The organism is Paenibacillus sp. GCM10027626 (assembly GCF_042676285.1).
Classification (GTDB): Bacteria; Bacillota; Bacilli; order Paenibacillales; family Paenibacillaceae; genus Paenibacillus_Z.
In genome coordinates this window covers 1-57,671 of the sequence record NZ_JBHTHC010000013.1, presented here as the reverse complement: position 1 = coordinate 57,671, position 57,671 = coordinate 1, and the positions used below count along the sequence as shown (strand labels likewise).

Sequence of the window (57,671 nt, the reverse complement as noted above, 5' to 3'; positions counted from 1 at the left end):
GCGGGGCGGCAATGCCCGGCCGGACGATCTTTTAGTTAGCCGAATCAAGGGTAAAACGTGCTTTCTTTGGTCGTGCTGGAACACCAGCGAGTACGGAACAGATCAGCTATCAGCGCTTCTTTGGCTTCCTCTGTCCCGATATAGCGCAGAGCCTCCAGCGAATGTGCGCGCACATAGCGATTATCGTCATCAAGAGCATTAATGAGCGCAGGTACAGCATCAGCAGCAGCCGCTCCTACGCGGGCAAGCGCCAGCCCGGCCATGAAGCGTACCTGCACATCCTCATCCTGCAAGCATTGTACCAGTGCTGCGGTCACCTCTTTGGCAGGCGCGCCGATCATGCCGAGCGCATCAACGATTGTTCGGCGAACGGCAGGCTCAGCGCTCGTAAGCAAAGCACTCAAGGCAGGCACAGCCCCGCTTGCTTCCCCGCGAAGCTCGCCGAGAGCAAACACAGCATGCATCGCCACATCGCTTCGCCCAGCTGCCAATGCGGCCATTAGACCAGGCAAGGCTGCCCCTCCTGCGGCCGACAAGCCGTATGCGGCCATCCGCGACACCGCCCGCTGCTCATGATGCAGCGCTTGCAGCAGCGCCTCAATGCCAGCTTCGCCCGCCGCCGCCAATGCGTAAGCAGCATTTAGCGCATCCGGCTCCGCTGTGTCCGTATTTTGCAGCGCGCTGCTCAGTTCGGCAGCATTGGCTGAAGCTGAAGCTGCTCCGCCATTTGCCGCCAGAGAACCGATTTTCCCGCATAACCAGTCCCATGTATCCTTCCACATCAAGTCATGCTCGCAGATCAAGCGGCGAGTGGCTGCCGGTCTTTTCCATTCAAGAGTCTGGTTATCCCATGAAGGCGCCACAGGCGCTTTTGTCCGCATAAATTCAAATTTCAGCATATAGCGCTCGCGCCCGGCTACATTCGCTGTAGACCGATGCCATATATCGTAATGGATCAGCGCGAAGGTGCCCGCCTTGCCCGCTGCAGTAGCCTCATCCGGCGTATCATCCTGCTCAAATTGGCGTTTCTCATAATTTTGCGTGCCTGGCATAACGCCTGTCGGCCCAAGCTCAAGCGGAGTATCCTGAGGGAAATACATAATCATCGCCCACCATGGATGGTGATTGCGCATGCGGTTATATCCCCAATAGCTGTCCTTATGCCAGCCGCCCGCAACTGGACTGGCGTTGAAATGACCGTGGCGGTGCGCATGCAGCATATAGTCCTCGCCCAGCACGCTTGTCAGCGCGCCGGTAATTGCCGGATGCTCGAACACCTTCTGTAGTTCGCGAATGCGCGGCAGCAAATTGTTGCCGGGATTCCCCTCTTCCTCATATACATGATTTAACTGCGATACAAGCTGTTCATGAAATGCCGCCGGAAAATCCGTTTGCAAAATAAGGAAGCCTTCCGTAATAAACGTTCTCATCTGCTCATCTGTCAACATTATTGGCGCCTGCTGCATATTGCCCATCTCGATTCCTCCCGGGTAACAAGTATTCAATGGCCGGGTCCGCCCCATTGCGGCAGCTGCCGCATAATGACGCGAACTTTGCTTGCTCTCATTATAGAAGGAAAGGAGGCGCTGCTAACATGAACGAAGTTAATGCCCGTTTATACAATACTAAGATCATCGCGATCCGCGCCAAAGCTTAATAAGGGTCCTTCTGATAAAAATAATTCGGCGTCTCTATCCGGTTCGGATACGAGCGGTGAAAAATGTGAGTGGCAGCCGGCGAGACGGGCGGGATCAGCCATGTCCAATCGCCGGTCGTCTCCCGCTCCGCGCGCCGCTCCCGTTCTTCAAAGCTGGCAAATTGTCTCGCTGCGGTATGATGATCGACGATCGTCACACCGCTTTGCCGGAACGAATGCAGTACGGCAATGTTCAGCTCAACCAAAGCCCGGTCCCGCCACAGGCTGGCATCGCGGCTTGTATCGAGCCCCATAATTGCCGCGACCTGCGGCAGCTGGTTGTAGCGAAAATCGTCGGCAAAATTGCGTGCACCGATTTCGGTTCCCATATACCAGCCGTTGAAAGGAGCAGCCGGATAACTGATTCCGCCAATTTCCAGGCGCATATTGGACACCATCGGCACGGCATACCATTTTAGACCCAGCTCGGAAAACCGTTCATACTCCGGATGGGTGATCGGCACCTCCAGCACAAGCTTCGCATCGATTTCAAACCATTTAGGCGCCTGACCGGCCCTGCTTTGCAGTACAAGCGGCAGCACATCAAATGCCGTCCCCACTCCTCTCCAGCCAAGCCGCTGGCATATTGCGGTCAGCTTGAGCGAGTCGGGATCGCCAATGACCCCGTTCGGCGTATCGTATCCGGCATAGCGCACCAGCTGATAGTTCCAGATGCGCGGCCCGCCGCTCGCTTCGTCAGCAGCCCGAAATACCGTTATGGCCGGCCGGATCTTACCGCCATTACTCGCATAATTGATATGGAGGTACAGCGCTTCTGCCATCTCTTCCTCCGTCTCCGCCTTGCGGGCATCCAGTACATGAAGCGTCTCCCAAAATAGCCGCCCGATACAACGATTGCTGTTGCGCCAGGCCATTTTTGCGCCATGCGAGAGCTCCTCGCTCGTATGCTCATATGTGCCGCTGCGCAGGATAGACTCGCGCACCTCCCGGATACGCGCCTCTGCCTCGCCAGGTAATTTGCCCAACTCATGGTAACAAGTTCTCACAAACAATTCCGCTGCTTCCATTAGCGTCTGCTGCCCGTCTGCTATTTGCTGCTGCACTGCGCAATCCCACCCGTCCAACGTGATGACAGTATTATATCGCATCCATCAAGCGCGAACGATGGAAGCAGGCCTTAATCCCTAGAATTGTCATTTCATTGTGACATAACTGTGGACGGAGCCGCCTAACCATTAGATAATGCTTTGCGCACGGCCAAAATATATTTGGCCTGGTCGCGGGGATCTACACCGCGGCGCTGCCGCTCCGCCTCGACATCGGCAGGACAAGCCTGATATCCGTCGAAGAAGACGGATAATGTTCCTCTCCCTTTCGTAAGTGACCCAAGCCGCGCCGGAAAGTCCAGGGAGGTCGCCACAGGGAGGCGCCCTTCAATCTCGACACGCTCCTGCCCGACAAGCGGAGCATCGAACTCGCTGCGCATCAACAACAATTCATTCATTAATTTGCCGCTAAATTCCTCCGGGACGGAAAGTCTGAACCGCAGCATCGGCTCCAGCAGCCTGGTACCCGTTTTAGCTAGGCCATCCATAATTCCCATCGGAGTGGCAACAACAAAATCGAGCGGATGGGTATGCCACACATGATGCTCGCCCGCGACTAGCGTCACGCGCAAATCCGTTACTTCCCAGCCTTTCAGGCCTTGCTGCAGCGCCTCAGGCACGCGCCGCGCCACCTCATTTTGATAGCTGTCCAGCAGATCCTCCCGTCTCACAACGGACCGGTATTGCAAACCGCTGCCTGGCTCTCCGGGCTCAATGAGAAAGCGCAGTACAGCCCAGCACGGCTTGGGCATCGTATAAGCAATATAGCCCTCGCCCGCCGACGCCGGTGTCTCCTTATAAATAACGGACGGCTTGCCGAAGCTGACCTCCAGCCCGTAGCGCGTCTGTACTAGACGAGTCAAAACTTCCAGCTGGATCGGCCCCATCACCTTGAGATGCAGCTCCCGTTCATCAGCAAGCCATTGTACATCGAGCAGCGGATCCTCATCGGCCAATTCTTGAAACGCCGCCACAACAGCCGGATATTCGGCTGCATTTTGCCAATGCGCCTGTACAGTCAGCAGAGGCACCGCCAGCGTCTTGCCGCCGGGAATACCGTCGGGAGAGCCGATGATATCGCCGATGCGCGCCTGGTTCAGACCATATACTGCCGCAATATCGCCCGCGCGAACGATGCCGATGTCTTCGGTCTTCTGTCCCAGTATTCGCCGGATTTGCGTAACCTTCTCCTCCAGTTCAGCGGTTGCATTCCAGACGGTGTCGCGATTACGCAGCATTCCGTTATATAAGCGGACGAATGCGACGCGTCCCATCGCCGGATCGCGCTCAATTTTGAACACAATGCCGGATAGCGCCTTCTCGGCAGCTCCTTCAGCCTCTGGAAGCAGCTTTACAATCGCATCCATTAAAGCCTCCACACCGATGCCGCGGCCGGATGCCCCGAACAGCACAGGAAACAGCTTGCAGGCTGCTGTACCTTGCTGAACGAGCGGTAGCATTTGCTCGCTTGTCAGCACCCCGTGCTCCAAATACCGCTCCATTGCCGCGTCGTCGAGCTCAGCCAGCGCTTCCATCAGCTGCTCGGCAAATTCTGCCGCCCAAGCAGCGTTCGGCTCGCCGCTCAACAAGTCAGCCGCCCCGCGGTAAGCGGCCTCTTGCCCGTCAGGCGCGCTGATCGGCACTGCCTGTGCAGACAGCAAGCGGCGAATTTGCGCCAGCACGGTTACAGCATCGGCGCCTATCCGATCCATTTTATTAGTGTAGATTAAAGTAGGAATGTTCAGTTCCCTCAGCGCTTGCCAGATAACCTCCGTCTGCGCCTGGACCCCTTCGGCAGCCGATACGATCAATACAGCTCCATCCAGCACGCGCAGCGAACGCTCCACCTCGGACAAAAAATCGACGTGCCCTGGCGTGTCCACCAGATTGATTGCAGCATCCCGCCATACCAGCCGCGTTACGGCCGCCCGCACAGAAATGCCGCGCTCGCGCTCGACATCAAGCCAATCTGTCTGCGCTGTCCCGCTATCGACGCTGCCCAGTGCCCTAAGCTGCCCGCTTTTGAACAGCATCTGCTCCGTAGTCGTCGTCTTGCCTGCATCCACATGGGCAAAAATACCAATATTGCGCAGCCGTTCCTCCGCCATCAGACCGCCTCCTTCAATTGCTGCGAATGACCTCATAAGGTTGCCACTCTTCCGGCAAAAGCCGCTCATAATTCGGCTGCAAATAACGGTCATCAATCAAGACAAGTGTGCCGCGGTCCTGGGCGGAGCGAATCAGCCTGCCGCCTGCCTGCAGCACCTTGTTCATACCGGGATAGATATAGGCATAATCGTAGCCATTTCTTTCTGTCCGTTCATAATATTCCTTCATCAAATTGCGTTCCACACTAAGCTGCGGAAGGCCTACGCCTACTACAATAACGCCAATAAGCCGCTCTCCTGCCAGATCGATCCCCTCAGAGAAGATGCCGCCCATTACGGCGAAGCCGATCAGCGTCTTTTCATTTTTCGCGTCGAAGGCCGCCAAGTAGTTTTCCCGCTCCTCCTCCGTCATGTTCGGCTGCTGCACAAGCAGCTCCGTCCCAGCAAGGCTCCCGCTGTATTCCTCCACTGCCAGCAGTGAGGCATACACTTGCTCCATATATGCATAAGACGGAAAAAAAACGAAATAATTGCCGCGTCTTCTCCTGACAGTGCGGGCAATGATCGCAGCAACCGCCTGCTTCGTGCGCTCACGGTCCTGATAGCGTGTCGACAGCGGATAGATTTGCACCGTCAGCTGCTCCCGTGAAAAGGGGGACGGAATGCCGAGCGTATAATCCTCCGCTCCGCCGCCCAGCAGTTCCTTATAAAAGGCCGGCGGCGACAGCGTAGCTGAGAACATGATTTGTGCACGGTAGCCCTTGCCCATCTGAGCGAGCAAATAGGATGGATCGAGACATAGTAACTGCAGGCGGACGGCGCTGCCTGAGCATTCCGTGAAGGTAACGTACCGTTCATCATACAACTTGGCGACCCGTAAAAAGCGCTGCACCGCAAAATAGACATCCAGCAGCAGCGATTGGGCATTCCCTCCCTGTGCAGCGCCCCGATCTGCAAGCATATCAAGCTGCATCGCAACCGGCGCTGCCAGCACCTGCTCAGCTGCGGCCGAGAACACCTCAGCCAACCCGACCAGCTCTTCCGGCAAGCAGGACTCCACCTTCATTTTTTGCTCGCCGATCGCCTTGCGGCTACTCAGCAAATAATCATTGATGGCCTTGGCTGCTTGGTACAGCTCTTTATGCACCGTTTTGAAGGTACGCTGCACAGTCAAAAAATCAGATTTGGCCAATTCGGCGGAATACATCTCTCTGGCACGGTCAACCAAATTATGCGCTTCATCAACAAGCAGCGCCGTTTGCCGCTTTTGCTCCTCCGGCTGCCGCTTCAATTGGACGCGCGGATCAAAGATATAATTATAATCGCAAATGATCCCGTCCGCCGCATACGCCGCATCCAGCGACATTTCAAACGGGCAAACCCGATGCTTGCGGGCATAACGCTCAATAACCAGCCGCGTCATCGCCGTCTCCGCAGACAGCATGTCCAGCAGCGCGGCATTAATCCGGTCGTAATAGCCGTCGGCAAATTCACAATGCTCCTTCGAGCAGCGCATTTCTTGCTGAAAGCATATTTTTTCCTTGGCCGTTATGGTAACTACGTGCATATGCAGTCCGCCAGCGTGCATGAGCGCGAACGTATCTTCCGCCGCAGTACGTGTTATGGTCTTGGCTGTCAAATAAAACAACCGCTGCAGCAGCCCTTCACCGATCGCCTTTACAGCCGGAAATAAGGTTGAAACCGTTTTGCCAGTACCTGTCGGTGCACGCGCGAACAGCTTCCGGCCATCGGCAATCATCTTATACACCGCACCCGCAAGCTTGCGCTGTCCTGCGCGATATTCGGCAAACGGAAACGGCAGCGCCTGAATGCTGGCGTTTCGGGCAGCAATATGGCGCTGCCGCAGCTCTGCATATGGCGCATAGCCGCTGATCGTTTCCATTATAAACCGCTTTAATGCCGCCAGATCCATTTCCCGCATAAAGCGGCGCTGATTGCCCGAAATCGTCTGAACGTAAGTGAGCTGGATGCGCATGGTGTTCAATCCGCGTTCCTCTGCAATCATATAAGCGTAGCAGATAGCTTGCGCCCAGTGAACGGGATAGTCGTTCTCGCTGATCGCTTCCACTGGCCCTGAGGTCGATTTGATCTCCTCGACCGTCAAGCCCGCCTCTGTATGGAGCAGACCGTCACAGCGCCCATCGATGACGAAAAGGAGGTCGCCATAAGCCACCTCTGTCTTCACATATACTTCCTTGCGGTCAAGCTCGCCATATTGCTGCTGAATTTTCTGATGAGCCTTCGTCCCGTCCGTCAGCGCAGTCAAGCTGCGGAACCCTGATTCGATACTGCCGCTCATATATACATATTCAACAAGCGATCTTACGGAAATATGAACTGCGCGACTGTCCATTATACGCCTCTCCTGCCCGAATAATATACTAGTAACGATCATACCAAACAAACGTTCCGGGAGAAAGCGGAAAGTTATTCACATGTTAATAACATTTCATCCACATATCCCTTTAATTGTTCACAACCACACTGCTTCCCTTGGTATTTATCCCCATAGTTATCAACAGGTTGTGCACAATGTCCACATTTCTACTATTTTTACTCACAGGCATCGGCTCTTTTGGTTTTTTTTAATCCATTGACGATATGTAGGCAGCCACTTATTATGGTATATTAGATGTTAGCGCATTCTATGAGAAAATAGATGAATGATAGAGAGGAGTCGATTTGAATTGAAAAAATTGACATGGCTAGTGCTTGTCCTGTCCTTCGTCCTGGTCGCTGCAGGCTGCGGCAGTAAGGCAGGCAATAGCGGAAGCAATGAATCGAGCGGCGCTGGGGGCAAGGAAGGCCAGAACGCAAGTACGAATGCGAACGCAGATAACAGCAAAAAGACGTTCAAAATTGCCATTTCACAGATTGTGGAACACGCTTCCCTTGACGCAACGCGCCAAGGCTTCTTGGATGCCCTGAAGGATGCAGGCATCGTAGAGGGAGACAACTTGAAGGTAGATTACAACAATGCTCAGGACGATCCAAACAACAACTTGTCTATCGCCCAGAAAATTGCCGGCGACAAGGATAACGATCTTGTCTTCGCGATTGCAACACCTTCGGCAACTGCCGTCGCTTCCAAAGTGGAAGATACTCCGGTCCTGTTCGCTGCAGTTACTGACCCGGTAGACGCCAAGCTTGTTGACAACCTCGATAAGCCGGGCGCCAACATTACAGGCGCTGCCGACTTCAACCCTGAAGCAACTGTAAAGCTGATGGACTTTATCGCCGCTAACTTCCCGAACATCAAATCTGTCGGCGTCGTCATCAACACCGGTGAAGCTAACGCTGTCGTTATGGCGAAAAAAGCAGAAGAAGCGCTGGCCAAGCATGACATTAAGCTGGTACAAGCTGCAATTACCAATACTTCTGAAGTTCAGCAGGCTGCAGAATCGCTCGCTGACCGCGTCGACGCTTACTACGTTACGCTCGACAACAAAGTTGTCAGCGGTGTAGACGCGATTCTGAAAGTGGCTCAAGACAAGAAGAAGCCTTTCTTCTCTGCAGATCGCGACACGGTTGAAAAAGGCGCCTTCGCTACAGTCGGCTTCAAATATTATGACCACGGCTACCAAGCCGGCCAAATGGCGGTTGAAATTTTGAAGGACGGCAAAAAACCGGCTGACATGAAAGTCAGCTTCCCGGACAAGCTCGACTTGATCCTGAACCTGAAGGCAGCTGAGCTGTACGGTATTGAAGTGACGGATGCCATGAAGCAAGAAGTCAAGGATCCTGAACAAAACCTGCTCCAATAAGAAATCCGCAGCGGGAGTGAACGCTCTGTCGTTCACTCCTTTTGTGCTTGTAAGACTTTATTTTGAGAAAAGGGAGGGCCACTATGTTCGACTCAATGCTAGGAGCGATTGAGCTCGGCCTACTATATAGTTTAATGGCACTAGGTGTTTACATCACCTTTCGCATTCTTGATTTTCCGGATTTGACGGTTGACGGCAGCTTCACGACCGGCGGCGGGGTTGCCGCTGTTATGCTCACAAACGGTTATTCCCCATGGCTTGCAGTTATCGTCGCCTTTTTGGCCGGAGCGGCTGCAGGCGCTTGTACAGGCTTGCTGCATACGAAGGGCAAAATTAACGGTTTGCTGTCCGGTATTCTGATGATGATCGCACTTTATTCCATCAATATGCGTATTATGGGCAAGCCGAATATTTCTTTGCTTAGAATCGATACAGTGCTGACACCGTTCAGCTCTGTATGGGTCAAGCTCATCGTACTAGCCGTCGTTATTTTTCTGATCAAGCTGCTGCTTGACCTGTTTTTCCGCACGGATCTCGGAATGTCGCTGCGCGCTACTGGAGACAATGCCCGCATGATCCGCAGCTTCGGCGCAAATACCGACAATACCAAAATTTTGGGCATTGCCCTTTCCAATGGCCTCGTTGCCCTGTCCGGCTCATTGATCGCTCAGCAGTCCGGAGCCGATATTTCTATGGGCATCGGCATGATTGTTATTGGGCTTGCGTCTGTCATTATTGGCGAAGCGATTTTCGGTGCGCGCGCCGTCTTCTGGGCAACGCTTGCAGCTATCGTCGGCTCGATCATCTACCGAGTCGTCGTCGCCCTCGCTTTGCGCGTCGAATGGCTCGATACTTCCGATTTGAAGATCATTACCGCCGTTATCGTTATTATCGCCTTGACTTTACCTTCGGTACGCCGGACTATTAAGCAAAAGAGCGCAGCAAAAAAACGCGCCTCGCAATTGACTGCCATGTCACAACAAGCGGGAGGTACGCGCTCATGATCCAACTATCTAATGTTTCCAAGCTGTTTTTTTCCGGCACTCCGGATGAAAAAATCGCCCTTTTCAATATTAATCTGAAATTGAATCCAGGCGACTTCATTACGGTTATCGGCAGTAACGGCGCCGGCAAATCAACGCTCATGAATATAATTTCCGGCGTTCTGACACCAGATGTCGGCACTGTCCACATTGATGAGAACGACATTACACAACTGCAGGAGCATCAGCGAAGCCGCTGGATTGGCCGCGTTTTCCAGGATCCGATGGCCGGAACGGCCCCCAATATGACGATTGAGGAAAACCTGGCGATGGCTTTTGCGCGCGATAAGTCGCGCGGCCTGCGCTTTGGCCTTAACGGGCGCAAGCGATTGTTTTTCCGTGAGCAGCTTGCGCGGCTCGGGCTCGGTCTGGAGGACCGCCCCCGCGCGAAAGTCGGGCAATTGTCGGGCGGTGAGCGGCAAGCGCTCAGCCTGCTGATGGCCACCTTTACAAGGCCGCAAATTTTGCTGCTGGATGAGCATACCGCTGCGCTTGATCCGGCGCGTGCTGAACTCATTACCACTTTAACGGAGAGCATCGTCAAAGAAATGAATTTGACGACTCTGATGGTTACGCACAACATGGAGCAAGCGATCCGCTTGGGCAACCGTCTTATTATGATGGACAAGGGGCGCATTATTCTCGATGTTCCGCCCGAGCGCAAGCAGGATCTCACTGTAGCCCAGCTTCTCGGTGAATTTGAAAGAATCAGCGGGCACAAAATGGCCGACGACCGCGTCGTATTCGGCTAGCCCGGCTGCCGGATGCATTGAAGAGGCCCGCGAGTACTTTGTGCCCCTCTCGCGGGGCCGATTCAACCTATCGCTTCCTACTCCCCTTTTTATCCATTACGAAATCGACTCCTATACACAACAATTGGATACTTACCCATTTACAACCATATTTTCTCACCAGAATATCCCTCTCACATAATGATCTTTGCCAACTAAACAATTGCCCTCTCAATCATAATGTCCTAGAATGATAAGACAATCAGATTAGGGGGACAGTATGCGAATGCTTCGACGATTTTTCTCGTACTATAAGCCGTATAAAGGCTTGTTTATACTGGATTTTTCCTGCGCTGTCATCGCCGGGCTGCTCGAGCTGGCCTTCCCGATGGCGGTGAGCACCTTTATCGATGACCTGCTGCCCGGAGGCAACTGGCCGTACATTGTATTGGCATCGATCGGGCTGCTGGCGATTTATGCACTTAATACGGTGCTTCAGTATATAGTCACCTATTGGGGGCATATGCTCGGCATCAATATCGAAACAGATATGCGCCGCAATCTGTTTGAGCGCATTCAGAAATTGTCATTCAAGTTTTTTGACAATAACAAGACCGGCCATCTGATCGGGAGAATTACGAACGATCTGAACGATATCGGAGAGCTTGCCCACCACGGACCGGAAGACATTTTCATAGCCGTTATGACACTTACGGGCTCCTTCTCCCTGATGGCATATATCAATTTGGAGCTGGCGCTGCTGACCTTTATTATGATCCCGGTTATGGCCTGGTTCATTATCGTGTTCGGCGGCAGAATGACAAAGACCTACAGGCAGCTGTTCGGCAATGTGGGCAGCTTTAATGCGCGGATCGAGGACAATGTAGGCGGCATTCGCGTCGTCCAGTCATTTGCCAACGAGGAGCATGAGAAAAAGCTGTTCGCCGCCGACAATCAGAAGTTTCGGGAGACCAAGCTGTTGGCCTACAAAACAATGGCGAAAAGTCTCTCTGTTAACTACATGATGATGCGGCTTGTAACGATAATCGTGATGGTGGTTGGCGCCTGGTTTTTCCTTGAAGGCAAGCTGGAAATGGGAGAATTCATGGCCTTCCTGCTGCTGTCCAATATTTTCTTCCGCCCGATCGAGAAAATAAATGCCGTGATTGAAAGCTATCCTAAAGGCATCGCCGGCTTCAAGCGCTATGTGGAAATTATGGACACCGAGCCTGACATTGCCGACGACCCGCAGGCCGTATCGCTGGAACAAGTGACAGGCAATATCCGCTTTGAAAATGTAACCTTCGGCTATGAAGGCAGCCGCAAAATATTGCGCAACATCAGTTTGGAACTGCATGCCGGGGAAACGATTGCCTTTGTCGGCCCGTCCGGGGCGGGCAAAACGACGATCTGCAGCCTGCTGCCGCGCTTCTATGATGTGGACGAAGGGCGGATTACAATCGACGGCATCGATACTCGCAAGATCAAGCTGCAATCGCTGCGCCAGCATATCGGAATCGTACAGCAGGATGTGTTTCTATTCTCAGGCACCATCCGCGAAAATATCGCCTATGGCAACCTGAAGGCGACGGAGGATGAAATTTGGGAGGCGGCGCGCCGCGCATCGATGGAAGACTTGATCAACCGCTTGCCGGAAGGCATGAATACGATTATTGGCGAACGCGGCGTGAAGCTGTCAGGCGGACAAAAGCAGCGGCTGTCGATCGCCCGGATGTTTCTGAAAAACCCGCCGATCCTCATTCTCGACGAAGCAACATCGGCGCTGGATACAGAGACGGAAGCAGCGATCCAGCAATCGCTTTCCGAGCTGGCAGCCGGCAGGACTACACTCGTCATTGCCCATCGATTGGCGACGATTAAAAATGCCGATCGCATTATTGTCGTGAATGAGAAGGGAATTGCCGAGCAGGGCAAGCACCAGGAATTAATCGCTTCAGGCGGCGTCTACAGCCGCCTGCATCATGCACAATTTAACCATTAGGCTGTCAACGGGTTCTTTCTATATTCAACCGGAAGAGAGAACCCGTTTGTATGCTTGTCGGCCTAATCTTCTTTATTTTCCTTTTACATCCGTTCGCAAATATTGATATAATGACAAAAAAGATCAGCTATCATCGATCGTTGCCAACCGGCCTCGGAGATACGGACAAGATCTTTAATCTACATTGGAGGTCCATTTACGGTATGAACAAACGCATCAGAATTGGAATCGTCGGTTACGGCAATCTAGGACGAGGTGTCGTTTCCGCAATCGCACAAAACTCGGATATGGAGCTTGTCGGCATTTTCTCCCGCCGCGATCCTGCTTCGATTTCTAATCCGGACGGATTAAAATTCTTACATGTCGATCAAGTCGAGCAGTACACCAATGACATTGATGTCATGATTTTATGCGGCGGATCTGCAACCGATCTTCCTGAGCAAGGTCCTCATTTTGCCACAATGTTCAATACGATTGACAGCTTTGACACACACGCCAAAATCCCCGAATATTATGCGCTTGTCAATGAAGCCGCCGCAAAATCCGGCAAAATCTCCATCATCTCCACAGGCTGGGATCCTGGAATGTTCTCTATCAATCGCTTGATGTCTGAATCGATCTTGCCGGAAGGCGAAAGCTATACGTTCTGGGGCAAAGGGGTTAGCCAAGGACACTCTGATGCGATCCGCAGAGTAGCTGGCGTAAAATATGGCGTTCAATATACGGTTCCTGTGCAAGAGGTTATCGACCGCATCCGCAGCGGCGAGACGCCGGAGCTGACTACGCGCGAGAAACATCTGCGCGAATGCTTTGTAGTTGCGGAGCCAACGGCCGACCAAGAAAAAATCAGACAAGAAATCGTTTCTATGCCGAACTATTTTGCCGATTACGAAACAACCGTTCACTTCATCACAGAAGAAGAAATGAAGCGCGACCATGCAACTATGCCTCATGGCGGCTTCGTCATTCGCAGCGGCATAACTGGACAAGGGCAGCGGCAAATTGTCGAATACTCCCTCAAGCTTGGCAGCAATCCGGAGTATACTGCAAGCGTCCTTGTTGCATATGCCCGTGCAGCCTATAAACTGCATAGCGAAGGTGTGAGCGGCGCCAAAACCGTATTCGATATCGCTCCAGGCTATCTGTCGCCGAAGTCGCCAGAGCAGCTCAGAGCTGAGCTTCTGTAGACGATTTGCGCTTTCCGGGCTTGTTTTTGACCGTAAAATTAGCCCAATTTAAGCAAATTTTCCGGGCTCGCCACGGCCAAGAAACACTGATATGCCGCATAATATCGGTGTTTTTTGGCTTTTTAAGCCGACCTATCACTTTTTTCTTTAGGGGCAATTAATAATTTTTTTATTTGTTTTTGTTGAATCTGCCTTTATAATAAGGTATCAAAAGTATCGATCATATGCGTATTAATGCAAATGAGAAAAAATGAATGGCGTCTCTATTACGACGATCCGGCAGTTTCACTATGTTGATGATTATCAGCAAAGTGCATGTGCGCGACATGCACTTCTGGTATCCAAAATAAATAAAGATAGGAGCAACCGAATGATTATTACGACTGGAAAAGGAACAGATTATGTAAAAGCCGTTTATGAAACGGTCATCCGCCGCAACCCCAATGAAGAAGAGTTCCATCAAGCCGTTTATGAAATTTTGTTTTCGATTGCCCCTGTATTTGACCGGCATCCGGAATTCATTGAAGCAGGGATTCTTGAGCGGCTTGTAGAGCCGGAGCGGATGGTGTCCTTTCGGGTACCTTGGGTAGACGATCAAGGAAAGGTGCAAGTTAACCGCGGTTTCCGCGTACAGTTCAACAGCGCCAACGGCCCGTACAAAGGCGGCCTGCGCTTCCACCCTTCCGTTAATGCAAGCATCATCAAGTTTTTGGGCTTTGAGCAAATCTTCAAAAACTCCCTTACCGGGCTTCCGATCGGCGGAGGCAAGGGCGGCGCGGACTTCGATCCGAAGGGCAAATCCGATATGGAATTGATGCGCTTCTGCCAAAGCTTTATGACAGAGCTGTATCGCTTTATCGGCCCGGACACTGATGTACCGGCTGGCGATATCGGCGTCGGAGCGAGAGAGATCGGCTATATGTTTGGACAATACAAACGGATTCGCAACGCTAACGAAGCTGGCGTCCTGACCGGTAAAGGTCTGGATTACGGCGGCAGCTTGATCCGTAAAGAAGCGACTGGCTACGGCGCTGTCTACTTCGCAGAAGAAATGCTGCAATCCAAAGGCGACAGCATGAACGGCAAGCGCGTCGTTGTCTCGGGATCGGGAAATGTGTCGATCTATGCGATTGAAAAAGCACAGCAGCTCGGCGCACTGGTTGTAGCGTGCAGCGATTCGGGCGGCTATATCTATGACCCGGAAGGCATTCAGCTTGAAACAGTCAAGCAGCTCAAAGAAGTTCAGCAAAAACGAATCAGCGAGTACGTGCTTGCTCATCCGCATGCTGAATATCACCAAAACTGCACTGATATCTGGTCGATCCCTTGCGATGTCGCAGTTCCGTCCGCTACCCAAAATGAAATTGACGCCAACTCGGCTAAGAAATTGATTGCTGGCGGTGTCAAAGCGGTCGTAGAAGGCGCTAATATGCCGTCCTCCCTGGAAGCTATCGATCTCTTCCTTGACAACGGCGTACTGTTTGGCCCGGCTAAAGCGGCCAATGCTGGCGGCGTAGCGGTCTCTGCTCTGGAAATGGCGCAAAACAGCATGCGCTTTGCATGGACAGCCGAAGAGGTTGATGCCAAGCTGCTGCAAATTATGAAGCGGATCTATTCCGAGAGCATAAAAGCTGCCGAGGACTTTGGCTACAGCGGCAACCTCGTAGTTGGCTCCAACATCGCCGGCTTCATGAAAGTAGCCCGCATCATGCTGGCTCAAGGCGTTATCTAATCATAATCATCGCAATCTGATTTATAGTTATATAGAAGCCATCTCAGCAGAGTTGCCAATCTGCTGAGATGGCTTTTTTACATGACTTTGCGTCCTTATTTTTCAATAAGTTTGCCTCTAACAAAATATAGTTCTTACCGCAAAAAAACAGTTCCAATTATCTATTATGCATTAGGTCATTAAACCTATTATATGAGTCGCCGCAGCGATCTGTCTACAGATTCCGACACGGATACGACAAACATTTGCAGCAATCGGCAAATCCTGGAGTTTCAAGGCTTGAATTGGCTGCAGCGGGCAGTCCCTCTGCTCAGTAATGGAAGGAAGGAACTGGATTATATTTGTAGAAGTTATCAGCATCAACTAACTTGGGGTGCTTGTTATTGACTCATGTTCATGGGACTTATAATGTTGCGCTTATCCTCCTTTCCATTGTAATCTCGATCTTTGCGTCCTATTCTTCTCTCAATATAGTCGGCAGAGTGACGACTTATGTCGGCCGTTCGAGAACCACTTGGATTATATTCGGATCATGTGTCATGGGGCTTGGCATCTGGTCCATGCATTTTGTCGGCATACTCGCCTTCCACCCGACATTTGATATTTCTTATAGCACCGATCTGGTCATCATCTCAATGCTGCTCCCTATTTTCGCCTGTTTTCAAGCCTTGCTGCTCGTTACCAGAAAGCGGCTCACCTATATCAGCTTTATCGCGAGCGGGCTGTTTATGGGAACGGCCATTGCAGGCATGCACTATATCGGCATGGCAGCGATGATCATGCCGGCGCATATCTCCTATGATCCATTCTGGTTTGCAGTGTCGCTTGTCATTGCCTTTTCCGTCTCATTCGCCTCATTGCGCTTTTATTTTCGTTTTCGCCAAGATGAACCAGGCTTCTCCGCCAAATTAATTGCCGGCTGCTTATTTGGTCTGGCTATTGCCGGCATGCACTATACAGGGATGTACGCAGCTTCCTTCCATGTCATCCCCAACATACCTGTGGGCGAGCTGCGGAAGCCTATCCTTAACAATTTGTCACTTGCCCTATTAATAAGTACAGTAACCCTGCTTATTTTGTTACTGATCATTTTTAGCCAATTTTCGGAACGCAACTTGTTAAGAAATATATCCGTATTGAACGAGCGGCGCTATCAATCCATTTTTGAACATAATCCCGATATGGTGTGTGTGTTTAGCCCGAACGGCGCCTTGCTGCGGATTAACCCGGCAACTGAACAAATTACAGGCTATACCTTTGAAGAGCTGTGCAGCCGCAGCATTATACATTTCGTGTCATGGGAGGATCAAGCGGCCGTCAGGGAAGCGTATCAAAAAGTCATTGCCGGGGAATCGCAAATGCTGGAGTTTTCTTTTTTGCACCGGAAAGGATATCCTATCCATGTTAGCATGACGATGGTTCCATTATTGATTAATGGAATCATCAGCGATATTTATACGATCTCCAAAGACGTTACAGATCAGATTACTGTCGAAACCCAGCTGCGCCAGGAAAAGGATATTGCCAGCCAGTATCTGAACGTTGCCGGCGTTATCCTGCTCGTGCGGGATGTCGATGGCACGATTTCACTAATTAACCGGATGGGCTGCGATATTCTCGGCTACGAGGAAGAACATCTACTGGGGAAAAATTGGTTCGATCTGGTCGTCCCGAACGATGAGCGGATCGCCGAACGCCGATTTTTCCGCCAGATGCTCGCCGAGCATGAAGACGGGACATCCCTCGGCAGCCTTGCCGGCAAGCAGCGCCAGCTTATCGAAAATACCATTATAACGCGCCAAGGCAAGCAACTGATGGTCTCCTGGCATCATACCGTTATTACAGATCATACTGGCCGCAAAAAAATATTAAGCTCAGGTGAAGATATTACGGAACGCCGGCTTGCCTTAACCGCGCTCAAGAAGAACGAAAACAGTCTGGCCGAGGCGCAGCAGATCGCCAAGCTGGGCAACTGGGAATGGTGTTTAAAAACGAATACATTTACTTGCTCAACCGAGCTGCAGCTCATCCTTCATCTGGATGTCCCGCCGGAATCGATCCGCATAAATACGATACTGAACCAAATCTGTCCGGAGGACCGGCAAAACATGGTAGAACGCATCAATAAAGCGATGGAGGAGCCCTCTAATCACTCCTGCGATTTTCGCATTGTACTGCCCGGGGGAACAACCAAATACTATTATGGCAACTTCTGCAGCGAAGCGGATGAGCACGGCAATATTCAGCGGATGCTCGGCATTGCGCAGGATATCACCGACCGCAAGCATCTGGAAATGAAATTGGTGGATGCCACCACAGCCAAAAGCGAATTTCTTGCGAATATGAGTCATGAAATTCGTACACCGATGAATGCAATCGTCGGCCTGACCCATCTCGTGCTGGAAACGGAGCTATCGACCAAGCAGCATGATTTTGTCAGCAAAATTCAGCTGGCCTCGCGCTCGCTGCTCAGTGTGATCAATAATATACTTGATTTTTCCAAAATAGAAGCCGGCAAGATTGAACTGGAGTCCACTCCCTTTGAGCTTGGCAATGTGCTCAATGAAGTGACTAATGTGATCTCATTAAGCGCGGCCGAAAAGGGACTCGCCGTCTATGTGTTCACTTCGCCTGCCGTGCCGACCAGGCTTGTCGGCGACCCTTTGCGGCTCGGGCAAATCCTGATCAACCTGACGAGCAATGCGATCAAATTTACCGAGCAAGGAGAAGTCGTGCTGCGCATCGAACTGCTGTCTGTTCATAATGATACTGTGCAGCTGTCGTTTTCCGTCAAGGATACAGGCATCGGCCTGAGCCTAAAAGAAAAGGCCAAGCTGTTTCAGCCCTTTCTGCAAGCTGACGGCTCAACAACGCGCAAATATGGGGGGACCGGGCTAGGATTAATCATTAGCCGGCAATTAGCCGAATTAATGCATGGGCGCTTTTTTGTAGAAAGCGAAAAAGGGCTAGGGAGCCTCTTCACTTTTACAGCTGAGTTCGCGCTGCAGGCTGACGCACAGACAGCTCTTCCTGCCCCGCTGCCAGCCTGCCGCGCTCTGCTCATCAGCGAAAAAATCACCTTGCAGCGGATGATCGGACAATGCTGGCCGGTCGGCAAGCTGGAATTATCCAACGCGTCAGACAGCTCAACCGCATTGCAGCTGCTGACAACGGATCGGCATTCGTCGCCCTATCATTTTGTCATCATGGATTGGAACATGGAGGACATGCAGCAGCTGCACGCCGCCAAAATGCTAAAGCAGCGGCTGAGGGCTGACGGTATTCCTTGCATCAATCTTATTGACAGCCTGCAGCGCGATGAGGATAACCTGTTGACAGAAGTGCGCAAAACCGGGCTTACAATAGAAAAGCCCTTCAATAACCTTATATTTATCGCGCGTGTCCGGCAGCTGCTTGTCCACAACCCGCGGAAGGAGGCGGCGGCTGACGAAGATGCGCGCATCGCTTCCCCTGCGGCCCGGCAGCAGACCTTACAGCATGTCCGCTTGCTTGTAGCCGAAGACAACAGAATCAATCAGCTTGTACTCGAGGAACTGCTCAAAAGCCATGTTCACAGCATTCAAGTCGCCGATAACGGCAAGGAGGCAGTAGCGGCCTATCTGGCTCATCCACAAGCTTTTGACGTCATTTTAATGGATTTGCAAATGCCTGAAATGGATGGCTACGAAGCGACGCAGCTTATTCGGCAGCATGACCCGGACATCCCGATCATCGCGGTCTCGTCGCACGTCCTGTCATCGGAGAAAAATCGCTGTCTGGCATGCGGGATGAACGACTATGTGTTGAAGCCAATCGACCCTGAGCAGCTGCTGCTTATTCTGGCCCGTTGGACAGCTGTCAAGGAGCCGCAAGAGCAGCCCGATGACACCGACTCGGCCAGACAGCCCAAGCCTGATCATTCAGCCCGTAGAGAAACAGCTGCAGGCAGCGCCGCAATGGAGCCGACGGATGGAGAACCATTGCTCAATGCCGAGGCCTTGCTCGCCCGCTTCAATGGCAACCGGGTGCTGTTCCAGCATATCCTTCAGTCCTTTCAGGAGGAGCACAGCCAGTTCACAGAGCAGCTGCAGCAGTTTTACTACAGCCTCAACTATGTTGAAATGAAGCGCATGCTGCATAATTTGCGAGGCGTCGTCAGCAATTTGTTCATTCTTCATATCTGGGATACTGCGCTTGATTTGGAGGAGAGCCTGACAACCGCCCATGCCGATCTGCTGGAGAAAAAGCTGGGAACCCTGATCGCGCTAATGGATCAGCTGCTGATCCAAATTCCCGAAATTCTTGCTGAGATTCAAAACAGCCATATGGCGCAGCATACGAGCCGGCAGCAAGCCATTCACGCCTCATTCGGCGATCCGCTGCGCTTGATCCAGGAGCTCGACCGGGCGCTGAGCAGAAACAGCCTTGAGGCCTTGTCGGCATTGGACCGTTTGCATGATCAGCTGCAACAGCAGGCCGAGGTATCGAGCTATATTGTTCGCTTGGCCGGTCTTATTCGTATGTTTGATTTTCCCGCGGCTAGAAATGTTTTGGCTGAGCTGGAAGCCCAACTGATCGCATCTGACAAAATAGACTAAAAGTGCGTGATCAAAAGACGACTCTTTGAACAACCTCTAAAAGATAGGTGGAAAAATTAATGACGAAAGACGGTACATTACTCATTATTGATGACACAGCCTCTATTTTTGCCTTTTTCCATGCCTTTCTTGGGGAAGAATATGAAATTTTATTTGCCCGCCATGGCGAAGAGGGCCAAAACATTGCAACCAACCACCAGCCTGATTTAATCTTGCTTGATGTTATGATGCCCGAGATCAATGGATTCGAGCTCTGCCGCCGCCTCAAAAAAAATGCGCTCACCGCCCATATTCCCGTCATGTTCATCTCCATCCTCGATCATGAGGACGATATGATCAAAGGGCTCGAGGCTGGAGCTATCGACTACCTTCCCAAGCCCTTTCACCTGCCCAGCATCAAGTGGAAAATCAAGAACCATCTTGCCTACCGCGCCTTGCTTCTGGATAAAGCGAAACAGGCCCCGTAGCCAAATAGGGGGCATCTCAGGCTACCTTTCTGATAAATGCCTGGGATGCCCCTCCTCTCTGTGCTACAGCATACGGTGCCGATTGCGATAAGCGCTCGGACTTTCCCCATAGCGGGCCTTGAACAGCCGGGAAAAGTAATGCACGCTGTTGAAATGCAGCTGGCTTGCAATCTCCGTAACCGACTGTCCGGATTCCTGCAGCATCACTTGCGACAGCTCCAGCTTGCGCGCCAAATGGTAGGCATGCGGCGCTTCGCCGTAAGTGCTGCGAAATAATCGCGATGCATAGTCGTGCCCATACGGAGACCAGCGGGCAAGCCAATCCGGACAATAGCTTGCCCCGGCATGCTCCTCCAGCTTTTGCTTAATAGCGGCCATATGGGCCTGCCGCGGATCGGCAGCCCGTTCATTGGCCGTCACAGTCCTTTGCAGCCGTCCAATCAGTTCCGCCATAATCCCTTGCAAAATAAGCGGGCTGTAGCTGTCGTTTTTGCGATATTCAGCGACAATTTCCTGCAGCAGCGCCCGCGGCCAGCCCCCCGTATGGCAATAAGCGGCAAGCCCTGGGAAGCGCGGCTCCGCCCCCGGCAGCTCCCGCACCTCCCGGCAATCGTCCACCTGGTCAATCGTCACGATCCCGCGCTTCAGGCGATGCTCCTCCCCCGGCTTCACAAAAGCGGAAAAATGCAGGCCGTACAGCACGAACGGATCGCGGTCATCCGCACGAAACCAGTGCGGCTCGCCAGGACCGTAATAATACAGCTGGCCAGGCTCCACCTCATAGCTCTGCCCCGCAATTTCCGCTTTGCCGCATCCGCGCTCAACATAAATAAATTGATGGTCATGAATAATACGCGGGCCAAACGATTCTCCCCCGCTGCATATTAACCGGTTCACAAAACGAACAAAAAAATGGAGCTGCTCTGTACTGCGGCTGCCAGTCACCACATCCATTCTCTTCTCCCCCGTAAGCAAACAATTGCCTCGAATGTAGCATGTTTTCCGGTAAAGTGCAAATCGTGCCGATCATAGCTAAAGACGGATTCCTCCTCTTTATACTATGCTTGCAATAACAAAGCTCATCAGGAGGTATTATGCTATGATCAATCAGCCAATCGATAATGACAGAAAGCCGATCACCTCTCAATTGTTTGATGCGACTCCGCTGCTTGGCGATGCGGAAGCGCTGCGCGCCCAGGCGGCCGCAGACGGTTATTTGTTTTTGCGCGGCTTTTTGGAGCGCGATGACGTGCTGCAGCTCCGACAGGAAATTTTGCAAATTGTGGCGAATGACGGCCTGCTTAATCCGCAATATCCGTTAATGGCCGGCATCACCGATCCCGAGCAGATCCATCGCTATTCCGAGGAGGAAATCTCCTGGATCGGCTCCGGCATCCCGCAATATTTATACTATGAAGTGCAAAAGCTGGAATGCTTTCATGCGCTTGCTCACCATCCCAAGCTAATCAAATTATACGAATCTCTCTTCGGCGAAACGCCATTCGTGCATCCGCGCAACATCAGCCGGGTTATGCTGCCCCATCGCAAGCAGAAAGCTACCCCGTCCCACCAGGATTTTCTGCATATCCAAGGCGCAGAAAATACATGGACGTGCTGGATGCCAGTCGGCGATATTCCCCGTAAGCTGGGGGGACTGGCCATTCTCAAAAGCAGCTTCAAGGAAGGTTTGCTTGGCGTCACGCAAGCGCCTGGCGCCGGAGGGCTTGAAAGCATTTTATGCGGTATGGACTATGAGTGGCAGACGACAGATTACGAGGCAGGGGATATTCTTACTTTCCACAGTCATACCGTGCACAAATCGACTGCGAATCAAATGGAAAATCACATTCGCATTTCCTGCGACTATCGTTATCAGCCCATTAGCTCTCCGATCGAGCCGGGCTCCTTGCAGCCGCATGGCCCCTACAGCTGGGATGATCTGTACAAGGGCTGGAACCGCAGCGACCTGCAGCATTACTGGGTAAACAATGCAATGGAGCATACGGCGTTCGATGAGTCGATCCGCTGGCAGAAGGACAAGATTTGTTAAGTATAACGGGGGATGCTAGCAGTGCTATGCATCCCCCCGAGATCCGCGCGGACCTGCAGCTTTCTACTCCTTCACATGCAGCCCTACATAGCGATAAGCATTATTGGCATTATGCAAGGCGAACTGCGGCAGACGTTCCAAGCTGCTCCAGCGGCCGCTGCTGCCCGTTTCTCCATCCGCGCGAACCTCGATGACCATTTCGGCGCGCTGACCCCCCATATTCGCCTGAATGATGGCGATCCCAGGCTTGATCGCGCGCACCTGTCCATTCGTAACCGTGGCGACATCTGTTTGCTCGGTATGCCATAATACCGGAAGGGCCGGTGCCCGGAATATCCCGGAATTGGTCAGTTCAGTTACAGAAAGCATCGCCTGGCCATTCGGGGCAAGCACCTTATAAGCTTCGTTCATGATTAAGGCTGCAGCGCTTGGCGCCGAAGGCTGCTTGATCCTGAAGTTCAACTCCGCCAGTCCAAGTTCCAGTGCGCTCCCATCTTCTTTTAGCATGAAAATATCGGTGTTCTCCAACCTCTTCCCCCGAAAAGCCGAGACGTCAATATCAAAGGAATTCAATAGCCCGTCATAGGATACCTGATACGATTGATAAAACGGCTGCGACGGATCCCATGAACGCATAAAAAACGTTGCCGTTTTCCCTGCGTAATTGTCATTTTGGACAAAGCCAAACTTGCCTGTCAAATGAACCTCCGGCTCATCCGGCACTGTCATCGCAATTCGCCCGTTGACCCCTGTTCCGCCCTCAGCGCCCGAAAATACGATCGGATTCGGATAAGAGCGGCCATCTTCAAGCGTAATCGCCTGAGGCTGATATGCCCCTCCGTACGGTGTACTATCGCCGAATGAGAAGGAAGCAAAGGTAGGCTCGACCATCCATACACCCTCCGCGGCATATACAGAAAGCAGGTCGCTATACGTATAGTCATTCCCGATGACGTGAACATAGCTCCTTGCCACAAACTCGTCCGTCACTAAGGTTATTTCCGCCGTTCCTTCGCCTAGCGCCTCTACTTGCCCTTGCGCGGAGACACGAACGAGATCCGGACGATTGCTGTAAAAGGATGCTCCTGATCCCGATCCCGGCGTCCACAGCGATTCGCTGCCATCGCTGAACAGGCTGTTAACCTGCAGCTTCTCCGTCGCCCCCAGCTGCAGCGTTTTGTTCTTCGCGGCGAACTTCAGCCCCTGCAGCTTCCGCTGCGGCAAATCGTCCTCGTACACCAGTTTCAGCGACGTCAAATCCACCTTGCTGTACGTGAGAACAGTATCAGGCTTGTTCCGCACATTGATATCCATACGAATCTTCTGGCCGGCGTAAGCCGATAAATCAACCTCAAGCGTCGTTCCCGCCCCTGTTACAGACAAATCCTTCTGATGAACAAACAGGCTCCCCGCTCCGCCTTCCTTATAGCCTTCTACAATGAGAGAGTTGTAAGTTCCGGCAGGAGTACCGGCAGGATAACGGAAAGTAATAATCGCCTTTACCCCGCTTTTATTCGGCACTTGCAAGCCGTCCAGCGAACCGCTCACCTGCTCTCCCGATTGCAATGGCTCATACCGGTATACATTGCTGTAGGTATTCCCGTCTTCAGCTGCGGAATCATTCAATGCATGCGCTGTGCCAAAAGTATTGCCCGTGCCTAGTTCGAACGGATGCCAGCCATTAGCCATTGACCAGGTGCTCCAGGCTGCATCGGCCATCGAAGGCAGGATGGACACCTCCTGCGGCTGCTTGACCGTCAATGAGAGCGTGCCGCTAACTCCGCCTGCAACAGCTGTAATCGTTGCTTGCCCCGGGGATAGAGCTGTCACTTGCCCGCTGGAATTGATCGCCGCCACAGCTTCATTGCTGCTCGACCAGACTGGCAGCGCCGGCATCTCATCTTTGTAGAAATAGTAACCATCCGGAGTGATTCCGGTGACATCGAATTGCATCGCCGATCCGGCCGTCACTTCCACAACACGCGGCTGCTCTTCATCCAACTGCTGGTGCTGCAGCGTTTCACCTGAGAGCCGGACTGCGAGGCGCCCAAGTACAGTCTCATAACCGCCGCCGTCAGCAAGATTAAGCTCTTCCTTGCTTCCCTTGTAATAGACCAATGTCTGCGGCCCTGCAGCTGAAATCGCCAGCTTTCCACCCGCATCAGGCTGTACAACCCGGTCGTTCATCACATCGTACCTCGGCTCCGCATCAGGAAAATAAAGTGTATCCTGGCCTGCTGCCGGCAAAGTCACAACGACAAACGATTCATTCGCATTCACCTGTTTATTGCTGCGGGAATAAAGGTGAACACCGGCATCCTCAGCTATATTGCGGTAAAAGGCTACCGACGAGATAGATGGTGAGCCGATCCATATCTCCTTGCCGCCCGTATGCGCCGTATAGGCTGCAGTGACCTTCGTCCCTGTACGGCCCAGCACATGAACGCCAGCCGTCTCCTGCACCGTGAAGAGCCGGATCGCGGTACTTGAACCGCCCAGCGCTTCGCCTGGGGTGATCTCTTGCAGCAGCGGTTCAGCAGCATTATTTACAGCTTTAATCGTGTAAGATTGCACTTCTCCTGCCGTCGTAGCCAGGCCGGTAACGTCACTGATCTGTGCAGCAGTACGGTGATCGATTTGATTCGCGTCCCGCTTCCAGTAACCGGCCGCATAAAGCCACACTAATGTTTTGCCTGACTTATCCCATTGACTTAGCACCAGCCGCTGCTGATCATCCAGTGCGTAGGCATTGGCGAACAGATAAAGCTTGTAGTGACCCGCTCTGCCAGCAATAACATCGGATAACAGAACAATATCGTAGGGCGCCCCCGCCTGCGACAATTCCTCCCGAATGAGCCGCAAGCGCTCATTGACCGATGAGCCAGAAGTATCCTGCACCATTTGTGAAAATTCATCGACGACCAAGGCGATTTCCGCACCAGATTCACGCGGCAGTTGTACAGCCGCAGCAGCCAGCTGATTCATTTTCCGTATCTCATTGACCATGCGGGCATTATTAAAGCCGCCGAAGCCGGTGTCGTCATACCAATGCAAGCCGTAAGATTTCGTCAGAGCAAAGCCGAAGTTTCGCCAAAGCAGCGCCAGCGAGCCTTCAACCGTTTCAGAAAGCGGCGGCGCTCCATGTGTATCCGAACCAATATGGGTCGCATAATCATCCTCTCCGACATAAAGCTTGCCATGAAGGCGCGCCGAATCCATCGCACCATGGACACTGGTGTAGCCGCTCGCCAAATCTCGATGCGTATAATCGAGCGGGGAATACAACAGATCGATATCAGGACTGTTCAGCAAAGTTTCAAGATCCAGCTCGCCGGAAATAGGTCCAAATCGGCCGAATGCCATCGTATACCCGCTATAAACAGCCGTAATTTTTTGATGATTAACCTCCTCTTTGACAATCGCAGCCAGCTCAGCCACAAACCGCGAGAGCTGACCGTTCTGATAGTGCACATAATCGATTACACTGCGATCGTCACCGGGTTTAAGAAACGGGTCTCCTTTCGCCTTGGGCGGTATGGAAGCGGATTCAAATGTAACCGACGAATCGTTCCAGGCCGAGCGAAGCTTGTTGATGTCCCCGTTGTAGACTTGCTTAAGCCACATGCGGAAGGAGGCCTGATTACCCAAACTGCGGTCAAAGTCGCGATCCGCCCACGTATCCACATTAAACCACTCTCCGGTGCTGCCGCCGGTAAGCATGTAGCCAATAATTCGATTCTTCACAGGGCTTGCTTCATAGAGGCGGATTTGCTCCCGCAAAAACAGCTCTGCCCGATTCTTCCATTCGCGCGACCCGTATGAATTTGCTCCCCAGGAGGCGCCGCTGTCGACATTGACCTCTGCTGTATTCGCTTGATCAAAGCCAAACGAAAAATCAGAGCCCAGCCATAAGACTGGAATAAAATAAGCTTGCGGATCTTCGCTTGCGATTTTTTCCATTTCCGGCAGCCATACATCGAGTGTCGGGAATCCTGTTGTCAGCCTCGGCTGATAAATATGAATACCGGCATGCATGGCCGTTTGCGTCATATTCGGATACCAATTCCATTGAAACCACGCTACTAGCGGCTGCGGCTCATCATTAATATGCAAGGTTGGCTCGCCGTTCCATTGCTTGACGGCTGCAGTCTCCACAGGACGAAACATTTCATTCACCTCTTCGTTAGCTTGAACCTGCCTGCTCGCCAGCGGCAGAACTGATGTTAACAGCATAACACAGAGCAAAAGCCTGCTCACCCATCTCATTCGTCATTCCTCCCCGATAATTGAAATTGAAGCTGTACCTCCAGAAGGCCGATCGGGCCGTCTGGAGGCTGAACACCGTTAACTGATAACGCCATCGGCAGCTTGCAGCTTGACAGCAAGCTCATAAGCGACCGCCTCTGGCAGCATCCTTTCTTTGCCATTCGGCAGCAAAAGCGATACAGGGATGCCCCGCGGGGCATCTACGAATATTCGGAAGCCATGCTCCTCCAGCAGCTCCCACCTCACTTGCACGATCCCTTGCGGTATCGCCACCTTGCCTTCCGCCCAGGTGAGCCCGCCCAAATTCGGAGCAACTTGAATGCGGGCAAATCCGGGCTCTGCCGGTGTAATGCCTAATATTTCGGCAGGAAATTCGTAGAGCGGCGCCGCCCCCCAGCCGTGGCAATCGCTGCGCTGCGAGACCGGATCCTCGACCCATGTCGTCAAATTGCAGGCCGCCAGCTCGCGCCAAATATCCCATAAAGGAAAAGCATGCGCATACAGTTTCGTTTCCGACAAAGCGCGGAACAGGAAAAAGGCCATCGCATACGACACTTGCGGCATTGACCTATCCTCCAGCATCTGCACAATCAATCGGCGTGCCGCATCGCCGGCGGCAACTTGCGAGAGCACGGCCCAAATCTGCACATGCTGTGAATAATACTCGGCCGAAGGGCCATCCCGGAACAGCTGGCGCGGCTCAGACCAGCAGTGCCGCCGGATCGCTTGCCCGACCGCGTCCGCCCGCTCCCGGTATTCAGCGGCGGTCGACGCTCTGCCTGCGGCATCATTCAGCTCAGCCGCAACTTGCAATGCCCGCATATACTGCAAACTGGAGATCGTAAGCGGCCCGTGCTCGCCCGCAGTCGGAACGCCAGCGGAAGCCCGCCAATCCTCCACCCAATCGACGAACGGCCAGTAACCGAGCGGCATTGGGCCGACCAAGCCGGACGCCGCTTCCACCTGTTGTTCAAACCAGCCCAGCACGGCGTCAACCGTCGGCAAATAACGCCGCACCAGCCCTAAATCGGCAAAGTAGCGATAGTGATCGTGAATCATCATAATCCAATAGACGGAAAACCCGGGAATAATTTGCGGAAACGTGGACGGATAGCGGCTTTGCAGCATCCCGTTAGGCAGCATGGAACTGTGGAAATCGAAGATGGCTTTTCGCGCCAGACGATCGTCCGCACTCAAATGGTACGTAAACAAAATTTGCAGCCGGGTATCCATGGCATATTGCAGCTGCTCATAGAACGGACAATCCTCGTAAGTCTCATGCATGCAGCGCTTCAATGTACGCACACTAATGTCCCACAGCTCATGCATCGTCTCATCCGAGCAGCGGAATTCCGCAGCTGTCTCTAACGGATATCCCGTCTCTCTGAAGCTGAGACTATGAATGACGAGCGGTTCACCGCCAGCTTCGGCCGTTAGCCGCACAAAGCGAAAGGTGCGGAACCAGAATGGCTCATAGCGCTCCAGCCCGCCCTCTGGACCTTCCAGATCACCAATGCCTGCTGCAATATAAGTATCTTCATCACCGAGCAAATAACCTTTGGATACATCATCGCGGCGCCCTTTGTTGCGGCGAATCGCCGATTCCGGCGCATCCTCATAGCACTCGGAGCTAAGCAGCTTTACTACTCCTCCCTGCCCGCCGGAAACCGCAAGCTGCAAATAACCGGTTGTAAGCTCTCCGGCATCCAGCTCAATCATTACTTTCCCGCCCGCCGGAACCGTGTACGGCCGCCCGGAGGACAGCAAATGAAACGTCGGCTGTTCTGCGCCGAAACCTTCACTGCGCATAACCTTCCGAAATCCCCGCTCAACCTCATACAAGGGAGGAATCGGGCGCGGCGCCAATGGCCAAGGCGAGAGCTGCCCGTAAGTAGGATCGTAAGCAGCAGATATCTCCGCAGCCGGGCTCCAGACTGTATCATCGAATGCCACCTCTGCCCAGCCATGCGGGTGCAAAGCCCCTTCCATATGCTCAACCCCGCCAACATACAGCGTCTCCAGTTCACCGGGAACAAAGCTCAGCCCCTGCTCCTCAAAATAACTCCATTTTGTATCACTGTTAAGGCAGTCAAGCACCTGTCCCCACCCATCGCATAAGCTGCCTTCAAAAAAAAATGCGCCTGAATTCGCTCGCCATATCGATGCTGGCCCGCCAGCCCCCATCTTGAAGGGCTCGGACACGGTAAAATGCAGCACCTTCACAGCGAGCACATTCGCCCCTGTCCGCAAATATGGCGATAGGTCCACCGTTTCATAATGATGGGTAAACCGATCCCCCTTACAAGGCCCAACCGATACCGAATGCCCATTCAAAAAAAGGCGATACCGGCTGTCGGCCGACACATCGACTACCAGTCTTGCCAGCTCCCCTTCAGGCACTTCAAAGCGCCGGCGAAAATAGACAAGCTCATGGCGCCCTTCCGTCGAAGTCACTGTTTCTCTTTGCTTCCAAATCCATCGTGCCTGCCAGTTCTTCTGCTGCTCCATCTCTACCTCCAGCTTTCAGCTATAATCATAGTTTCAATGCGCCGCTCGTCATCCCCGCAATAAATTGCCGTGATGCAACAACGAAAAATAACAGCAGCGGCAGACTCGAAATGATGTAACCGGCAAATAGCGTACCGCCCTGCTCATTAAATTGCGATGAAAAACTCAGCAGGCCAACCGCTACCGTTTTGTGAGCGTCATCGGTCAAAACGATAGACGGCAAAATGACGTCATTCCATACATTGAGAATGTTCAAAATGATCAGTGTGGTGAAAATCGGCCTGCTCAGCGGCACAGCCACTTTCATAAAAGATTGGAAGACAGACGCTCCATCGATATAAGCCGCCTCAAACACTTCGCCGGGCAATTTCTCCATAAACCCGCGCATCAAAAAAATGCCAAAAGGGATTCCTCCGGCGATATACGGCCCGATCAATCCCCAGCTGGAATCGATTAACTGCAAATCGCGAATCAAAATAAACAAGGGAATAAGCGATAAAATACCCGGAATCATCATCAAGGAAATCACAATATAGAAGATAACCTCACGCAACGGAAAGACAAAGCGCGCTAAAATAAAACCGCTGATGGAAGACAGAACAACAATCCCTGCCGTAGCCAAAACCGTAATAATAGCTGTATTCCACAGAAAGGGGTGAATCGTCTCCCAGGCCAGCGAATAATTTTCGAAATGAAACGGAAAAGTGATCCACCAAGGACTATGCGTATCCTGATCAAAGCTTTTGAAGCTTTTAAACACCATCGAAACAAACGGGTAGATGGTTAACAGCAGCAAGAGCCACAACGTCAATTGCGCCATAAGCTGCCCGGTTAGCCGTTTGGAAAGCACGTTCATGTTCATTCCCTCCGAACCTATTGATCCGCTTTAATAAATTTCATATTAATAAATGTCACCAGCAAAATTACGACAAAAATGACAAATCCGATCATCGAAGCATAGCCGAAATTGCTAAACGAAAAAGCCTGCTCATACATCAGCCAGCCCGGGACCGCCGTTGCCGATCCCGGTCCTCCTTTAGTGAGCACCAATTGCGTCCCGAACCCTTGCAAGCCGCCAATAATGCCCAGCACGATCATCAGCTTGATTTGCCCCGTGACAAGCGGCAGCTCAATGCGGAAAAACCGGCGAATGCCGACGGCACCCTCCACCTCGGCCGCTTCAAGCACCTCTTGGGAGATGCTTTGAAAGCCGGCCAAATAGACCAGAAAGCCCATCCCCGCAACCCAAGGGAAGCCGATCAGCACCATGGAGGTCAGCGCCATCGACGGATCGCCAAGCCAGCCATATTCATGGGGCAGTCCCAGTGCTTGCAGCATCAAATTAAACAGCCCTGTCAGCGGGTCCATCAAGCTTTTCCACAACAGCAGCACCACAACCCCTGGCACAACCATCGGCAAAATGAACATATAGCGAAAAAATCCGGACAATCTGGCATTTTTCAAATTTACGACCAGCGCCGCTCCAACTAAGCTGAACACATTTCCGCAGATCAAACCGGCAAAAAGCAAGTACAGCATGTTCCAGATCGATTCGAGCAGAAAGGTATCTTCCAGCATATAACGGAAATTTTGCAGCCCGATCCATTCAGCTGTCGCTCCATTCCAGTTCGTAAATGCGTGGTACAACGCCGACAAAGGCGGATAGAAGCCAAATAGGAGCAAAATGATCAATGTAGGCAAAAGAAACAAATAATACAGCTTGGCTCGATACAGCTGCCGCATATAACTCATACTATCTACTCCCGTCAAAAACTGTTTTCGGTCGCGAGACGCCAAAGGTGTCCGCCTTATGCGGGCGAACACCCTTAGCTATTTTCACACTTCACTCACGGCTACCACTTCGATTCATCATACTTATGCTGCTGAACCAGGTTGTCAACGCTTTTCTTCATCGACTTATCCAGCTCGATCAGCATTTTATCCAGGCTAATGGAGCCTAACAAATAGTCAACAGACAGCTTCTCATAGGTTTGCAGATACTCCGGCCCTGCCAGTGTTCCCGCATAGAACGCCCCCCAGCTCAAGTAACCGTCCTTATAGTCTTGCTGGAATTGGTCATACATCGGCTTGAACATTTCGACCGCTTCCGCGCCGTTGGCCGCCGGAATTGCTGCTTCCAATGTGTTAACAAGACGCGAATTGTTCTGCGGCGCTGTCAAGAACATGAGGAAATCGGCAGCAAGATCCGCTGTACCTTTTTTCTCCGCCGTATTCGTCAACTGCCATGCCGTGCCGTAGCCGGCCATCCCTCTGATCGTGTTCGTGCCGCCAAAAGGCGAATCCTCAGCAGACAGTACCGGGAATGAGGTAGTGCCGTATTCAAACTTGCGATCCTTGTCATCCTTAACATTGCGCATATGAATGCCAACCGCCTCGATCATCGCAACCTTCCCTGTGACAAACGCTTTATAAGCGTCTGTACTGTTCCAGCCGTTCGGATAGCCTTCGGCTTTTTGCTTTTTCAGCTTGAAATATTCGCGGTTTTCCGGTGAATCTACTTTATAAAGGCCCTTTTTGTAGGCGCGGACGAACTCTTCCTGATCGACGACACCATCCTTGGTAAGGACGTCCCACTCTTTAATCTTTTTGGCGAAGACGGCTGTCTCCAGCGTAATATCCGACCAGCGGTAGATCGGCATATATGGCGCCACGCCAATTGCTTTCAGCTTTTTCTCCGCCTCGAAAAAATCATTATAGGTTACGGGAGCGGTATCGATGCCCGCCTTGGCAAACAGCTCCTTGTTATAAATAATGCCGATTGGTACAGCATCAATGGGAACGTAGTAAACTTTGCCGTCTCCAGATTTATTCAGCCATGCTTCATTGTAAATTTCTTTCCATTGCTTATTTCCTTCTACGTAAGGATTCGGCATCTCCAAATATTTGTCGAATGGCAGCACCCATCCTTTCGGATAATCTTCGTTTTTAAAGACGCCGATTTGATAAATAATATCCGCTGCCGTGCCAGCCGCAAGCTGGGCAACCGCTACTTTTCGGTCCTTCGATTTCGTAGGCGACAAAATTTCAATTCTCGCTTCCGGGTGAAGCTTTTCCCATTCATCGGCCAACACTCGAATTTCATTGTACGGATGCGGGTTTGCATCCGATTTTTCTTGGCTGACGGTTGGTGAATAATCGGTAAAGTCGCCGCCTGGATCAACCACAATTACCTTTTGCTCCTGCTTATTCGGCTTGCCTGTCTCGCCATTGCTTCCCGTTTCTTTGCTGCCGCCATTTCCGCCGCCGCTGCAAGCAGATAGCAGCAGCATCGAAATCGTGGAAACAGCCATCAATTTGTACCAACGATTCCCTCTAACCATTAGAATACCCCCAATAATTTATTATGTTAACGCAACCATTTTGATTTTGGAAGACACGCTCAATGTTCTTTTGCCAAGAGCAGCAAGACTTGTCTTCCAAAACCTATAGCTGCTATAACCGTCCAGCGTTTTTCTCCAGCATTCAGCATAGCCGACCTGCTCCAGCTAAAACTTCCCCCGTTAGATCACCTGGAAGTTGAGAGCACATCATTCCTTCCGAACCGTTAATGATATCGCAATCATTTTTGTTCGACAAATTTTACATTATGTACAGCTTGGAATAGTGATGGAGTTTCTTTAAACTTCCAATTTGAAATGGTAACGCAATCATTTCGTGTGTACATCATACCTAGCCCAATTATTTTTGTCAATAGCAACTGTATGGAGTGAAAGTGAAGTTTTCGTTTTCATTTACTTTCAACAAAAAGAGGAGAAGCGCATTCCTCGCAAATGAGCTTCAGAGCTTCTCCACTGCGGCGGTACTCTCACGAACCAGCAATGCAGGCTTTAAAATAATGCTGCTGTTATCGTCGTTGCCATTAATTTTATCAAGCAGCAATTGCGCGGCTACTTCGCCGACCTTGCTTTGCGGGTGGGCCACTGTTGTGAGGCGGGGGTATATCTGGTCGCCTACATTAATGCCATCGATTCCGATAATCGATAATTGCTCCGGAACGCGGATTCCCAGCCGATGCGCTGCATGCAGTGCTCCAATAGCAAGCAAATCATTCCCGGCAAATATCGCTGTCGGCCGGGGAGTGCACTGGAGCAAACGGGTCGCCGCCGCTGCCGCCGCCCGGACGTCCTCTGTTTCAATCAGCTCAACGAGCTCCTGCTGCAAATCCAGACCATAGCGCCTATACGCATCTTTGAAAGCGCGCATCCGATCGATCCAGACATTGGCATCGCGTTCAACCGAAAGATGAGCAATCCTTCGATGACCAAGACTATGCAAGTGATCCATCGCAATTCTGCCAGCCAAATAGTTATCCACTTCCACACATGATAGCAGCGTAGAGCGCGGATTCGGATCCATCAATACGATCGGAATCGACTTCTGCTTCATATGGACCAGATCTTCCAGCTCTGCATGAAATTTCTCTTGCAGCTTCATGGATGCAAACTCAATCGATGTTATAACAATGCCGTCGACACGCTTTTCCAATAGCAGCTCCAAATTGTGCGAGGCTGTATCGTAATCCTGCGCATTGCAAATAATGACATTCTTGCCTTGAGCGCGCGCATACGTTTCTAATCCGAGAATAAACTCCGGATAATAAGGGTTAGCTATATTCGACAACAGTAAACCGATTGTATCTGTCCGATTCGTGACCAGGCTGCGGGCAATATTATTCGGTTTAAAATTCAATTCCTCGATCGCTTTCATCACTTTCGCCTGAGTAGCAGGCCGCACCTGCTCAGGGGAACTGATAACCCGAGAAACGGTTATTGGCGAAACTCCTGCAAGCTTTGCCACATCTTTCATTGTAATCATAAAAATCCCCATCCATCTGCCATTTTGCAATGATTGCGTAATCATTTACTATATTAATGTTTAAATTGTGGGGAGTCAAATGAGTATGGTTTGTGCTTTGTACAAGAAGCAGCGGCAGGCTCCTGCCAAGTCTCCCATGCCGCCTTCTGTAAAACCGATGGTTTAACGGGACTTGTCAGCATCATCGATCTTCAGCACACAGGCTTATCTCTTATCCGGAGCATTGCCTCCCCGCTCAACCTTCGATCGCGGCCGATACCAAGGCCGGGGTATGCCCTTCTTCCTGTGACTTCCTCCTATCCGTCATTGAAAAGCGTTTCATCAGCGATGACCGCGTATGGATCAACATCATCGGAACGAGTAATTCGGTTCTTCGATCGATGCGGCTCTTCCCCTCGGGGTGCATGACAGATAGCAGCATGCGAAGGTACGAAGTCGTTATTTTGAGAAAAAAGTCAGGTTTCATCACTTGATGCTCAAAGCCAAGACCATGCGTTAATCCACGGTGCAGCAGCGTAATCCCGATCAATGCGCTGACCTCGCTGAACTCGGCCTGGCTTTCATAAGCGCGGCTAATCTGCTGGATGGACTTCCTTCCAAGCCTCGCTATTTTAAGAGCCGCACGATCCGGCCCTTCCGACCGAATTAACTTCAGAATCGTCTCATTATCCAAATGAAGCTCACCCACCAGATCTCCATTCTGAATGACCGTGGAGTCCTCACAGATGATGCGCTCCCCCCGATGCTTCTTTATCATTACCGTGCATATGCCAAAGCGCGAGATATGCGAGCTGCGGAATCGTGAAATGAAGCTAAAGATACGTTCCCATATCATCCAGGTACTTTGCATGACGGTTTTAAGTAATTTTTGCAGCAGTTGCAACACCCCATTATTTTTTTGATTGAATATTTCATTCAATTATTCTCCAGAAGAAATCCGTTAATCTCATCATAAAGGAGATCTGCACAGGTTCATTCCGTCTCAGGTACAGAGTTTTACTCGGTCTCGAGGCGGAGATGCGGGACATAACATGTTGCAGAACTTATATAGACCTTAAATACTGTCATTATTTAAGCTGGAAATAAAGGTTACTTCGACAAGAGAAATATGGTATGTTTTGGTCATAGCGACCGGAGGACTGTAATGGCCTTGAGGGTTGTGAGTATTTGCAGCCGGCATCAATTCGGCAAAGCTAAGGGGGATCGAAAATGTCAACCAAAACTGTAGCTATATGTACGGCGGTTCTGTTCGCACTCAATTTGATCGCAATTCAAGCCACTGATATATTCACCATTAAAATGAGACCGGGCCGAGGCATATCCGGTAATGGAAATCCAGGACTTTTACTATGGTTTTGGGAAATCCCGCTCTATCTGCTGCTGCTCGCCGGGATTGTTTATCTGGTGGTGAAAACGAAGTTTTTTGCCCGCCGTGGCTTCTTCTATCCGTTCTTCTTCCTCATCTTGTTGCTTGCAAGCGGTTATTTGCAGAACGGTCACGCTCATCGCATTCTGCTGTCCATAGATGGAAAAATTGATGAGTTTGGGGCGATCAATCAATATACTAATACGATCTATATCAACTACTATTCTTTCCTTATTGGCATTTTCACGTTGCTGATGATCCTGTCCTGTGCGCAAATTCTCATGGCCCGCTCGCTAAGAAGACGGCGCTGACCACAGCACAAAAATGAACAAAGCAAACTTTGTTCATTTTCCATGCGATTATGATGAAAACACCTTTAGCATTACTGAGTAACCCAAAGCATCACTTAAACTTGAATATAAAAGTAACACCAAGAAGCCCTAGGTATTCCCTAGTCCTACTTGGTGTTACCGACGCTATTTATGTCCAGGATTCGATATCATCATCGTCAATATCGTCTTCGATTTGCTCCACTTCATCCTGCTCTTCAGCATAAGCTGCTACGTCTGCTGCAGCAATCGGCTCTTCCGCAGCCGCCGCCGCTTGAGGCGTTGCAGACGGCTCGGCAGTTGGCTCCTCCTGAGCCTGGTGCACATCTGCTGCTTGCACATCAGCCACAACAACCGTCTCCATCGCTGCTGCCAGCTCCTGATTATGTACGACAGCCGCTTGTCCCACAGAAGTTCCAGCCTCAACCGCTGCACTATCAGATAAACTGAACGGGCGTTCCGCCGGCACAAAAGTTTGCAAATTTCGCACTCCATACTGGCGCACTTCATTCTCGATTAAATACCGGATCGAATCCATCAAGTTGCTCTGCGCATTCAGCCACTGCATAATGGCAGGATCTTCATTCTTCTTCGTTTTCAAGCTAATATTGCCACCTGGCTCTTTCAATTTTTTCATGCTTATCACCTTCTGCCAATCTCTGTATTATCGAAAATTCGGCGGGCATGACTTTTATACCGGCTGAGCAGCCTTATTTTTCAACGCCTCGAAAATTTTCCCACGGACAAAGGCATCCAGTCCCATTGCATTCAATTGTACCGCATATAGCTCAGGCACGTAGAACAGCTTGATTTCACGCTCATCGCAGAGCTCCTTAAGCAATGGATTAAGGATCGGTTCCATAATGATGCTGCCGCCGCCATATACGCAGATTACGTCGATTTCGTTCCGCGCCTTGGTCAACTGACGCTTCACATTTTGCATAATTTGCCGCGCTTGCATTTCCAGAGGGCGCTTCAAAGTTTTTAACGCGCGAGCATGATATTTATGCTTTGGATTTTTGACGACATCGCTGAAAAATTGCCGCGGGCTGTCTGGCAAATGTATCAATCGATTAAAATCATTCAGCGCTTCCTCGATTGCGTAGCCAATGCCGTGATGGCTGCCATGAACGAATTGGCGCAAAAATTTGTTGCCTTCCGTAATCGGATATTCTGTCGAACCGTCGCCGATATCTACATGTAGAATACGCTTGTCCTTAAAAAAGCTGCCGTTAAATTTTTTGTCGATTCCATATGTTTCCGTAAAGGCTTGGAAAATTTCGCCTTCCCGCCAGTTGCCTTCGCTATCCTTCTGCAATGTAAAGATGACCGGCGTCGCTTCGGGAACAACCTTGGCGAATGAGAATACAATCTTGACCGCCACGCGGTGAATCCCCAGATGAACCGTCACATGATGGGTGCCGGACATAAAACGCTTTTCGAATCTGGCTGCGTTCTCGTCTGTATGCTGTGTGACCGGAAGCGCGGTCGCCATGTCGACTTCCAGCTCGATATGGTCCGGAACCTTCTTCTCATCCTCGTAAGCCTTTTGTACGGCAACCGCGGAAATTTGCGCCAGCGTATTAATGATCGGCAAATCCATTTCGCTTTTCAAATCGATTCCGATCTGCAAATTATCGAGGATTTCACCGCTCTCCAGCGCAAACTTGCCCACATAGTACATACCAGGGCGTGTTGCCGGGGAATCGATTGTAACGACCAGCTGCTCCTGAAGGTTCTTAATAAAGCTTTCCGGCGATTGCTCCTCGCTCCACGGAAGGGAATCTACAGCACAATTCACGTTCGGCTGCTGGATCAGCTTTCCATCCACAATTATATCGTGCTCACTATTCCCGTTGTCATTCCCTACATAAAAATGGTAGTTCATCGTCAAACAGCCTCCTCTACATTTATTATCAAGTATTACTTTACCACACTTAGAAACACTAAAGCTGTCGATTTTTGCGCAAAAACAAAAAGAATCTATAAAATTTTTTCCCAGTCAAATTAATAGTATAGAAACTATTCCATTCCCGCTTCCCATTTTCCTGCCGCAAAACAAATATAATGCCAATAAAATTGCAGTTTGCATAAAAGATATGATACGGTAATCACAATAGATCGTTTGCAGCTTTTTGAAGGAGAGATCATAACAAATGATAGAGCTATCCATGGACTTGTACCGCGATTGGATTGATACGGCCCGTGTTGTTTTTCGCGGTTCGAATAATCCGCTTCCTGAGGAATGGAGCGATCAGGAGGTTGCCGAGATGTACTTTCGCCAAACCTTTCCGGAAGAAGAGGCGGTTGCCCAGGCAGCAGCCAATGAGCAGCGGATCCGTGGGCTTGAGCAAACCATTGAACTAAACTTGGAGACCGTCATTATTCCGGACATCCGCGCTCGTACAGGCTATAAAGGGAATCGTTTTCAATTCAGATGGGTCTACAATCAAGGCGAGCATCTTATTGAAACCCATTCCCAGTATAGGGTTCCTCTCGGATAACGCCATGCAATTAACGCTGCAGAATGAGGTCGCCTCCGTCTCTGGAATGAGGACAGCACAGCATCATACGTGATACACTGAGATTAACGAATCTTGAATCAAGGAGGAACTGAAACGTGAATACTCGTACAGTTCTCGGCCCTCTGCTTGTGCTGCTTGGCGCCTATCTGCTGTTTAACTCAGGCACAGGCTTGTCATTTGGTCCCGGGGAAATTTTCGGCTATTTCTGGCCAACGATGTTCGTTATCCCGCTCGGATTGTTTTTTCACTGGATGTATTTCTATATGACCAATCGGCGCGGGGTCGGCTTGCTTGTCCCTGGCGGTGTACTGCTCACTGCAGGATTTATCTGCCAAGTCTCCATGCTGTTCGATAGCTGGGGCTACACCTGGCCTGGTTTTATTCTCGCTCCGGCAGTCGGCCTGTTCGAGCTTTACTGGTTTGGCGGACGAAACAGATATTTGCTCATCCCGATTAACATTCTGACTGTTTTGTCCTTGCTGTTCTTCTTTGTCTTCTCAATCGGCGCGATCCTAGACAAACTGACATTCGGCGGACCGTTTTTAGCAATTGCCGTCATTTTTGTCGGCGCGCTACTGATCATTTCCCGTAAACGGGAAGTATAAGCAAAAATAAAAAGAAGATGACTCCTGGTTATCAGCCCAGAAGTCATCTTCTTTTTATTTATTACACCGTCGACTTGCGCAGCAGCAAATACGAGATCAGGGCATAAACAATTGTCAGCGGGAACAGCCAGCTTACAATTTCCAACGGCGTTTTCTCCAGCAGCGGCGAGAAGATCGTCTCCCACCAATGATTATAGGTAGCGATCAGGACAGCCAAGCTAGAGAGCAGAAAGGAAACAATCGTCAAAATAAGCATACCCATCTTGCCAAATCTGCGATGAACACTCGAAATAACGAAACCGAGCATAAACACATGAAGCAGCAAGGAGCTCATCATCCAGAACTGGCCGATCGCCGGGGCGTCATTCCAAATTGGCAAATGAAAGAAATGCAAGCCAACTCCCCAGCCGGATGCCCATTCATGCTCGATTACGCTTAAGAGCACAAGCAGCGCAGCCGTAATTACACTAACTGCAGCCATTACAACTAGTGTACCATAATAAAAATCCTTCCTTCGCATGCTAAGCCCGACCGAAAAGGGAAACATCTGCGGCAGCACAATCAAGCCGGCGATTAGCATGTAGACATAGATCGATATTACTCCGCCCGTATAGACCTCTTCCGTTACAAAATAGCCAACAATGAGATTGACCACAAAGCTTGAGAAAACAATTAACCAAGGTACAAACAGTAAAAACAGCTTGAATTTCATGTACATTCTAAGCACGCCGTTTAAGCGGATTGTCCCATTCATACTCATATCGCCGCCTTTCTTGTCTGTTTGCCGCTTGTCAAATGAACGATCAGCTGCTGCAGCGATACGGCAGTCAGTTCCAGTCCAAGCTCAATTGCCCGACGCTGCTCGGCAGCAGCATCGCCGCCGCTTACCACGGTCGCCTTCAACAGGCCGCCAAACGGTTCCCGGTCAATGACCTCTTTGCCGGCAATGAATTGTTCAACCGCCGCGGACGCGCCGGCAACTGTGTATGCGCGGCCGCGCAGCGTTTCTGCTTCATCATTGAGCAGCAACCTGCCTTGATCGATGACGATCACATGCTCCAGCAATTGGCTGACCTCATCGATGAGATGGGTGGACAACACAATTGTCCGCGGATGCTCGGCATAATCTTGGATAAGCCGGTCATAGAATAGGGTGCGCGCTACAGCATCCAAACCGAGATAAGGCTCATCGAACAGTGTCAATTCGGCACGACTTGCCAGTCCTACAATAATGCCGACAGCGGACAGCATGCCGCGAGACAGCTTTTTCACTTGCCGCTTCAGCGGCAGTCGAAACTCCTCGATCAGCTCCAGCGCATAATCGCGATCCCAGTTCGGAAACGTCGCCCCCGCAACATCCAGTACATCGCGAACTTTAAAATGATCCGGATATTTTTGCCCCTCTTTGATGAAGCATACGCGGCTCAGCACACGGTTGTTCTCATAAGGCGCCTCGCCAAACAGCTTAATATCGCCTTCGCTCGGAAATTGCTGCGCCGTTATCATATGCATAATTGTCGTCTTGCCCGCTCCGTTACGGCCAAGAAAACCGTATATTTTGTCGGCCTCCAGATGAAAACTGACGTTGTCCACAGCCTTCATTGCGCCGAACTGTTTGGTTAAACCAGTAACTTCCACGATTTTGCCCGCCATGCTATTCACCTTCCCCTCGTTGAATCATCGCCGTCAATTGCTCCTTGGTAATGCCGAGTTTCCCAGCTTCACGTATCATCGTCACAACATACTGCTCAAAAAACTGTTCTTTCCGCTTTTCAATCAGCCTATCTCTGGCTCCTGTTGCCACAAACATGCCAATCCCTCGCTTCTTATACAAAATTTGCTCATCAACAAGCAGGTTTACACCCTTTGCCGCCGTTGCCGGATTTATTTGATAAAACGCCGCGAACTGATTCGTCGAAGGAACCTGCGTCTCTTCAGGCAAATGTCCAGCAATAATATCATCTTCGATCCGTTCGGCGATTTGGACAAAAATCGGACGACTGGCATCCATTTTGGCATCCGCCTCCTTGCAACCTAACTGGTTAGTTACTCATGTAACTAACTATATAAGTAATGAACGAAATTGTCAAATCAAAATTTTGTTGGCTTGTCCGATCTAATATGTACGGAGCATCGACGCCATGCTCCGTAATCGGTCTCCCAGTATTATCTTGCACTATGTCTGCCGTAGCTTTTGGCGAATGAGAGCATTCGATTGTATGCTGCCCGGTCGATATTTTTGATCGGGTAAAATTGCGGGTGATTGGAGTTCACTTCCAGAATCCATAAATGACCCTTTTTATCGTATGCAAAGTCAATTCCCAGCTCGCGCATGCCTGAACGCTTACGGCTCAGCATTTTGGCTACAGTGAGTCCTTTGCTCGTAATTTGCCGGGTACGCTCAGCGGCGCTTTCAGCAGTCAAGCCTTGCTTGCTATGCAGTTTAGGGAGCGTGTATACCTTCCCGCCCTGATAGACGTTCGTTACAATTTTGTTCGGCTTGCCTACCCTGACTATAAATCCTGTGCAGGTCCATGCCCCCTTCGGCTTGCGCTGGATCATGCCCCGAATGTCATAGGAGCGCCTGTCTACCTTGTCAAGCGGGATCGCTTTTTGAATGATCATTTTTTTCTTCTGCTTGGAATGGATATGACGATGTACAGCGGACAAAGTCTTGAACGTTTTTTGGACTTGTTTTTTCCCCGAGATCATCTTCAGCATATATCCGCTTGGCTGGCGGCTCATCTTGAAAATTCCGATGCCTAACGACCCGACATCCGGCTTAATATAGAGTGACCGATGCTTTGCTGCCATCTGCTGCAAATTTGTCTTAGAAAACGAGACTGTTGCTGGGATCATGCTGCGTGTGGCTCGATTAGCCGACAAATAGCGGCATACACGCAGTTTCCCCCAAAGTGTAGCGCTTTTGTACTTCTTTTTGCTCAATTTGATCACCTCTCCTTACAGTATGTTTGTCGCGCTCAAGGAAACTGTACGTATGTGGAGTTCGGATGAAAAAACAAAAAGGACGCCTCCGGCGTCCATGATCAAGCATGGTTCCGAAAGCGTCCTCTGTAATCTAAAGTGTATTAATAAGCCGTCCAGCCCGCATCGGCTGTAATGACCGTGCCATTGACGAAGCTGGAGTCCTCTGATGCCAGGAACAGCGCGACGCCGGCGATTTCCGAAGGCTCGCCCACTCGCGGCATTGCCGCTGCACCTGCCGTAGCCCGTCCCAGGCCAAATTCATTCGGGACAGTGTCGCCTGTGCCGATATTCGTGTTAACGCCGCCTGGCGCGATAGCATTGCAGCGAATCCCTTGTGCCGCGTATTGGAAGCCGACATTTTTCGTCAAGCCGATAACCGCATGTTTGGATGTCGTGTAAGCCGCCCCGGCACGAGAGCCCTGCAAGCCGCCAATAGAAGCGACGTTGATAATATTGCCCTTGCCTTTGGCAGTAAAAATAGGCAGCGCCAAACGGATTGCCCGCATCGGTCCGGTCGTATTCACAGCCAGAACACGCTCCCAGAGCGCATCGGTCACCTCGTGCAGCGGTGTCATATTGTCCATAATGCCCGCATTGTTGACCAGAATGTCCAGCGTACCGTATGTATTGACAGCTGCATCAATCATGCGCTGGGTGTCTTCTTCCTTGGCGACATTGACTGCCACAGCAATTGCGGTGCCTGATTCTTCTGCAATAGCCGCCGCCGTTGCCTGTGCAGTAGCTTCATTCAAGTCTGCAACGACGACCTTCGCCCCCTCACGGGCGAATAACAGCGCGATTTCCTTCCCCATGCCTGACCCTGCTCCAGTGACAATCGCAACTTTGCCTTCCAATTTCATGCGCTATCCCTCCTAAGAAAGTATAAAAAATCAGCATTACTGTACCATTATATGCTAAAAGCGTCTGTCAGGCTGCGATATGGATCACAGCCAAATCCGCGCAGCAATGCTACACCACCATCAATCCAGCTTGTGCATAAACCGTCTTAGCAAATACCGCAAGGCCAAATAATGGGCCGCCAACCCGAGCAGACAGCAGAGTAAGCCCGGCAAAGGCGGCGAAACACTCATGCTGGCCGAATGTGCCGCCGCTACCCAAAAGGACGGGACAATCCCGCCGAGCAGCTGCCAGGGATACGGAACAAAATGGACAACCGCGGGAACAAACAGCAATATGCCTAACCCTTTTGATAAAGCGAGCCCTTCAACCTTGTTGGCGGCAAAAGCGGCCATAAACAAGGTGACCAGCGGCGTTTCCAATACAAGCACAGGCATGGTCAGGAGGAAGCTGCCCGCACGCACCGGTACCAGCCCGTTTAATGCCAGCAGCAAAAAAACGTAAATAAAGGACAAACTGATCGGAAGGAGGAGCCGGTAAGCAATATAACCGGTCTTGGTCAGCGGGGTAACGGCGAAATAATCAATCAGCTTCTCGTCCCGTTCATCTAACAACAAGAAACCGTTCATCACACCCAAAATTAACGGAATCATCAGCAGAGCCACATTCAGCACCAATGGATAATAAGCAATTAGATCAAACCCGGCCTCCCTCTGCAAAAGGACCGCAAACGCAGGAATGCCAAGACTGACTGCCGCAATCAGCATGAGCGGGGCAACGAGGAAAAAGATAAGCATCGGATCATAAGCCAGCTGCCGCAGATCCCCGCGAAGCAAGATGAGCACACGATTCATCAGCCTTCCCCTTTCCCGATTTTCAGGATGACCGCACGGGTGAACATACGGCGCGTCCACAAATAAGCGAGAGCAATCCAAGCTCCCAGCTGCAGCATCGCATACAGAAGGGTCAAATTGCTGACAGGCTCAAACGGAGATTTGAGCAGCAGCAATGTGGCATGTGTCGGCAAAACGGCGTATAAAAGATGCAGCCTGTCGTAGACCCCGACTATTTCTAGCAGCGGCAAGTAAAATACTGCTGTCACAAGCATGGATTGCAGAAAAAACCCGTTTAAGGTTTGACAGCCTGCGGCGACGCCAAGGCCAATCAGGGTAAAGAAAATAGAGGTCAGCCCGACTCCGGCCCAAAAAGGAAGCAGGCTGGAACCGGCACTAAGACCGAAAGCGCTTAAATGTATGACAGTACTCGTCAGCAGTGACAGCAGCATTAAGGACAAGGTTTTCGACCAAATATATTCGCTTGTCGTATAGGGCGTAACAAATAAGCTGTCATGAATGCCCTGGCCTTTCTCCAGCAGTACGAGCCCGCCAATAAAGAAAAAGCCCAGAGCGCTGGGATCGGAAAAGGTTAATATTATACCGGTCAACTGCCGGTATTCCCCGGGCAGCGCCTGCAGCAGAATAATATACAGGATGCTGATAATCAAATAAGCGTAGTAAAAGCCGTGTCTGGCCTGCAGCTTCATATCATAGCCTAATGCCGATACGAATCTCATGTTAGCCGCCTCCCCGTGACCGCCAGAAAAATATCCTGCAATGTCGCCTCCTGGGAATGGATCGTCTCGATGGGCTTGTTGCGCAGCAGCTGCAGAAAGGATTTGTTAGCGCCAATACCGTCCAGCTCGAATTGTTCCGACACCAGCTTCGCCTCCTCGCGAAACTCAATACGGACGCGCCGCTTGCCATGCCGCAGCTTCAGTTCGCGCGGCGTATCAATCAAGCTGATGCCGCCGTCGACAATGAAGGCGATCCGGTCACAGATCTCCTCGGCAGCCTGCATATTGTGTGTGGTCATGACGATTGTTTTGCCTTCCGCTTTTTTCTCCAGAATCAATTGTTTCATCACTTGCGCGTTAACAGGGTCCAGCCCTGAGGTGGGTTCATCCAGAAAAAGGATATCCGGCTTACTGAGCAGCGCCCGGCAAAAATTGAGCCGCATTTTCATTCCCTTTGAAAAACCGGATACCTTCTCATCAGCAAATTTCCCGAGATCGACCATCTCCAGCAGGCGCTGCGGCTCTTCCGTCTCCCCTGCATAAAGAGAGCGAAACAGCCGCAGGTTCTCAAGTGCTGTAAATCGGCTGTAAAAATTGGGGAATTCAAACGCAACGCCGATTTTTTCATAATAATCATTTTTGGCCTGCCGCAATTCCCGCCCCATGACACGAACCTGGCCCTCGTACTGTTTCAAAATGCCGATCAATATTTTTTGAGTGGTGCTTTTGCCCGCTCCGGAGGGGCCGAGAAAGCCGAATATTTCCCCTGGGCCAATCGAGAAATCAATGCCGCGAAGCGCCGGCTCCTTGGCTCCGGGATAGCGAAAGCGTAGCTCTTTAACTTCAATCATCAAGCCTCCCGCCTTTCTCCATCCTTACCTGTGTATTGCGGACCAGCCCGTCTGCAATCATGCTCATCAGCAGCTCCATCGTCTCCCTGTACTGTTCCTCGCCGATCAGTTTGCGCTGCAATGCAAGCAGGACAAAGGAGCGGAGCAGGCTGACGATCGTGGCCGGATTCGACTCAATAATCCACCCTTGCTGCTGGGCCTCTGTAATGAGCGGCAGGAAGAAGTCAACGTCCTGGTTAAAATGCTGGGCCAGCTTCTCTTCCGGCAGCTTGCGGAAAAGAGCCGCCAGCAAGTCCTCATCATACATCTGCCGGATCAGCGGATTCTCCTCCATCACGGCCAGCGATTCCCGTAAAAAATGCTTCATCGCCTCAGCCGACCCTGCGCGGAATGCCGCCAAAAAGCTTTCATTCAGCTTGCTGCGGATCACTGCCTCCTCCCGCTGGATAATCTCAAAATAAAGCTCTTCTTTTGAATTAAAAAACAAATAAAACGATCCCTGAGCAATACCTGCTGACCGCGTAAGTTCCTCAACACTCGTTTTTTTCAAGCCAAGCGTGATGAACCGTTCTTTTGCCGCCTCCAGCAGCTTGGCTTCGATACGCTGCTTCTCCGTTTCCGTAAACTTGGGCATCGATCTGGCTCCTTTTAAAATTATATGAATAATTTTATTTTATATTCATAATATACGACTAGGAAATAGTGATGTCAATAGCAACCCGAATAGCAATGCCAGGATGATTCTGACTTGCTAACGGACCCAGATGCTAAGCTTGCCCCTCAACGCCTACACGCTTAGACGCTTAGACGCCTAGATGCCTTGATGGCAGCAGCCGACACTTCAGTAACAACAGACCTTTACAGACGGGCGACATCACAAAAAAAGGCCGAGCCATGGAGCAAGTTTACGCTCCGGTTCGACCTTTTTTCTATGCGGCGGTATGCAGCAGCTAGCTCTCATATGCCGGAATTGCTTCTACATCCGCAGCCGTTTATACTGTTTCAGCAGTCCGTCCTCATGACGAACCATCCAGTCCGCCAGCGCTTCGCGCATCGCTCTCAGCTTATCTGCATAAGCAGGATCGTCGACCCGGTTGCTCAGTTCATGCGGATCATCGGCTAAGTCATACAGCTCGTCCAGGTCGCCGCAGTTGAACACGTATTTGCAGGTGCCTTTGCGTATCATGCGCTGGGTAAACATGACGCTTTCCAAGCCTGCCCCTTCAGTTACCACGCTGTCCGGCCATTCTTCCAGCAGCCCGCCTTCCAGCACGGGCGCAAACGATCTGCCGTCTGCTCCCTGCGGCAGCGTCTCTACACCGGCCAAGCCCAATATAGTGGCATGAATGTCGCAGGTACCGACGAACCGCTCCTCCCTGCGTTGTGTTACATTTTGTCCGGCGGGCTTCACCAGCAGCGGAATCCGGCAAGTCTCCTCGTACATAAAGTACGATTTGTCGCACAACCCGCCATGTATGCCAAGCGATTCCCCATGATCCGCCGTAAAAATAATGACCGTATCTTCATAGAGCCCGCGCTGCTTCAAATAGTCGAGCAAACGCCCGATCTGCTCGTCAATGCTGCTCATGAAGGCATAATAGTGGCGGATATACGGAACAAAGTCGCTCCATTCCTTCGTATTGCCCATTTTAATCCGGTGAATGGAAGGCTTGCCTTCGCCGCTGTCGCAGAAATTCGGCCAAGGCTCCAGCTCCTGGTCGCGGTAGAGATCCAAAAAGCGCGTCGGCGCAATATACGGCTCATGAGGCCCCCAGAAATTGAGCGAAAAGAAGAACGGCTGCTCCCGCTCACGGAACTGCTCGATGTGATGGATAGCCCGGTCAACCAAATAATGCTCCACCGTGCCTGCTTCCGGAGATGTCAGCTCGGCAGCATAGTGGCCTTCGAAGTGGCCGGATATTTTGTTCTCCAGCTTCCATTCCAACCCATTCTCCTGCAAATATTGCTTGAAGGCCGGATAAACCATTCCGCCAAGCCCGTGTCCGCCGAAATTGTCGCCCTCATATCCGACATCTGTCGGCAAAGTCCGCATACCTGCAGCAATTTCCGGAAAATGGACATAGGCTAGATTGGCGTCCAAATGGCGCTGTTCATCGGATTCAGTGCCCAAATGCCATTTGCCTGTATATCCGATGCTGTAATTCTGCTCAGCCAACTGGCGGCTTAACAAGCGCGGCGTATCAGGCAGTTCCTGCACCATGCTTCCCATGCCGTATCCGTTTGTCTGCATGCCATGCTTGAACGGGTACAAGCCCGTCTGCATAGAAGCACGCGCCGGTGTACAGACCGGACAGCTTGTATATGCGTTGTCAAACACGACACTCTCTTCCGCCAGACGGTTCAAATGAGGGGTCTGGCATACTTTCCCGCCGTACACCGCCATCGTATCGACACGCTGCTGGTCAGTCTGAATAAACAAAATATTAGGACGCCGTCGGGACGGCTGCGTTTGATCAACAATCTCTCGTTGCATTTGCTCCATGGTCTCTCCCTCTCCTTGTCTACGCCGGCAGTACCAGCACATCCCGCATAAAATCTCCGTTCTCGTCCATCCAACGCTGCAGCTCTGCCGCCAGGCGCTTCAAATGCGGCTCATTGGCCGCCACGCCCGACACATCTTCTGTCTCCCACGGGTCCTCGTCAAGATTGAATAATTGCAGCTTATCCGTGCCCGTATTCGTGACAGGAGAACGATAGTAGCGGATCAGCTTCCAATTGCCGTCCTGTCTGCTGAGCACCATGCGCTGGACATCCCGGTAAGCGGTACATACCGCCGGTCGGCCATTCGCCGCCGTTCCTCTAACAAGCGGCGCCAGACTGACCCCGCCGCCACTGAACCCGCCGCCGGTCTGAAACGGCAGCTCAAGCCCACACAGCTCCGCTACGGTCGGAAAAATATCGATATTGCTGGACAGCTCTGTGACTTGCTTGCCTTCCGGCACGCCGGGCCCCTTCATAATGAGCGGAATATGCGTGCTATGCTCATACAGATTCTGCTTGCCCATCAAACCGTGCTGGCCGACAGCAAGCCCATGGTCCGCCGTATAGACGATCAGCGTATCCTCATAAATGCCTTTGGCTTTCAGCGTTTCCACCACCCGGCCAATCTGGGCATCCATATGCGTGATCATGGCATAATAGTCGGCAATATGCCGGCGGATCTCCGCTTCATCCCGCGGATGCTGCGCCAGCCGTTCATCCCGGACTTCCAGCTCGCCGTTGTCAAAGGGGTGCGCAGTCTGGAAATTCGGCGGCAGCGGAATAGCTGCCGGGTCATACATCGAAGCGTACAGCTCAGGCGCAGTCCGCGGATCATGCGGTGCCGTATAAGCTATATATAAATAGAATGGACGATCCTCATTGTTTTCCCCGTCATATCCTTCAATAAACGAAACCGCCGCATCCGTAAACAGTTCCGTCGAGAACGTTTCCTCGATATATTCTCGCTCCTTGTCATAAACACCTGTCGGGTCGTAATCCTGCACCGGCACCTTTTTATGGTCGCTCATGCCATAAAAAAACAGCTTATCTCCGCCTTCAAAGCTGCGGGCGAAGCTTGCTTTGTCATTATGCCATTTGCCTACTGCATGTGTACGGTAACCGGCTTCGCGCAGCGTCTCCGGCATGAGCCTTACTTCCGGGCGGATCACGACAGAGCGCTCCCACACTTGAATATCGCTGCCGATCATCGACTTGAAAATCGATTGCCCAGTATTCACACAAGCCCGGCTGGGAGCGCAGACCGCCCCGGTCAGACCGCCGAATATATGCGTCCCGCACAGGGATGTTCCTTCAGCGGCAAGAGCGTCTAGGACAGGCGTGCTCACCTGGTGATTACCGAATGCGCGAATGGCGTCATAACGATGATCGTCGGCGATAATAAATACGACATGCGGTCTTTTTCCGCCCGCAGCTGCAGCAGGTTGCTCCATAAACGTGTGCCTCCTCCAAACTTCTTAAATCAACCTTTCACAGAGCCGAGCAGCATCCCTTTGTTGAAATACTTTTGCAGGAAGGGGTACACGACGAGCAGTGGCAATGCGGTTGCGACGACAGTCGCCATTTTAACCGGCGGGCCGTACTCAAATCCTTCGATATCGAGCGACATCGACGAGTCGGCGGATTCGATCAGCATTTGCCGTAAATAAACTTGCAGCGGCCATTTGTCCGAATCGTTAATATAGATCAAAGCGTTGAAAAATGTATTCCAGTTTTGCACCATATAAAACAAAGTGAAAGTCGCGATCGCCGGCATCGACAGCGGAACGACAATGTTCCAGAACAGGCGCAATTCCCCGCAGCCGTCAATACGCGACGATTCTTCCAATTCGACGGGAAAGCTCTGGAAGAAGCTACGCATCACGATCAAATGGAACGGCGCAATTGCCGCTGTCAGCCAGATCGACCAGTAGCTGTCCAGCAAATGAAGGCTGTTTACAATTAAATAAGTCGGAATAATGCCGCCATTGAACAGCATCGTAAAAAGAACAAGCAAGTTGATCGTTTTCCTGCCGACCAGCCAGCGTTTGGCCAAAGCGTACGCCATCAGGCTGGTCAGCACCATATTGATGATCGTACCGACAAATGTAATCCAGAGCGAGTTTTGAAAAGCTTTCAGAAAATTATGCTCCCGGAACAAAAATTGATAGGAATTAAGCGTCCACTCCTGCGGAAAAAGGAAAAATCCTCGCGAGAGCACCTCATGCTTGGTGGCAAATGAAACCAGTACTACATAGAGAAAAGGCAGCAGCACCGCCAATGTGCAGACGGCTAAAATCGTGTAGACCGCGCCGACAAAAATACGATCCGTTCCTGTCGTTTTCATCAGTAAACACCCTCTTCTCCCTTACGTTTGGCAAAGCTGTTCGCCGCGATAATAAGCACGAGGCCAACCAAGGACTTGAACAGGCCAACAGCCGTAGTATAACTGTACTCAGCCGACAAAATACCGACGCGATACACATAGGTGTCGAACACATCGGACACATCCATGTTTAGCGTGTTCTGCATGAGCAGCACCTGCTCAAAACCGGTATCCATCGTCTGCCCCAGCCGTAAAATGAACAAAATCAGAATCACGTTTTTCAGAGCCGGCAAGCTGACATGAATCATTTGCTTCCAGCGGCTCGCTCCGTCCATGACAGCCGCCTCATAAAGCGTCGGATCAACAGAAGCGAGAGCAGCGAGAAAAATGATCGCACTCCAGCCCGACTCTTTCCAAATATTCATCAGCGTGTATAACGGGCGGAAATAAGCGGGGTCCGTCAGCAGCTCGATCCTGTCCCATCCCCATGAAATAAACAGTTTGTTAATTGCGCCTTCCTGCGTAGAAAATAGCAATACTGAAATGCCGACAACAACGACCCAGGACAAAAAATGCGGCATATAAGTAAGCGTCTGCACTGTCTTGCGGAAAGCCCGGACCCGCGCTTCATTCAAAAGCAATGCGAGCACGATCGGGGCAGGGAAAAATAAAAACAAATTCATAGCGCTCAAAATTAATGTATTCCTCAACAATTGCCAGAAATCTGCCTCGCCAAACAAACGCACAAAATGCTCTAATCCAACCCATTCACTATGCCGAAAACCGTCGAAAGGCTCATAATTTTGAAAAGCAATCAAAATCCCGCCCATCGGCAAATAGCGAAACAAAATAAAATAGAGCAATCCGGGCGCAATCATAAGATAGAGCGGAATTCCCCGGCGGAGGAGCTTCTTCGTATCGGACATGTTAGTCATCTCCCCTGATCATAAACCTAAGGCCGCCTAAAAGGGCCTCGCCCCCGCCTCCGCCGGAAGCTCTCTTGCTCAATCCCTTCCGGCGGAGTATCTCTCATGGCGAGGCCCTATAGCAGTTCGTTTCTTTAATCCTGCCGATCCAGCTCTGTTAATGTAAACGATGCCGGCTCAGCTATGCCCATCTGTTAGTGCAGCTCAGCATAGATAGCATTGGTTTCTTCAATAATTTTATCGCCGCCGCCTGCTCTCCATGCTTCAATCGCTTTGTCGATTGACTCCACAGGCTCCCCGCCGACGATAACCTTGACAACTGCCGCCACCAGCTTTTGGTCGATTTGCGCCCCTAATTTGGAGGCCGTTTCGGAAATCAGCCCGGCAGCCGGATCGGTCCAGCGGTATTGCTCGGTATTACTAAACCATGCCATAACTTTGTCGGCATAGGCCTGATCATCCCACAGCCGAATTTGGATACCTGGATCGAAGCGGCGGATAAACCATGTCGACAATATTTGCGGGCGGTCCGTATCAAACGCGTCCAGCTTGGTGTAGGTATCGCCCTCTTTCTTATAGTGGATGCCCTCAATACCATTTTTCGTCAAAATAAAGCCTTCATCCGAGAAAATATAGTCCAACACCTGCAGGATACGCTGCTGCTTCTGCTCATCCAGCTTGGCGTTCAAGACAATTTTCGCCGTGCTTGTAATTGTGTTGGCAAATTGCAATCCTGTCGGCCCTTTCGGCGGCGCGAGCTGCACAATATCCGCCTCTGGCGCAAGCTTCTGAAGCGTAGGCAGAGATTGTTTATACACCTCGTTCGGATTGACCTCAGCAATACCGCTCGTGTTTGCCTCCAGCTTGTTCCACGGGTCGCGTTCCTTGTTCACTGCGAAGTCTTTATCCAACACGCCTTCTGCATAAGCTTTGCGCAAAAACTCGGCCAAGGCTTTCCATTCTGCCGCCTGCACCTGTTGAGGCACCAGCTTGCCGTCCTCCAGCTTCCAGTTGTTGGCCAAGCCGAAGGCGCCCTTCAAATAATCGATGCCGACAAGCTGATTCGTCCCGACGGACATGCTGAAGCCGATCGTATCCTTTTTACCGTTGCCGTCCGGATCCTGCTCGGCGAAAGCTTTGGCTACCTGATAAAATTCATCCACAGTCGTCGGCATTTTCAGGTTCAGCTTATCCAGCCAGTCCTGGCGGATAGACAAATTGCTGCGGAAAGCCGGCGCATACATCGGCAGCCCGTAGATTTTGTCCTTCGGATTCATCATCCGCAGCGCCTCTTCTGTGACATTGCCGGTGATGTTCGGATAGTCCTTCAGCAGCGGCTGCAGGTCGAGAAATACACCTTTGTTCATCCATTTGCTGTAAGTCGAAGCATCCCAAACTTGAAATAAATCAGGAAAATTGTTCGAAGCCGCCAGTACGTTCAGCTTCTCGTTATAGCTGTCGCCCGGTACCCACTGAAACTTCAAATTAATATTGAATTTCTCATTCAGCAGCTTGACCATCGGGTGGTCATCCGACCAGCCGCCGCCTGCCGCCGTACTGACCATTATCGTAATATCCAGCTTCTCGGACTGGTCATCCTTGGATGCATCCGCTTGCGAAGAAGGCTCATTCGCAGGTTTCTCGTTCCCGCCGCCTTTGTCTCCGCAGCCTACCGCTACTGTTGCCAGCAGTGATGCAGCCAATACAGTCAGCCATACTTTTTTCACCCTGTATTCCCCCTTGAATGCGGTGTCTGTTCTTATCCAGTATAAAAAAGTCCCCTTCAAGGCGCCTTATTCGAATTCACGATTTCCGACTCATTTTCACGAAGTTATGCCAAAAGGTATGTCCGGCTCGCCTGTCCGCAGCGGAATCCGCACAGAAACGACCGTTCCTTTGCCCAAAAATGAATCGATGCGAATGCCGTAGCGCTCACCATATTTGAGCACCAGACGGGCATGGACATTCGCCAGCCCCAGTGAGCTGTGCGGGTGCGGCACGGCGTCCGCATTGCGCATAGCTGCGGCCTGTGCCAGCATCTGATGAATTTCCTCCAGCTGCGCTGCCGGTATTCCTTTTCCGTTATCGGCAATTTCGATGACCAGGTCGCCCTCGTCTTCATAGGCGCTCACAATAATGGTTCCGTCCCCTCCATGCGGTTCGATCGCATATTTCACGGCATTTTCCACCAGCGGCTGCAGCGTGAGCTTCATGCACAAGCAATCCAGAAACCGTTCGTTAACCGTCACGGTCCGGTGAAAAGTGGCCGGGAAGCGCAAATGAATGATTTCAAAATATTTATTCATGATGTCCAGTTCCTCGCGCAGCGTCACCTCCGACTGTTCGAAACGAGCCGTATACCGGTAAACGTCTGCCAGGTTGCGGGCAATCAGCTCGATCTTGGGCATATTTTCGAAATAGGCCATACTTTTAATAATGCCCAGCGTGTTGTACAGCAAATGCGGATTAATCTGATTTTGCAGCGCCCGGATCAAAGCTTCTTTTTGCCGCAATTCCAGCCGCATCTCGTTCATTTGCAGCTCGTAAACTTCGCCCATTAATTGCTGCAGGCGCGAAACCATGTTATTGAATCCAAGCTGCAAATATTGAAACTCGTCCCGTCTTTTCTCCAGCTTGGCCCGCACGGACAAATCGCCTTTGGCTACCGTGGCCATCATATTTTTTAACCCGGTTACACGTTTGACGAATTGGTGGGTCAGCACAGGGACAACCGCCATAATGGCAAGCGTGACGACAAAAAACGACACGTAAATGGCATTGCGGACCGCCTTCAAGCCCGCCTCCATCTCTGAGGAGGGAATGACGGAAACGATATTCCAGTTCATCCGGTTGGATTTATTGACCGATACAAACCATGGTTCACCATTCCAATCCTGCTTATAAGACGCACCGGCGTCTGAAGCCAATTGCAGGGACGCTAGCGGCGTCTCGGCCCGAGGAAGCCCGACATAGGCATCATTTGGATGATAAACGACGATATCGTCGGCCGAAACAACGAACGGATACCCGCGCTCGCCCATCCCCGTTTCGCCAAACGTCTCGATTACCCGCTTCGGAATAATGTCCAGCACCAGCCGTCCGACCACCTCAATCGTGTTGATATCATAGATCGGGATGACGACGGTAATGACCGCATACTTCGTTTGATTCGGATAATTGGTGTAATGCGTAGGAATGATTTGCGGTTCGGATTGAAAAGGAAGCGAAAACCACGGTTCATTGGAGTAAAAGTCTGAACGCGAATAATAATAGCTGAAAATAGAAATCATTTTGCTCTGTTTGGACATCAGAAACATGCCCGCAATTTCCGGACGATTGGTGGCCGCGAATTTCTGAAGTTCACTGGAGATGGCTTCCGTCACCTCCGGCGTGGAGTTTTCTGAAGTTAAATAGGCTTGTACTTGTGGATTGGCCGCAATACCTGACGTCGATTCCATCAAGCGTTCGATGTAAGAATCCATATCGTAATTAAAGCGCGCCGCAGCATCGCCGGATAAACCTTGAAAGTCTTTGGCCGCCACATTGTTAAACAGATGGCTCGCAATCGCGAGCGCCAGCACCAGAGACAGCAGGTTTACCACCAGAAAAGCCAGCGTCATGCGAAATTTAAGGGAATGCAAGTAGCGTATTTTCAAGTCAATCCCATCCCTTTGCGGTAATCATTAGGGGTCATGCCCGTATTGGTCTTAAACGTCCGGTTAAAATGGGGCAGCGACACAAATCCGACCATCTCCGCCGCTTCATAGATTTTGATGTCCGCTTCCATCAGCAGCGCCTTCGCCTTTTGAATGCGCACCCCGTTTAAATAGCCGATGAAAGCTTGTCCTGTATACTGCTTGAACAAATGCCCAAAATACGAAGGGCTTAAATTCGCTTGCCCGGCCATCTTCACCAATGTAAGCGGCTGCATGTAGTGATGCTCGATATAGTCGCAAGATCTGCGGATGACCTGCCGCATTTCGTGGCCGGATACCGCGCTGGCTTTTATCGACCATCGTTCCATCAGATGCTGAAAATAATGCAAAACCGCTTCCTTATCGCCCCAATCGGGCTGCTCCGGAAAAGCCGCGTCTGCCTCAATCCCCTGAATCAACTCGGTCAATTTGCCTGCGAAGACGATTAAAGCCGATTTCCGCGACTTGGGGAACGCCATTTGCGACTTCCATATCTGATTGATTAAGCTGCCCGTTGCACCGGTCCGTTCAGCCGGGTCCAGCTTGGGCAGCCGTTCGATGAATTCATTGACGATTTTGAAGCATTCATTCAGCTCTTGAAACAAGGCGAGGCGCTCTCTTGATTTGAGCAGCGCATCCTTCAATTCATCCTGCATGACAGGCTTCAGTAAATATTCGGATACCCCGTAGCGGACCGCTTGCCGGGCATAGGCGAATTCATCGTAACCGCTAATAATAATCGACACGATCGGCAGACCGGCTTCGTCCATCTCGCGCAGCAGCTCCATTCCATCTTTGCGCGGCATGCGGATGTCCGTAATTAAAATCGCCGGCCACAGCTCATGCACCATATTCCAGGCATCTTCCCCGTCGACCGCTTCGCCGACAACGGTAAATCCATTGCCGATCCGTTCTATCATTTCTGTCAGTTCACTGCGCAGCCAATGTTCATCTTCAGCAACTACGATTTGATACAATGCCAAAACCCCCTTGATCCATGTCTTCCTGCAAGCCTCTGGCATGCCGACCTATTTTGAAACTAATAATAATCAATTATTGAATGGAATGAAACCGGTGCGGACCGGAAAATTTCTGCCATTTGATCGGGTGGCTGCCTGGCGGATTTACCAAATCTTTTTTTGGTTACCGCAAAAAAAATGCTCCCTGCCAGTAGAGACAACTATTCTATCGGTGCTATAATCATTTTACTAGAAAAATCTCGAGCGGCTGCCGTGTTGCAATTTGTGTTGACGACCGGCAGGTTTACAGCAGATTCTTGTTGATGCAAGAGACAACAGCAACAATAGTTACAATAACCGACATCATACAGATTACAGAGGAGGAACCGTATGTCAATCGTTTCACAATTAATGGAGTTCAACAAGCAGTTTGTTGAAGAAAAACAATATGAGGCTTATTTAACCGATAAATTTCCGGATAAAAAGATGGCGATCTTGACCTGCATGGACACCCGCCTGTCCGAGCTGCTTCCGCGAGCGCTTAACTTGCGCAACGGCGACGCCAAAATTATTAAAAATGCCGGTGCGATTTTGACACAGCCTTTTGGCAGTGCGATGCGCAGTATTTTGGTGGCGATTTATGAGATGGGGGCGCGTGAAGTGCTCGTTATCGGCCATCACGGCTGCGGCATGACCAATTTGGACGCTGCCGCTATGGTTAACAAATTCCGCGAGCAAGGAATCGACGATAAAGTGCTGGAAACGCTCGAGCACTCCGGCATCCGCATGGAACGCTTCCTCCGCGGCTTTGCCAGCCCGGATGAAGGCGTCATGCACAGTGTGCAAATTATTCGCAATCACCCGCTGATGCCGCAAGATGTGGAAGTTCACGGCTTCCTTATGCACCCTGATACAGGAGAATTGGAATTGCTGGTTGAGGATTACCGCGGTTAGCAAGCGGCAGCGGCATGCCCGCTTCCTTGGGAACGCCGATGTCCGGTGAAGTGACGAGGGGCGAGCCCCCTTAAAAATATAAGCTGAGTATAAGGCAAACTTATACTCAGCTTATATTTTGAGAATTTATTTGAAATCCGGCGATATTTGCTACAAATGATGAAATTGACTCATTGGTGCCACTTCGAAGCAGCGCATTAAGAACCGCGCACTTTTTCCACTTCGTCCAGCGGCAGTTCTAGCGTGTCCGCAACCTTCTCTGGAGTGAATCCTTTCTCCAATAGCTTATGAATAATCAACCGGCGTTCTTCTTCTCTTCCTTCTTCTCTGCCTTCATCCTTTCCTTCGTCATAGCCCCACTTTTTCCAGGCAGGCATCAGCTCCATAATCCTTTCTCCTTCCTCTGGGTAATGTTTTCTCAGTTCGCGCAATATCTCTTCTCCTTCCGCTCTATTGGGCTTATAATACAAGTCAGCCCCACTGACATGATGAGTGCGAGCCGCGCGTCATCCAATTTGTTTTGCAGGCGCAGAATCATTCGCAGATAAGCAATCCGTACTTCCCTTTTCTCCTTTTCATTATAGCCCATTTTGGCAAGCAATGCAGCGGAATCGTCATGCGGTGTCACTGTTCTTTTGCCAGTTTCTTTAGTCGTAAAGAACTTGCCCAAATTTCACCCCTCCTTTGAGTGCCATACGAGTACATATGCAATAACACAAAAAAGCACAACCAGCTACGGGCATTGCCCGCAATCGGAAGTGCTTCTTCACGCGTACTTTTTATCAAATACAGACGAGAAGACTCCTTCGCTCAAAGTGCAAGCTTAGGTAGGAGATGAATCGTCTTCGGACAAGGGTGGCAACTTTGCGATCTCAATTGTCCGACATGATTTTCAAGCAGTCCCCCCTACTTGAAATCGAACTGGTGTTCTGATATAATGATAGATATGGGGGGATTGGAAATGAGGCTGAATACGATTACGATCAAACTTCCTTTGTATCGGCCCACATTGGCGAAACAAGACATGTATAGAACCATGAGATCCCACTTTTCACAAGCTAGCAATCAAGCCCTTCAATACCTGCAGGAAGTCCCAGTACGTAAGGCAACAGAGCTGGATCGCCTACTTCGTTCCATACCA

46 protein-coding genes and 1 riboswitch are annotated in these 57,671 nt (G+C 51.1%); of the genes, 14 read left to right on the top strand and 32 right to left on the bottom strand.

Going from position 1 to position 57,671, the window contains the following annotated elements; translation table 11 throughout:
* Window positions 1-44: 44 nt before the first annotated feature.
* The 4 genes from ACFQ0N_RS23205 to ACFQ0N_RS23190 form a co-directional block, all read right to left on the bottom strand.
* Window positions 45-1,475: a HEAT repeat domain-containing protein gene (locus ACFQ0N_RS23205; protein ID WP_379330711.1), complete on the bottom strand. Its 1,431-nt coding sequence runs from the start codon at window positions 1,473-1,475 to the stop codon at window positions 45-47.
* Between the two features lie 178 nt (window positions 1,476-1,653).
* A complete protein-coding gene (locus tag ACFQ0N_RS23200) occupies window positions 1,654-2,724 on the bottom strand; it encodes a nitric oxide synthase oxygenase (RefSeq protein WP_379331046.1) in 1,071 nt (356 codons plus the stop codon).
* Between the two features lie 161 nt (window positions 2,725-2,885).
* Window positions 2,886-4,871 (bottom strand): GTP-binding protein, encoded by a 1,986-nt coding sequence (locus ACFQ0N_RS23195; RefSeq protein ID WP_379330709.1) that lies wholly within the window; start codon window positions 4,869-4,871, stop codon window positions 2,886-2,888.
* 13 nt (window positions 4,872-4,884) lie between these two features.
* Window positions 4,885-7,245: an ATP-dependent DNA helicase gene (locus tag ACFQ0N_RS23190; protein WP_379330707.1), complete on the bottom strand. Its 2,361-nt coding sequence runs from the start codon at window positions 7,243-7,245 to the stop codon at window positions 4,885-4,887.
* Between the two features lie 334 nt (window positions 7,246-7,579).
* Between ACFQ0N_RS23190 and ACFQ0N_RS23185 the strand changes: the two genes are divergently transcribed.
* From ACFQ0N_RS23185 to ACFQ0N_RS23150, 8 genes are all read left to right on the top strand, one after another.
* Window positions 7,580-8,656 carry an ABC transporter substrate-binding protein gene (locus ACFQ0N_RS23185; RefSeq protein WP_379330705.1) on the top strand — a complete coding sequence of 359 codons (1,077 nt, stop codon included), beginning with the start codon at window positions 7,580-7,582 and terminating at the stop codon, window positions 8,654-8,656.
* A gap of 83 nt (window positions 8,657-8,739) precedes the next feature.
* On the top strand, window positions 8,740-9,660 hold the full coding sequence (locus ACFQ0N_RS23180; protein ID WP_379330703.1) for an ABC transporter permease: 921 nt from the start codon (window positions 8,740-8,742) through the stop codon (window positions 9,658-9,660).
* Window positions 9,657-10,451: an ABC transporter ATP-binding protein gene (locus tag ACFQ0N_RS23175; RefSeq protein WP_379330701.1), complete on the top strand. Its 795-nt coding sequence runs from the start codon at window positions 9,657-9,659 to the stop codon at window positions 10,449-10,451. Before ACFQ0N_RS23180 ends, ACFQ0N_RS23175 begins: the two co-directional genes overlap by 4 nt.
* 265 nt (window positions 10,452-10,716) lie before the next feature.
* The gene (locus ACFQ0N_RS23170) at window positions 10,717-12,432 is read left to right on the top strand and encodes an ABC transporter ATP-binding protein (protein ID WP_379330699.1); all 1,716 of its coding nucleotides are present in this window, start codon (window positions 10,717-10,719) and stop codon (window positions 12,430-12,432) included.
* A 203-nt stretch (window positions 12,433-12,635) separates the two neighbouring features.
* Complete coding sequence (locus ACFQ0N_RS23165) at window positions 12,636-13,619, top strand: diaminopimelate dehydrogenase (protein WP_379330697.1); 984 nt, start codon at window positions 12,636-12,638, stop codon at window positions 13,617-13,619.
* 370 nt (window positions 13,620-13,989) lie between these two features.
* Window positions 13,990-15,351 carry an NADP-specific glutamate dehydrogenase gene (gene gdhA / locus ACFQ0N_RS23160; protein WP_379330695.1) on the top strand — a complete coding sequence of 454 codons (1,362 nt, stop codon included), beginning with the start codon at window positions 13,990-13,992 and terminating at the stop codon, window positions 15,349-15,351.
* A gap of 51 nt (window positions 15,352-15,402) precedes the next feature.
* Window positions 15,403-15,477, bottom strand: a riboswitch (cyclic di-GMP riboswitch).
* A gap of 257 nt (window positions 15,478-15,734) precedes the next feature.
* The gene (locus ACFQ0N_RS23155; protein ID WP_379330693.1) at window positions 15,735-19,949 is read left to right on the top strand and encodes an MHYT domain-containing protein; all 4,215 of its coding nucleotides are present in this window, start codon (window positions 15,735-15,737) and stop codon (window positions 19,947-19,949) included.
* 59 nt (window positions 19,950-20,008) lie between these two features.
* The gene (locus tag ACFQ0N_RS23150; RefSeq protein ID WP_379330691.1) at window positions 20,009-20,416 is read left to right on the top strand and encodes a response regulator; all 408 of its coding nucleotides are present in this window, start codon (window positions 20,009-20,011) and stop codon (window positions 20,414-20,416) included.
* Between the two features lie 63 nt (window positions 20,417-20,479).
* On the opposite strand, the gene ACFQ0N_RS23145 is transcribed toward ACFQ0N_RS23150, so the two are convergent.
* Window positions 20,480-21,370 carry an AraC family transcriptional regulator gene (locus tag ACFQ0N_RS23145; RefSeq protein WP_379330689.1) on the bottom strand — a complete coding sequence of 297 codons (891 nt, stop codon included), beginning with the start codon at window positions 21,368-21,370 and terminating at the stop codon, window positions 20,480-20,482.
* 145 nt (window positions 21,371-21,515) lie between these two features.
* Here ACFQ0N_RS23145 and ACFQ0N_RS23140 point away from each other — a divergent pair, with 145 nt between their 5' ends.
* Window positions 21,516-22,466 carry a phytanoyl-CoA dioxygenase family protein gene (locus ACFQ0N_RS23140; RefSeq protein WP_379330687.1) on the top strand — a complete coding sequence of 317 codons (951 nt, stop codon included), beginning with the start codon at window positions 21,516-21,518 and terminating at the stop codon, window positions 22,464-22,466.
* A 63-nt stretch (window positions 22,467-22,529) separates the two neighbouring features.
* Here ACFQ0N_RS23140 and ACFQ0N_RS23135 read toward each other — a convergent pair whose 3' ends face one another.
* From ACFQ0N_RS23135 to ACFQ0N_RS23105, 7 genes are all read right to left on the bottom strand, one after another.
* Window positions 22,530-26,732 carry an Ig-like domain-containing protein gene (locus ACFQ0N_RS23135; RefSeq protein ID WP_379330685.1) on the bottom strand — a complete coding sequence of 1,401 codons (4,203 nt, stop codon included), beginning with the start codon at window positions 26,730-26,732 and terminating at the stop codon, window positions 22,530-22,532.
* 78 nt (window positions 26,733-26,810) lie between these two features.
* Window positions 26,811-29,240 (bottom strand): alpha-L-rhamnosidase-related protein, encoded by a 2,430-nt coding sequence (locus ACFQ0N_RS23130; RefSeq protein WP_379330683.1) that lies wholly within the window; start codon window positions 29,238-29,240, stop codon window positions 26,811-26,813.
* A gap of 25 nt (window positions 29,241-29,265) precedes the next feature.
* On the bottom strand, window positions 29,266-30,096 hold the full coding sequence (locus ACFQ0N_RS23125; protein WP_379330681.1) for a carbohydrate ABC transporter permease: 831 nt from the start codon (window positions 30,094-30,096) through the stop codon (window positions 29,266-29,268).
* Between the two features lie 17 nt (window positions 30,097-30,113).
* On the bottom strand, window positions 30,114-30,992 hold the full coding sequence (locus ACFQ0N_RS23120) for a carbohydrate ABC transporter permease (protein ID WP_379330679.1): 879 nt from the start codon (window positions 30,990-30,992) through the stop codon (window positions 30,114-30,116).
* A gap of 101 nt (window positions 30,993-31,093) precedes the next feature.
* Entirely contained in the window at window positions 31,094-32,581 is a 1,488-nt protein-coding gene (locus ACFQ0N_RS23115) for an ABC transporter substrate-binding protein (protein WP_379330677.1), read from the bottom strand.
* Between the two features lie 457 nt (window positions 32,582-33,038).
* Window positions 33,039-34,076 (bottom strand): LacI family DNA-binding transcriptional regulator, encoded by a 1,038-nt coding sequence (locus ACFQ0N_RS23110; protein WP_379330675.1) that lies wholly within the window; start codon window positions 34,074-34,076, stop codon window positions 33,039-33,041.
* 235 nt (window positions 34,077-34,311) lie between these two features.
* Window positions 34,312-34,926: a YkoP family protein gene (locus tag ACFQ0N_RS23105; RefSeq protein WP_379331044.1), complete on the bottom strand. Its 615-nt coding sequence runs from the start codon at window positions 34,924-34,926 to the stop codon at window positions 34,312-34,314.
* A gap of 359 nt (window positions 34,927-35,285) precedes the next feature.
* On the opposite strand from ACFQ0N_RS23105, the gene ACFQ0N_RS23100 reads away from it, so the two are divergent.
* A complete protein-coding gene (locus ACFQ0N_RS23100) occupies window positions 35,286-35,753 on the top strand; it encodes a hypothetical protein (protein WP_379330673.1) in 468 nt (155 codons plus the stop codon).
* Window positions 35,754-35,922: 169 nt separating this feature from the next.
* Here ACFQ0N_RS23100 and ACFQ0N_RS23095 read toward each other — a convergent pair whose 3' ends face one another.
* Together ACFQ0N_RS23095 and ACFQ0N_RS23090 are read right to left on the bottom strand one after the other, a co-directional pair.
* Window positions 35,923-36,408: a hypothetical protein gene (locus ACFQ0N_RS23095; protein ID WP_379330671.1), complete on the bottom strand. Its 486-nt coding sequence runs from the start codon at window positions 36,406-36,408 to the stop codon at window positions 35,923-35,925.
* A 54-nt stretch (window positions 36,409-36,462) separates the two neighbouring features.
* Complete coding sequence (locus ACFQ0N_RS23090) at window positions 36,463-37,659, bottom strand: hypothetical protein (RefSeq protein WP_379330669.1); 1,197 nt, start codon at window positions 37,657-37,659, stop codon at window positions 36,463-36,465.
* A gap of 268 nt (window positions 37,660-37,927) precedes the next feature.
* Between ACFQ0N_RS23090 and ACFQ0N_RS23085 the strand changes: the two genes are divergently transcribed.
* Together ACFQ0N_RS23085 and ACFQ0N_RS23080 are read left to right on the top strand one after the other, a co-directional pair.
* Window positions 37,928-38,275 carry a hypothetical protein gene (locus ACFQ0N_RS23085; protein ID WP_379330667.1) on the top strand — a complete coding sequence of 116 codons (348 nt, stop codon included), beginning with the start codon at window positions 37,928-37,930 and terminating at the stop codon, window positions 38,273-38,275.
* Window positions 38,276-38,391: 116 nt separating this feature from the next.
* Complete coding sequence (locus ACFQ0N_RS23080) at window positions 38,392-38,901, top strand: hypothetical protein (protein ID WP_379330665.1); 510 nt, start codon at window positions 38,392-38,394, stop codon at window positions 38,899-38,901.
* Window positions 38,902-38,962: 61 nt separating this feature from the next.
* On the opposite strand, the gene ACFQ0N_RS23075 is transcribed toward ACFQ0N_RS23080, so the two are convergent.
* The 16 genes from ACFQ0N_RS23075 to ACFQ0N_RS22995 form a co-directional block, all read right to left on the bottom strand.
* Window positions 38,963-39,655 (bottom strand): hypothetical protein, encoded by a 693-nt coding sequence (locus ACFQ0N_RS23075; RefSeq protein ID WP_379330663.1) that lies wholly within the window; start codon window positions 39,653-39,655, stop codon window positions 38,963-38,965.
* 2 nt (window positions 39,656-39,657) lie between these two features.
* Window positions 39,658-40,554, bottom strand: coding sequence for an ABC transporter ATP-binding protein (locus ACFQ0N_RS23070; protein ID WP_379330661.1), 897 nt, complete (start codon window positions 40,552-40,554; stop codon window positions 39,658-39,660).
* Between the two features lies 1 nt (window position 40,555).
* On the bottom strand, window positions 40,556-40,912 hold the full coding sequence (locus ACFQ0N_RS23065; protein WP_379330659.1) for a GntR family transcriptional regulator: 357 nt from the start codon (window positions 40,910-40,912) through the stop codon (window positions 40,556-40,558).
* Window positions 40,913-41,067: 155 nt separating this feature from the next.
* The gene (locus ACFQ0N_RS23060) at window positions 41,068-41,847 is read right to left on the bottom strand and encodes a YheC/YheD family protein (RefSeq protein ID WP_379330657.1); all 780 of its coding nucleotides are present in this window, start codon (window positions 41,845-41,847) and stop codon (window positions 41,068-41,070) included.
* A gap of 143 nt (window positions 41,848-41,990) precedes the next feature.
* Window positions 41,991-42,749, bottom strand: a complete 759-nt coding sequence (locus tag ACFQ0N_RS23055; RefSeq protein ID WP_379330654.1) for an SDR family oxidoreductase — start codon at window positions 42,747-42,749, stop codon at window positions 41,991-41,993.
* A 120-nt stretch (window positions 42,750-42,869) separates the two neighbouring features.
* Entirely contained in the window at window positions 42,870-43,601 is a 732-nt protein-coding gene (locus tag ACFQ0N_RS23050) for a hypothetical protein (protein ID WP_379330652.1), read from the bottom strand.
* Window positions 43,601-44,320: a fluoroquinolone export ABC transporter permease subunit gene (locus tag ACFQ0N_RS23045; protein WP_379330650.1), complete on the bottom strand. Its 720-nt coding sequence runs from the start codon at window positions 44,318-44,320 to the stop codon at window positions 43,601-43,603. Before ACFQ0N_RS23045 ends, ACFQ0N_RS23050 begins: the two co-directional genes overlap by 1 nt.
* Entirely contained in the window at window positions 44,317-45,171 is an 855-nt protein-coding gene (locus ACFQ0N_RS23040) for an ABC transporter ATP-binding protein (RefSeq protein ID WP_379330648.1), read from the bottom strand. Before ACFQ0N_RS23040 ends, ACFQ0N_RS23045 begins: the two co-directional genes overlap by 4 nt.
* The gene (locus ACFQ0N_RS23035) at window positions 45,164-45,805 is read right to left on the bottom strand and encodes a TetR/AcrR family transcriptional regulator (RefSeq protein ID WP_379330646.1); all 642 of its coding nucleotides are present in this window, start codon (window positions 45,803-45,805) and stop codon (window positions 45,164-45,166) included. The genes ACFQ0N_RS23040 and ACFQ0N_RS23035 overlap by 8 nt, the downstream gene beginning before the upstream one ends.
* Before the next feature lie 342 nt (window positions 45,806-46,147).
* Complete coding sequence (locus ACFQ0N_RS23030; protein WP_379330644.1) at window positions 46,148-47,674, bottom strand: sulfatase family protein; 1,527 nt, start codon at window positions 47,672-47,674, stop codon at window positions 46,148-46,150.
* 19 nt (window positions 47,675-47,693) lie between these two features.
* Entirely contained in the window at window positions 47,694-49,124 is a 1,431-nt protein-coding gene (locus ACFQ0N_RS23025) for a sulfatase family protein (protein ID WP_379330642.1), read from the bottom strand.
* Window positions 49,125-49,153: 29 nt separating this feature from the next.
* Window positions 49,154-50,017, bottom strand: a complete 864-nt coding sequence (locus ACFQ0N_RS23020) for a carbohydrate ABC transporter permease (protein ID WP_379330640.1) — start codon at window positions 50,015-50,017, stop codon at window positions 49,154-49,156.
* Window positions 50,017-50,922 carry an ABC transporter permease gene (locus ACFQ0N_RS38310; RefSeq protein WP_483874990.1) on the bottom strand — a complete coding sequence of 302 codons (906 nt, stop codon included), beginning with the start codon at window positions 50,920-50,922 and terminating at the stop codon, window positions 50,017-50,019. Before ACFQ0N_RS38310 ends, ACFQ0N_RS23020 begins: the two co-directional genes overlap by 1 nt.
* 194 nt (window positions 50,923-51,116) lie before the next feature.
* Entirely contained in the window at window positions 51,117-52,649 is a 1,533-nt protein-coding gene (locus ACFQ0N_RS23005; protein ID WP_379330638.1) for an extracellular solute-binding protein, read from the bottom strand.
* A gap of 96 nt (window positions 52,650-52,745) precedes the next feature.
* Entirely contained in the window at window positions 52,746-54,578 is a 1,833-nt protein-coding gene (locus tag ACFQ0N_RS23000) for a histidine kinase (RefSeq protein ID WP_379330636.1), read from the bottom strand.
* Window positions 54,575-55,594: a response regulator transcription factor gene (locus ACFQ0N_RS22995; RefSeq protein ID WP_379330634.1), complete on the bottom strand. Its 1,020-nt coding sequence runs from the start codon at window positions 55,592-55,594 to the stop codon at window positions 54,575-54,577. Before ACFQ0N_RS22995 ends, ACFQ0N_RS23000 begins: the two co-directional genes overlap by 4 nt.
* Before the next feature lie 372 nt (window positions 55,595-55,966).
* Here ACFQ0N_RS22995 and ACFQ0N_RS22990 point away from each other — a divergent pair, with 372 nt between their 5' ends.
* Window positions 55,967-56,530, top strand: coding sequence for a beta-class carbonic anhydrase (locus ACFQ0N_RS22990; protein WP_379330632.1), 564 nt, complete (start codon window positions 55,967-55,969; stop codon window positions 56,528-56,530).
* 197 nt (window positions 56,531-56,727) lie between these two features.
* Here ACFQ0N_RS22990 and ACFQ0N_RS22985 read toward each other — a convergent pair whose 3' ends face one another.
* Entirely contained in the window at window positions 56,728-56,916 is a 189-nt protein-coding gene (locus tag ACFQ0N_RS22985; protein WP_379330630.1) for a hypothetical protein, read from the bottom strand.
* A 32-nt stretch (window positions 56,917-56,948) separates the two neighbouring features.
* Complete coding sequence (locus ACFQ0N_RS22980) at window positions 56,949-57,200, bottom strand: hypothetical protein (RefSeq protein ID WP_379330628.1); 252 nt, start codon at window positions 57,198-57,200, stop codon at window positions 56,949-56,951.
* 291 nt (window positions 57,201-57,491) lie between these two features.
* Here ACFQ0N_RS22980 and ACFQ0N_RS22975 point away from each other — a divergent pair.
* The coding region (locus ACFQ0N_RS22975) for a hypothetical protein (protein ID WP_379330626.1) at window positions 57,492-57,671 on the top strand (180 nt) is incomplete at its 3' end.

What these genes read in the sequence shown, in the direction of transcription:
- ACFQ0N_RS23035 (WP_379330646.1), bottom strand. Translation starts at nt 45,805, where the DNA reads ATGCCCAAGTTTACGGAAACGGAGAAGCAGCGTATCGAAGCCAAGCTG.
- ACFQ0N_RS23095 (WP_379330671.1), bottom strand. Translation starts at nt 36,408, where the DNA reads ATGAAAAAATTGAAAGAGCCAGGTGGCAATATTAGCTTGAAAACGAAG.
- ACFQ0N_RS23040 (WP_379330648.1), bottom strand. Translation starts at nt 45,171, where the DNA reads ATGATTGAAGTTAAAGAGCTACGCTTTCGCTATCCCGGAGCCAAGGAG.
- ACFQ0N_RS23065 (WP_379330659.1), bottom strand. Translation starts at nt 40,912, where the DNA reads ATGGATGCCAGTCGTCCGATTTTTGTCCAAATCGCCGAACGGATCGAA.
- ACFQ0N_RS23030 (WP_379330644.1), bottom strand. Translation starts at nt 47,674, where the DNA reads ATGGAGCAAATGCAACGAGAGATTGTTGATCAAACGCAGCCGTCCCGA.
- ACFQ0N_RS22990 (WP_379330632.1), top strand. Translation starts at nt 55,967, where the DNA reads ATGTCAATCGTTTCACAATTAATGGAGTTCAACAAGCAGTTTGTTGAA.
- ACFQ0N_RS23090 (WP_379330669.1), bottom strand. Translation starts at nt 37,659, where the DNA reads ATGAACTACCATTTTTATGTAGGGAATGACAACGGGAATAGTGAGCAC.
- ACFQ0N_RS38310 (WP_483874990.1), bottom strand. Translation starts at nt 50,922, where the DNA reads ATGTCCGATACGAAGAAGCTCCTCCGCCGGGGAATTCCGCTCTATCTT.
- ACFQ0N_RS23020 (WP_379330640.1), bottom strand. Translation starts at nt 50,017, where the DNA reads ATGAAAACGACAGGAACGGATCGTATTTTTGTCGGCGCGGTCTACACG.
- ACFQ0N_RS22985 (WP_379330630.1), bottom strand. Translation starts at nt 56,916, where the DNA reads ATGGAGCTGATGCCTGCCTGGAAAAAGTGGGGCTATGACGAAGGAAAG.
- ACFQ0N_RS23050 (WP_379330652.1), bottom strand. Translation starts at nt 43,601, where the DNA reads ATGAATCGTGTGCTCATCTTGCTTCGCGGGGATCTGCGGCAGCTGGCT.
- ACFQ0N_RS23150 (WP_379330691.1), top strand. Translation starts at nt 20,009, where the DNA reads ATGACGAAAGACGGTACATTACTCATTATTGATGACACAGCCTCTATT.
- ACFQ0N_RS23135 (WP_379330685.1), bottom strand. Translation starts at nt 26,732, where the DNA reads ATGAGATGGGTGAGCAGGCTTTTGCTCTGTGTTATGCTGTTAACATCA.
- ACFQ0N_RS23055 (WP_379330654.1), bottom strand. Translation starts at nt 42,749, where the DNA reads ATGAAATTGGAAGGCAAAGTTGCGATTGTCACTGGAGCAGGGTCAGGC.
- ACFQ0N_RS23115 (WP_379330677.1), bottom strand. Translation starts at nt 32,581, where the DNA reads ATGGTTAGAGGGAATCGTTGGTACAAATTGATGGCTGTTTCCACGATT.
- ACFQ0N_RS23170 (WP_379330699.1), top strand. Translation starts at nt 10,717, where the DNA reads ATGCTTCGACGATTTTTCTCGTACTATAAGCCGTATAAAGGCTTGTTT.
- ACFQ0N_RS23175 (WP_379330701.1), top strand. Translation starts at nt 9,657, where the DNA reads ATGATCCAACTATCTAATGTTTCCAAGCTGTTTTTTTCCGGCACTCCG.
- ACFQ0N_RS23125 (WP_379330681.1), bottom strand. Translation starts at nt 30,096, where the DNA reads ATGAACGTGCTTTCCAAACGGCTAACCGGGCAGCTTATGGCGCAATTG.
- ACFQ0N_RS23165 (WP_379330697.1), top strand. Translation starts at nt 12,636, where the DNA reads ATGAACAAACGCATCAGAATTGGAATCGTCGGTTACGGCAATCTAGGA.
- ACFQ0N_RS23070 (WP_379330661.1), bottom strand. Translation starts at nt 40,554, where the DNA reads ATGGCGGGCAAAATCGTGGAAGTTACTGGTTTAACCAAACAGTTCGGC.
- ACFQ0N_RS23200 (WP_379331046.1), bottom strand. Translation starts at nt 2,724, where the DNA reads ATGGAAGCAGCGGAATTGTTTGTGAGAACTTGTTACCATGAGTTGGGC.
- ACFQ0N_RS23085 (WP_379330667.1), top strand. Translation starts at nt 37,928, where the DNA reads ATGATAGAGCTATCCATGGACTTGTACCGCGATTGGATTGATACGGCC.
- ACFQ0N_RS23105 (WP_379331044.1), bottom strand. Translation starts at nt 34,926, where the DNA reads ATGCAAAGTACCTGGATGATATGGGAACGTATCTTTAGCTTCATTTCA.
- ACFQ0N_RS23045 (WP_379330650.1), bottom strand. Translation starts at nt 44,320, where the DNA reads ATGAGATTCGTATCGGCATTAGGCTATGATATGAAGCTGCAGGCCAGA.
- ACFQ0N_RS23205 (WP_379330711.1), bottom strand. Translation starts at nt 1,475, where the DNA reads ATGGGCAATATGCAGCAGGCGCCAATAATGTTGACAGATGAGCAGATG.
- ACFQ0N_RS23145 (WP_379330689.1), bottom strand. Translation starts at nt 21,370, where the DNA reads ATGGATGTGGTGACTGGCAGCCGCAGTACAGAGCAGCTCCATTTTTTT.
- ACFQ0N_RS23180 (WP_379330703.1), top strand. Translation starts at nt 8,740, where the DNA reads ATGTTCGACTCAATGCTAGGAGCGATTGAGCTCGGCCTACTATATAGT.
- ACFQ0N_RS23195 (WP_379330709.1), bottom strand. Translation starts at nt 4,871, where the DNA reads ATGGCGGAGGAACGGCTGCGCAATATTGGTATTTTTGCCCATGTGGAT.
- ACFQ0N_RS23140 (WP_379330687.1), top strand. Translation starts at nt 21,516, where the DNA reads ATGATCAATCAGCCAATCGATAATGACAGAAAGCCGATCACCTCTCAA.
- ACFQ0N_RS23075 (WP_379330663.1), bottom strand. Translation starts at nt 39,655, where the DNA reads ATGAATGGGACAATCCGCTTAAACGGCGTGCTTAGAATGTACATGAAA.
- ACFQ0N_RS23130 (WP_379330683.1), bottom strand. Translation starts at nt 29,240, where the DNA reads ATGGAGCAGCAGAAGAACTGGCAGGCACGATGGATTTGGAAGCAAAGA.
- ACFQ0N_RS23120 (WP_379330679.1), bottom strand. Translation starts at nt 30,992, where the DNA reads ATGAGTTATATGCGGCAGCTGTATCGAGCCAAGCTGTATTATTTGTTT.
- ACFQ0N_RS23190 (WP_379330707.1), bottom strand. Translation starts at nt 7,245, where the DNA reads ATGGACAGTCGCGCAGTTCATATTTCCGTAAGATCGCTTGTTGAATAT.
- gdhA (WP_379330695.1), top strand. Translation starts at nt 13,990, where the DNA reads ATGATTATTACGACTGGAAAAGGAACAGATTATGTAAAAGCCGTTTAT.
- ACFQ0N_RS23025 (WP_379330642.1), bottom strand. Translation starts at nt 49,124, where the DNA reads ATGGAGCAACCTGCTGCAGCTGCGGGCGGAAAAAGACCGCATGTCGTA.
- ACFQ0N_RS23110 (WP_379330675.1), bottom strand. Translation starts at nt 34,076, where the DNA reads ATGATTACAATGAAAGATGTGGCAAAGCTTGCAGGAGTTTCGCCAATA.
- ACFQ0N_RS23100 (WP_379330673.1), top strand. Translation starts at nt 35,286, where the DNA reads ATGTCAACCAAAACTGTAGCTATATGTACGGCGGTTCTGTTCGCACTC.